This window comes from Mesorhizobium sp. M1396, from assembly GCF_040317725.1.
In the GTDB taxonomy this organism is placed as follows: Bacteria; Pseudomonadota; Alphaproteobacteria; order Rhizobiales; family Rhizobiaceae; genus Mesorhizobium.
In genome coordinates, this window is record NZ_JAMYLA010000042.1 from 1 (window position 1) to 57,671 (window position 57,671).

General features: G+C 59.5%; 50 protein-coding genes and 5 pseudogenes (1 of these 55 running past the window's edge). 22 read left to right on the plus strand and 33 right to left on the minus strand.

Annotated elements, in window-relative coordinates; genetic code table 11:
• Together NKH02_RS24205 and NKH02_RS24210 are read left to right on the plus strand one after the other, a co-directional pair.
• On the plus strand, positions 1-1,070 hold a 1,070-nt coding region (locus NKH02_RS24205; protein WP_352882064.1), incomplete at its 5' end, for an alkene reductase.
• A gap of 489 nt (positions 1,071-1,559) precedes the next feature.
• A pseudogene (locus tag NKH02_RS24210) lies at positions 1,560-2,583 on the plus strand (IS110 family RNA-guided transposase); the annotation flags it as partial.
• Between the two features lie 199 nt (positions 2,584-2,782).
• Here the strand turns inward: NKH02_RS24210 and NKH02_RS24215 are convergent.
• On the minus strand, positions 2,783-4,267 hold the full coding sequence (locus tag NKH02_RS24215; protein WP_352882066.1) for a xylulokinase: 1,485 nt from the start codon (positions 4,265-4,267) through the stop codon (positions 2,783-2,785).
• A gap of 106 nt (positions 4,268-4,373) precedes the next feature.
• Positions 4,374-5,330 carry a sugar-binding transcriptional regulator gene (locus NKH02_RS24220; RefSeq protein ID WP_352869762.1) on the minus strand — a complete coding sequence of 319 codons (957 nt, stop codon included), beginning with the start codon at positions 5,328-5,330 and terminating at the stop codon, positions 4,374-4,376.
• Positions 5,331-5,468: 138 nt separating this feature from the next.
• Here NKH02_RS24220 and NKH02_RS24225 point away from each other — a divergent pair, with 138 nt between their 5' ends.
• The 10 genes and pseudogenes from NKH02_RS24225 to NKH02_RS24270 all read left to right on the plus strand — a co-directional run bounded on the left by NKH02_RS24225 (position 5,469) and on the right by NKH02_RS24270 (position 17,866).
• Positions 5,469-6,824 carry a sn-glycerol-1-phosphate dehydrogenase gene (locus tag NKH02_RS24225; RefSeq protein ID WP_352882069.1) on the plus strand — a complete coding sequence of 452 codons (1,356 nt, stop codon included), beginning with the start codon at positions 5,469-5,471 and terminating at the stop codon, positions 6,822-6,824.
• A 4-nt stretch (positions 6,825-6,828) separates the two neighbouring features.
• Complete coding sequence (locus NKH02_RS24230) at positions 6,829-7,641, plus strand: HAD-IIB family hydrolase (RefSeq protein ID WP_352869758.1); 813 nt, start codon at positions 6,829-6,831, stop codon at positions 7,639-7,641.
• Entirely contained in the window at positions 7,638-9,185 is a 1,548-nt protein-coding gene (gene glpD, locus NKH02_RS24235; RefSeq protein WP_352869756.1) for a glycerol-3-phosphate dehydrogenase, read from the plus strand. Before NKH02_RS24230 ends, glpD begins: the two co-directional genes overlap by 4 nt.
• Before the next feature lie 164 nt (positions 9,186-9,349).
• Positions 9,350-10,237, plus strand: coding sequence for a carbohydrate ABC transporter permease (locus tag NKH02_RS24240; protein ID WP_352882071.1), 888 nt, complete (start codon positions 9,350-9,352; stop codon positions 10,235-10,237).
• Between the two features lies 1 nt (position 10,238).
• Positions 10,239-11,116: pseudogene (locus NKH02_RS24245) on the plus strand (carbohydrate ABC transporter permease).
• Between the two features lie 70 nt (positions 11,117-11,186).
• Positions 11,187-12,686 (plus strand): ABC transporter substrate-binding protein, encoded by a 1,500-nt coding sequence (locus NKH02_RS24250; protein WP_352882073.1) that lies wholly within the window; start codon positions 11,187-11,189, stop codon positions 12,684-12,686.
• A gap of 125 nt (positions 12,687-12,811) precedes the next feature.
• Positions 12,812-13,537 (plus strand): SDR family oxidoreductase, encoded by a 726-nt coding sequence (locus NKH02_RS24255; protein WP_352882074.1) that lies wholly within the window; start codon positions 12,812-12,814, stop codon positions 13,535-13,537.
• A 65-nt stretch (positions 13,538-13,602) separates the two neighbouring features.
• A complete protein-coding gene (locus NKH02_RS24260; protein ID WP_352869746.1) occupies positions 13,603-14,667 on the plus strand; it encodes an ABC transporter ATP-binding protein in 1,065 nt (354 codons plus the stop codon).
• A 69-nt stretch (positions 14,668-14,736) separates the two neighbouring features.
• Entirely contained in the window at positions 14,737-16,785 is a 2,049-nt protein-coding gene (locus tag NKH02_RS24265; RefSeq protein ID WP_352882076.1) for a bifunctional aldolase/short-chain dehydrogenase, read from the plus strand.
• A gap of 40 nt (positions 16,786-16,825) precedes the next feature.
• Positions 16,826-17,866 (plus strand): NAD(P)H-dependent glycerol-3-phosphate dehydrogenase, encoded by a 1,041-nt coding sequence (locus tag NKH02_RS24270; RefSeq protein WP_352869742.1) that lies wholly within the window; start codon positions 16,826-16,828, stop codon positions 17,864-17,866.
• Positions 17,867-17,971: 105 nt separating this feature from the next.
• Here NKH02_RS24270 and NKH02_RS24275 read toward each other — a convergent pair.
• The 4 genes and pseudogenes from NKH02_RS24275 to NKH02_RS24290 form a co-directional block, all read right to left on the minus strand.
• Positions 17,972-18,632 (minus strand): annotated as a pseudogene (locus NKH02_RS24275) (FAD-dependent oxidoreductase); the annotation flags it as partial.
• Positions 18,633-18,670: 38 nt separating this feature from the next.
• The gene (purU, locus tag NKH02_RS24280) at positions 18,671-19,567 is read right to left on the minus strand and encodes a formyltetrahydrofolate deformylase (protein ID WP_352882078.1); all 897 of its coding nucleotides are present in this window, start codon (positions 19,565-19,567) and stop codon (positions 18,671-18,673) included.
• 23 nt (positions 19,568-19,590) lie between these two features.
• On the minus strand, positions 19,591-20,475 hold the full coding sequence (gene folD, locus NKH02_RS24285) for a bifunctional methylenetetrahydrofolate dehydrogenase/methenyltetrahydrofolate cyclohydrolase FolD (protein WP_352869738.1): 885 nt from the start codon (positions 20,473-20,475) through the stop codon (positions 19,591-19,593).
• A 109-nt stretch (positions 20,476-20,584) separates the two neighbouring features.
• Positions 20,585-21,862, minus strand: a complete 1,278-nt coding sequence (locus tag NKH02_RS24290) for a 2-methylserine hydroxymethyltransferase (protein ID WP_352882080.1) — start codon at positions 21,860-21,862, stop codon at positions 20,585-20,587.
• Between the two features lie 131 nt (positions 21,863-21,993).
• Here NKH02_RS24290 and NKH02_RS24295 point away from each other — a divergent pair, with 131 nt between their 5' ends.
• Entirely contained in the window at positions 21,994-22,890 is an 897-nt protein-coding gene (locus NKH02_RS24295; protein WP_352882082.1) for a LysR family transcriptional regulator, read from the plus strand.
• A gap of 13 nt (positions 22,891-22,903) precedes the next feature.
• Here the strand turns inward: NKH02_RS24295 and dsdA are convergent, their stop codons facing one another.
• The 5 genes from dsdA to NKH02_RS24320 all read right to left on the minus strand — a co-directional run bounded on the left by dsdA (position 22,904) and on the right by NKH02_RS24320 (position 28,519).
• The gene (dsdA, locus tag NKH02_RS24300) at positions 22,904-24,280 is read right to left on the minus strand and encodes a D-serine ammonia-lyase (protein WP_352882083.1); all 1,377 of its coding nucleotides are present in this window, start codon (positions 24,278-24,280) and stop codon (positions 22,904-22,906) included.
• A gap of 20 nt (positions 24,281-24,300) precedes the next feature.
• Complete coding sequence (locus tag NKH02_RS24305) at positions 24,301-25,059, minus strand: amino acid ABC transporter ATP-binding protein (protein WP_352882086.1); 759 nt, start codon at positions 25,057-25,059, stop codon at positions 24,301-24,303.
• A 25-nt stretch (positions 25,060-25,084) separates the two neighbouring features.
• On the minus strand, positions 25,085-26,215 hold the full coding sequence (locus NKH02_RS24310) for an amino acid ABC transporter permease (RefSeq protein WP_352869728.1): 1,131 nt from the start codon (positions 26,213-26,215) through the stop codon (positions 25,085-25,087).
• Positions 26,212-27,420, minus strand: a complete 1,209-nt coding sequence (locus NKH02_RS24315) for an ABC transporter permease subunit (RefSeq protein ID WP_352882088.1) — start codon at positions 27,418-27,420, stop codon at positions 26,212-26,214. Before NKH02_RS24315 ends, NKH02_RS24310 begins: the two co-directional genes overlap by 4 nt.
• Positions 27,421-27,487: 67 nt before the next feature.
• Positions 27,488-28,519, minus strand: a complete 1,032-nt coding sequence (locus NKH02_RS24320; RefSeq protein ID WP_352869724.1) for a transporter substrate-binding domain-containing protein — start codon at positions 28,517-28,519, stop codon at positions 27,488-27,490.
• An 896-nt stretch (positions 28,520-29,415) separates the two neighbouring features.
• Between NKH02_RS24320 and NKH02_RS24325 the strand changes: the two genes are divergently transcribed.
• Positions 29,416-30,711 carry a site-specific integrase gene (locus tag NKH02_RS24325; RefSeq protein WP_352882091.1) on the plus strand — a complete coding sequence of 432 codons (1,296 nt, stop codon included), beginning with the start codon at positions 29,416-29,418 and terminating at the stop codon, positions 30,709-30,711.
• 194 nt (positions 30,712-30,905) lie between these two features.
• Here the strand turns inward: NKH02_RS24325 and NKH02_RS24330 are convergent, their stop codons facing one another.
• The 12 genes from NKH02_RS24330 to NKH02_RS24385 all read right to left on the minus strand — a co-directional run bounded on the left by NKH02_RS24330 (position 30,906) and on the right by NKH02_RS24385 (position 45,579).
• Positions 30,906-32,066 carry an iron-containing alcohol dehydrogenase gene (locus tag NKH02_RS24330; RefSeq protein WP_352882092.1) on the minus strand — a complete coding sequence of 387 codons (1,161 nt, stop codon included), beginning with the start codon at positions 32,064-32,066 and terminating at the stop codon, positions 30,906-30,908.
• A gap of 15 nt (positions 32,067-32,081) precedes the next feature.
• A complete protein-coding gene (locus NKH02_RS24335) occupies positions 32,082-33,347 on the minus strand; it encodes a M20 family metallo-hydrolase (protein ID WP_352882094.1) in 1,266 nt (421 codons plus the stop codon).
• A gap of 24 nt (positions 33,348-33,371) precedes the next feature.
• Positions 33,372-34,475, minus strand: a complete 1,104-nt coding sequence (locus NKH02_RS24340) for an alcohol dehydrogenase family protein (RefSeq protein WP_352882096.1) — start codon at positions 34,473-34,475, stop codon at positions 33,372-33,374.
• A gap of 99 nt (positions 34,476-34,574) precedes the next feature.
• A complete protein-coding gene (locus NKH02_RS24345; protein WP_352882098.1) occupies positions 34,575-36,125 on the minus strand; it encodes an acyl-CoA synthetase in 1,551 nt (516 codons plus the stop codon).
• Between the two features lie 6 nt (positions 36,126-36,131).
• Positions 36,132-36,929 carry an enoyl-CoA hydratase/isomerase family protein gene (locus NKH02_RS24350; protein ID WP_352882101.1) on the minus strand — a complete coding sequence of 266 codons (798 nt, stop codon included), beginning with the start codon at positions 36,927-36,929 and terminating at the stop codon, positions 36,132-36,134.
• Positions 36,929-38,308 carry an aminotransferase family protein gene (locus tag NKH02_RS24355; protein ID WP_352882103.1) on the minus strand — a complete coding sequence of 460 codons (1,380 nt, stop codon included), beginning with the start codon at positions 38,306-38,308 and terminating at the stop codon, positions 36,929-36,931. The genes NKH02_RS24350 and NKH02_RS24355 overlap by 1 nt, the downstream gene beginning before the upstream one ends.
• Before the next feature lie 9 nt (positions 38,309-38,317).
• Positions 38,318-39,175: an agmatinase gene (locus NKH02_RS24360; protein WP_352882106.1), complete on the minus strand. Its 858-nt coding sequence runs from the start codon at positions 39,173-39,175 to the stop codon at positions 38,318-38,320.
• A 211-nt stretch (positions 39,176-39,386) separates the two neighbouring features.
• Positions 39,387-40,307, minus strand: a complete 921-nt coding sequence (locus tag NKH02_RS24365; protein ID WP_352882109.1) for a LysR family transcriptional regulator — start codon at positions 40,305-40,307, stop codon at positions 39,387-39,389.
• A gap of 462 nt (positions 40,308-40,769) precedes the next feature.
• Positions 40,770-42,206, minus strand: coding sequence for an aminotransferase (locus NKH02_RS24370; protein ID WP_352882111.1), 1,437 nt, complete (start codon positions 42,204-42,206; stop codon positions 40,770-40,772).
• A 91-nt stretch (positions 42,207-42,297) separates the two neighbouring features.
• Entirely contained in the window at positions 42,298-43,380 is a 1,083-nt protein-coding gene (locus NKH02_RS24375) for an ABC transporter ATP-binding protein (protein WP_352882113.1), read from the minus strand.
• Positions 43,381-43,393: 13 nt separating this feature from the next.
• Positions 43,394-44,218, minus strand: a complete 825-nt coding sequence (locus NKH02_RS24380; RefSeq protein WP_352882115.1) for an ABC transporter permease — start codon at positions 44,216-44,218, stop codon at positions 43,394-43,396.
• Positions 44,219-44,226: 8 nt separating this feature from the next.
• On the minus strand, positions 44,227-45,579 hold the full coding sequence (locus NKH02_RS24385; protein WP_352882117.1) for an ABC transporter permease: 1,353 nt from the start codon (positions 45,577-45,579) through the stop codon (positions 44,227-44,229).
• Here NKH02_RS24385 and NKH02_RS24390 point away from each other — a divergent pair.
• On the plus strand, positions 45,569-45,697 hold the full coding sequence (locus tag NKH02_RS24390) for a hypothetical protein (protein ID WP_352882119.1): 129 nt from the start codon (positions 45,569-45,571) through the stop codon (positions 45,695-45,697). The two genes, NKH02_RS24385 and NKH02_RS24390, sit on opposite strands and share 11 nt — an antisense overlap.
• Positions 45,698-45,764: 67 nt before the next feature.
• Here NKH02_RS24390 and NKH02_RS24395 read toward each other — a convergent pair whose 3' ends face one another.
• From NKH02_RS24395 to NKH02_RS24405, 3 genes are all read right to left on the minus strand, one after another.
• Complete coding sequence (locus NKH02_RS24395) at positions 45,765-46,970, minus strand: ABC transporter substrate-binding protein (RefSeq protein ID WP_352882120.1); 1,206 nt, start codon at positions 46,968-46,970, stop codon at positions 45,765-45,767.
• A 179-nt stretch (positions 46,971-47,149) separates the two neighbouring features.
• Positions 47,150-48,013 carry a class I SAM-dependent methyltransferase gene (locus NKH02_RS24400; protein WP_352882121.1) on the minus strand — a complete coding sequence of 288 codons (864 nt, stop codon included), beginning with the start codon at positions 48,011-48,013 and terminating at the stop codon, positions 47,150-47,152.
• A 35-nt stretch (positions 48,014-48,048) separates the two neighbouring features.
• Positions 48,049-48,699 carry a TetR/AcrR family transcriptional regulator gene (locus tag NKH02_RS24405; RefSeq protein WP_352882123.1) on the minus strand — a complete coding sequence of 217 codons (651 nt, stop codon included), beginning with the start codon at positions 48,697-48,699 and terminating at the stop codon, positions 48,049-48,051.
• 286 nt (positions 48,700-48,985) lie between these two features.
• Here NKH02_RS24405 and NKH02_RS24410 point away from each other — a divergent pair, with 286 nt between their 5' ends.
• From NKH02_RS24410 to NKH02_RS24435, 6 genes and pseudogenes are all read left to right on the plus strand, one after another.
• Entirely contained in the window at positions 48,986-49,879 is an 894-nt protein-coding gene (locus NKH02_RS24410; protein WP_352882125.1) for an NAD(P)/FAD-dependent oxidoreductase, read from the plus strand.
• Between the two features lie 22 nt (positions 49,880-49,901).
• Positions 49,902-50,376 (plus strand): annotated as a pseudogene (locus NKH02_RS24415) (methyltransferase family protein).
• A gap of 67 nt (positions 50,377-50,443) precedes the next feature.
• Positions 50,444-51,055: a glutathione S-transferase gene (locus tag NKH02_RS24420; protein ID WP_352882127.1), complete on the plus strand. Its 612-nt coding sequence runs from the start codon at positions 50,444-50,446 to the stop codon at positions 51,053-51,055.
• Positions 50,995-51,329 (plus strand): annotated as a pseudogene (locus tag NKH02_RS24425) (uracil-DNA glycosylase family protein); the annotation flags it as partial. The gene NKH02_RS24420 and the pseudogene NKH02_RS24425, both read left to right, overlap by 61 nt.
• 14 nt (positions 51,330-51,343) lie before the next feature.
• Entirely contained in the window at positions 51,344-51,685 is a 342-nt protein-coding gene (locus NKH02_RS24430) for a Rossmann-fold NAD(P)-binding domain-containing protein (RefSeq protein WP_352882130.1), read from the plus strand.
• Between the two features lie 330 nt (positions 51,686-52,015).
• A complete protein-coding gene (locus NKH02_RS24435; protein WP_352882132.1) occupies positions 52,016-52,738 on the plus strand; it encodes a hypothetical protein in 723 nt (240 codons plus the stop codon).
• A gap of 97 nt (positions 52,739-52,835) precedes the next feature.
• On the opposite strand, the gene NKH02_RS24440 is transcribed toward NKH02_RS24435, so the two are convergent.
• The 3 genes from NKH02_RS24440 to NKH02_RS24450 all read right to left on the minus strand — a co-directional run bounded on the left by NKH02_RS24440 (position 52,836) and on the right by NKH02_RS24450 (position 54,541).
• Positions 52,836-53,192 (minus strand): hypothetical protein, encoded by a 357-nt coding sequence (locus NKH02_RS24440; protein WP_352882134.1) that lies wholly within the window; start codon positions 53,190-53,192, stop codon positions 52,836-52,838.
• 169 nt (positions 53,193-53,361) lie between these two features.
• On the minus strand, positions 53,362-53,778 hold the full coding sequence (locus NKH02_RS24445; protein WP_352882136.1) for a hypothetical protein: 417 nt from the start codon (positions 53,776-53,778) through the stop codon (positions 53,362-53,364).
• Positions 53,779-54,172: 394 nt separating this feature from the next.
• Positions 54,173-54,541 (minus strand): hypothetical protein, encoded by a 369-nt coding sequence (locus NKH02_RS24450; RefSeq protein WP_352882138.1) that lies wholly within the window; start codon positions 54,539-54,541, stop codon positions 54,173-54,175.
• Between the two features lie 65 nt (positions 54,542-54,606).
• Here NKH02_RS24450 and NKH02_RS24455 point away from each other — a divergent pair, with 65 nt between their 5' ends.
• A complete protein-coding gene (locus NKH02_RS24455; protein ID WP_352882140.1) occupies positions 54,607-54,900 on the plus strand; it encodes a ribbon-helix-helix domain-containing protein in 294 nt (97 codons plus the stop codon).
• A gap of 15 nt (positions 54,901-54,915) precedes the next feature.
• On the opposite strand, the gene NKH02_RS24460 is transcribed toward NKH02_RS24455, so the two are convergent.
• The 4 genes from NKH02_RS24460 to NKH02_RS24475 form a co-directional block, all read right to left on the minus strand.
• Positions 54,916-55,389, minus strand: a complete 474-nt coding sequence (locus NKH02_RS24460; protein WP_352882142.1) for a YidB family protein — start codon at positions 55,387-55,389, stop codon at positions 54,916-54,918.
• 123 nt (positions 55,390-55,512) lie between these two features.
• Positions 55,513-55,734, minus strand: a complete 222-nt coding sequence (locus tag NKH02_RS24465) for a DUF768 domain-containing protein (protein WP_352882143.1) — start codon at positions 55,732-55,734, stop codon at positions 55,513-55,515.
• Complete coding sequence (locus NKH02_RS24470; protein ID WP_352882146.1) at positions 55,731-56,666, minus strand: ATP-dependent DNA ligase; 936 nt, start codon at positions 56,664-56,666, stop codon at positions 55,731-55,733. The genes NKH02_RS24465 and NKH02_RS24470 overlap by 4 nt, the downstream gene beginning before the upstream one ends.
• A 344-nt stretch (positions 56,667-57,010) precedes the next feature.
• On the minus strand, positions 57,011-57,671 hold the 3' portion of the coding sequence (locus tag NKH02_RS24475) for a hypothetical protein (protein ID WP_352882149.1). Its footprint extends 164 nt past the window's final position; the window shows 661 of its 825 coding nt (coding positions 165-825); its start codon lies off the right edge, out of view — the gene reads right to left on this strand; its stop codon occupies positions 57,011-57,013.

The following is a 57,671-nucleotide window of genomic DNA, read 5'->3' on the forward strand; positions in this document are numbered from 1 at the left end:
CCTATACCCTCGGCTCGCTGACCCTCTCCAATCGTATCGTCATGGCGCCCCTGACGCGCAATCGCGCTGGCCCGGGCTTCGTTCCGGGCGATCTTGCCGCCGAGTATTACGGCCAGCGGGCCTCGGCCGGCCTGCTGATCTCCGAGGCCACGCAGATCTCGCGGCAGGGACAAGGTTACCAAGACACGCCCGGCATCTACTCCCAGGCTCAGATCGACGGCTGGCGCAAGGTCACGACAGCCGTGCACGCCAAGGGCGGACGTATCTTCCTGCAGCTCTGGCATGTTGGTCGCGTCTCGCACGTCGATCTGCAGGCGAACGGCGCCGCGCCCGTGGCGCCCTCGGCAATCCGGGCCGCGACCAAGACGTTCGTGAACAACGGCTTTGCCGAGGTTTCGGAGCCCCGCGCGCTGGCGCTCGACGAGCTTGCGGGGATCGTCAACGATTTCCGGCAAGCAGCCGCGAACGCCATTGAGGCGGGCTTCGATGGCGTCGAGATTCATGGCGCCAACGGCTATCTGCTGGACCAGTTCGCCAAGGACGGTGCCAATGTCCGCACGGATGCGTATGGCGGATCGGTCGAGAACCGCGCCCGGCTGATGCTGGAGGTTGCGACTGCGGTGGTCGAGGAGATCGGTGCCGAGCGAACCGGGATCCGGATTTCGCCCGTCTCGCCCGCCAACGGCGTCTCGAGCAGCTCCCCTCAGGCGCAGTTCGACTATATCGTCGATCAACTCGACGCTTTGGGCATCGTCTATATCCATGTCGTCGAGGGCGCCACGGGCGGATCGCGCGATGTCGCGCCGTTCGACTTCGGATCGCTCCGCCGGCGCTTCAACAATACCTATATCGCCAATAACGGCTATGACCTCGAACTCGCGGCGTCTCGGCTCGCCGACGGCAAGGCGGACCTCTTCGCCTTCGGGCGCCCGTTCATCGCCAATCCCGACCTTGTGGAACGGCTGAAGACGCGCACGCCGCTGACGGAGTTCAACTCGGCGACGCTCTATGGCGGCGGCCCCGCCGGCTATACCGACTATCCCGCGATCGCCGCCTCAAGCCGCCCATGAGCTATCGGCGGGCGGCGCCTGCGAGGCAGCCATCCCACGTGACAGCAGCGCCTCAGGGCTCTCGAACTGGTGTCCAAACCCAGTGAGTGCAAGGCCGTCGTCCTTTCTGTCGATGCTCGTTCGTCCGCATGCGGGGTACAGGGTCGTCTTCGCGGTCGATGCAAGATCGCCGCAGGATGAGTTTCGCAGGTGAGATCTTCCTGTGTTCGTTGCGCAATCTGCTGCCGAGGCAGTTGCTTCCCGCTTCGCGGAATGGTCTCAGCCACGTCCCGGCAGGGACAGCTCGATGCGTCCCCTGTAAGAACGCTGTTGGTGGAATGGTCTGACGGAATCGTCGCTAGCGAGCGACTGAAGTATCAGGCCGCGGCTCGCGTTCCTCCGTGTGGATCAAATAGCTCGCCCGTCCGAAGCATAATTGCGGGAGCGGTGGCCACCTGAGACGTGGCGGCGATGTTCGAACCTCTAGCCGGCTGGCTTTCCCCCGATAGGATGAAGAACGGGCTCTCGATTGACACCAGGCCCAGGCATCGAACGGAGGACAGCCATAAGCAGTATATCGCTCTCGACGTATCCACGAAAGAGACGGCAATTTCGATCCGTCAGGACGGCAGAGGATCTGGCGGGGCAAGTGCGCGTCCGACCCGCAACTGATTGCGGCGGCAATCCGCAAGCACCCCAGGTCCGGCGGGTGGTATTCGAGACGGGGCCGCTGTCGGTGTGGTTCTACCACCGTTGACGGCAGAGGGACTGCCCGCGATCTGCATCGACGCGCGGCATGCCAAGGCCGCGCTCGATTTGGCCGCGAACAAGACCGACGCGAATGATGCGGATGGCCTGGCACATCTGCCGAGGTCGGTTTCTACCGAGAAGTTCGGGTCAAGGGTTTTGACAGCATGCTGATCCGCACGCTGATCACCGCACGGCGCCAGCTTCTCAGATGCGGTTGCAGATATCCAACCAGATTCGCGGGCTGATGAAGACGTTCGGCCTCGTCGTGCCCAAGGGCGCCGGCAGTGTGTTCGAGCGCAACGTCCGCGACCTTCTTCAAGGTGAGGACAAGCTGGCGCGGATCGTGGTTCCGATGCTTCGGGCCTGGAGTGATATCCGGCACCAGACAGCAGAGCTGAGCAAACAGTTGGCAGCGATGGCGCGTAATGACCAGCACTGCCGACTGCTCATGTCAGTGCCCGGTGTAGGCACTGTCACAGCCACCGCCTTTGCCGCAGCCGTGGAGAATCCCGCGAACTTCAGGAACTCTCGCACAGTGGGCGCGTGGGTGGGCCTGACGCCGAGGCGCTATCAGTCCGGCGAGATCGATCATGACGGTCATATCTCGCGCCGTGGCGATAGTCAGCTCCGCGGACTTCTGTACGAGGCGGCGGCGGTCATCCTGAACCGATCAACGGACACCAGCACTCTGCGAACCTGGGCGTTGGAACTGAAAGAACGGCTTGGCTTCAAGCGAGCGGCCGTGGCCCTAGCGCGCAAGCTGGCGGTGATCATGCATGCGATGCGGGATGGGTCATGGTCAGGCTCCTGGTTGAAGAAGCCCGTCATGCTCTGCCGCCGCCGAAAAACGTATGGTAAAAATGGCGCACCCGACAGGATTCGAACTAGTTCGACTTCCGACTTCCGAGCGATGCCGCCCCAGTTCGCTTGGGCTCGTCTGCCGACCTCAGCGTAGACACCACCGACAGGCTTCATGAAGTCAATCACCGTTCGCGATTGTTGATGTAAACATGGGCCTGTCTTTCGGAGAGGATAAGCCAATCTTGGTAAGCGGCAGGATCAGGCGCAAGTGCTTCGGTCGTCCGCGCCATGGCATTTTTCGCTTCGTGGAAATTCGTGTACCACCCGGCACCCACCGCAGCCGACATGCCTGCACCGAGTGCCGATGCCTCGTTCGAGAGGCTGCGATGGACAGGAAGCCCTGTCGCATCTGAAACCATCTTTCGCCACAGCAGACTCGAAGCACCACCGCCGATCACGAAGATGCGCGCGGCCGCAAGCCCCTTGGCCCTCATCTGCTGCAAGCTCCTTGCAAATTCGAGCGTGATCGCCTCGAGTGATGCGCGATAGAGATGACCCATTCCATGATCCGGCCCGAAGCCCGTGAAACTCGCCCGCGCATTTTCATCCCAGTAGGGATCCATACATCCCATCAGGTACGGGCAAACCATTAGCCCGTCAGAGCCGACGGGCAGGCGCATAGCCTCCGCCTCCAGTCGTTGGAAAACCGCCGCATCCGCGCGTCCACCAGCGAAATTATCGAGCAGCCAATTCACGAAAAAAGCACCGCCGCGCTGTACGCTCTCCAAGATATAACCGTCGCCGGTAGGCGATACCAGCGTCCGCCAATGCCCGCTCAATTCCGGCGTCGCCGACCAGACGCCACCCACAACCGCCGTTCCGAGATTGAGATAGACCGTTCCCGGTTCGATCGCGCCGACGCCAAGGGCGGCGCAGTGACCATCTCCGCCGGCGGCAAAGATCGGCGTGCCCGGTCTCAACCCGGTCTCTGCAGCGGCTTCCTGCGAGACGGCGCCGATTTGGGAGGCCGGCGGATTGAGCGATGGAAACTTGGCCTCATCGATCATCAGATGATCGAGTATTTTCGTCGACCAGGTTTTGCTGACGATATCGAAAATGCCGAACGGATCGGCGCTGGTCCATGTCGCCTGAGGCGCGCCGCACAGGCGCATCGTCAGATAGTCATGTACGGACAGAATATGAGTGGCCTTATCAAGCAGATCTGGTTGGTGAGTACGCATCCAGCGCAGGCGATAGACGCAGGGAAGGATATCGACCGGCTTGCCTGATATGGCATGTAAAGTCTCTGCGCCCAGTTCGTTTGCAAGGATTGCAGGCATGTCCCGAGCGCGCCGGTCGAGCCAGACCGTGGCGGGAGCCAACGGACGCCCCTGGTCGTCCAGCAGCGCCATTGTCTCGCGCTGATTAGAAATCGCCACGCCATCGATGCGGTCCGGTGCGATAGTATCGGTCACGGCCTTCAACGCAGTGATAGCCGCGCTCCACCACTCGTTTGGATCCTGTTCGGCGCGATAGGCGTCGGGGCTTGACAGCGTGTGCGGCGAACGACCCTCGAAACAGGGCTGCCCGTCTTTCGACCAGGCAATAGCTTTCACCGATTGCGTCGATGAATCGATCCCAATGACATACCGTTCCTCTGACTGCATGAAAGCGGCTCCTCTCCGAAAAAGCGATCCGCCTCGGGACGAGCCGGTGCGACGCAGTTGGGTTCCCCTCCACATGCAGCGGCTGTCCGGCCCCCGCTTGTGATGGTCAAACCGCCAGCAAGGCCTCTCCCGTGGCCATGTCGGTGACGAAGTGCGTCGAGTAGCCACCTTCAAGCGTCGCACTAATGGCCTCGATCTTGCCGCTTCCACCCGCTACGCAAATCCTGTTGGGCGTCTGGATCAGCTCTTCCAGCGCGATTCCAACCATTCGCTCGTCGTGATCCCCGCCCACGGCACGACCATGCGCGTCAATGAAGCGACCGATGATGACCGCGACGGCGCCATTTTCGACATAAGCGTCGATTTCAGCCTGACTTGCGATCCCGGACGCACGGACGGTGCTATTCGGGCCGACATCGCCGACGCCGAACAGTATGCGATTAGTCGAGTGTATGAGATCGAACTGTTTCTTCAACACCGGTTCGTCTAGCAGCATCGCCCTGAGTTCCCTGGTCGACAAAATAGCTGGGGCAAGAAGGTTTACGCAACGCGCGCCGATCCGGCTCGACAGGAGCGAGGTGCACAATTCGGGCGAAAAATCCGGTTCGCCCGTCGAACTTCCCGAGACCTGGACCACGGTAAGATTTGGGACCGGTTCCGGAAGGGAAATCTGGTCCGCGACCGAAAGCACGGTGCGTCCCCAAGCCACCCCGATCACGTCTCCCGTCGCCACCTGTTCGGCCAGAACCCGTGCTCCGGCATTTCCCAACCTGCGCACGAGATCGCGATCTCCGGTCGAGGGGATGACCAGCGCGCCTTGAAGGCCGAATTTTTCCATCAGGCCACGCGCGATCCGGGTGCGGCCGCTCGCATGCGTGTTAATGCGGATCGACACGATGCCACGTTCCCGCGCCTCCTGCAGATAGTTGACGATGGTTGCGCGCGAGACATTCAGCGTCGTGGCGACTTCGCCCTGGGTCATCTCGTCGGCGTAGTAGAGCCAAGCCGCCCAAGTGACGGCGTCGTCGAATTCCGTGGGCAGGGTGACACCTGCGTCCTGCATCTTTTTCCTCGAATTTTCTTGTTGTTCGATCCCATCAGGCGGCATCGGATGGCAAATGTCAACATGCTCTGTCATGTGTATTGACAAGTGTCACACCGTGGTGTCATTTGCCAACATCTGAAAAAACGGACTTCGGGAATGGAAACGGCAAGGAACCAGGGCAGCGTGGCAAACGCTCCCGAGGGCGGTTGGAACGCCCTTATCGATGACGTGGTGGGAGGACGCTGGGTCAATCCGGAGTCCGGAAAGCGTGCTGTCGCGCCCTATGAGTCGATTGTCATTGCGGAAAGTCTGGAAGGGCGCGAAGCCGAACTGGTAGCAGACCTCGCGCTCGGCGGGAGCCACACCGTGGTTGCCGATCATGCGACCTGGGAGGCAATGGGCGCACGTGTCGCGGGTGCACTCGAAAAGCTCGGTCCAGTCAAAACCATCCTCCTCGATCATCCGCATGCCGACATGGCCACTGTGGCGCAGTTGACCGAAAAGCTGAACGGTGCCGAGGGCGTAGTCGCGGTCGGGTCGGGCACGATCAACGACTTGGTCAAATATGTTACCGGCCTCGACAACCGCCGCTATTGCATCTTCGGCACCGCCGCCTCGATGAACGGTTATACGTCAACGACGGCGTCTATCACGCTAGCAAGCGGGCTCAAGGTCTCGCTACCGTCGCATGCGCCGGCTGGTTTTTTCGTCGATCTTGGCGTCGCGGCATCCGCGCCGACCTATCTGTCCGCTGCGGGCTTTGCCGACTGCCTTGTTCGTTCGGTGGCGCAGGTCGACTGGTGGCTCTCGCACCGCTTGTTCGGAACAGTCTATTCAAACCTTCCCTATGTTATCCAGGAGCGGGACGAGATCGAGCTCAACCGGCGCGCCGAAGGCATCGGCAGCGGCGATGTCGCAGCTAATGGCTATCTCTATCGCGTGCTGACGCTCTGCGGACTTGGTGTGTCGTTTACCGGGATGTCCAACCACGGCTCGATGGGCGAGCATCAGATTTCGCATTACATCGATTGTTTCGCCGGAGCCGAGCATCCCGGCACCCTGCACGGCCAGCAGGTGGGCGTCGGGGTACTGACCATGGCCCGGCTGCAGCGCCAATTCCTGGAAAACGCCACGCCACCGGTGATGAAGGCAACCAGGATCGACGTCGGCGATATGGCGCGTCGCATGGGTGCTGACATTGCAAGACAATGTTATACTGAGATTCAGCCCAAGATTTTCAGCGACAGGGCAATTGGCGCGCTCAACGACAAGATCGCCGATCTCTGGCCGGTCCTGCGCGAGGAATTGAAGGCCTTCGTCATCCCAGTCGATGAAATGACCCGGCTACTGACGGCGGCGGGTGGGCCGACGACGGCCAGGGAACTCGGTGTGCCGCCCCACTTCTATCGCGAGGCGGTTATCCATTGCCGCGAGATGCGCAATCGCTACTCCTTCCTCGACATTGCCGCCGATGCCGGCATTCTTGAGGATTTTGTTGGCGGGGAGGTTTGAGGCCATGCGCTCGATCTCCGAAATGCCAGTCGAGGATGCAGGCAGGATTAGCACTCTGTTTGCGGATATTGACGACACACTGACCAATGACGGCCGGCTGCCGGCCTGCGCCTATGAAGCGCTGGAGCGGCTTCAGGCTGCGGGGGTTGCCGTCGCGCCGATCACCGGCCGTCCGGCCGGCTGGTGCGACATGATCGCCCGGATGTGGCCGGTTTCCGGTGTCGTCGGCGAGAATGGCGCCTTCTATTTCTCCTATCATCAGGACAGCCGGCGGATGCGCCGGGTCTTTGCGATCAATGACGACCAGCGCGCCAGTGATCGCAAAAAACTTGAAGCGGTACGGGCGCGCATTCTGGCCGAAGTGCCGGGTACGGCGATCTCTGCCGATCAGCCCTATCGCGAGGCTGATCTTGCCATCGATTTCTGCGAGGACGTCCCCCCGCTGTCCGCCAGCGAGGTGGAGCGCATCAAACGGATCTTCGAGGAGGAGGGCGCGGTCGCCAAGGTTTCGTCGATCCACGTCAATGGCTGGTACGGCGCCTATGACAAGCTGACCATGACGCGGCGGTTTGCCGCCGATGTGCTGGGGTTGGATATCGACGGCCACAAGGACAAAGTCGTGTTCGTCGGTGACAGCCCCAATGACGCGCCGATGTTCCATTTTTTCCCCAATGCCTGCGGCGTTGCCAATGTGTTGCGATTTCGCGGGCGGATCGACTCGGAGCCCGCCTATGTGACGTTGCATGAGGGTGGGCATGGATTTGTCGAAGTCGCCAACCGCATTCTCGATGCGCGCAAGGGGAGGGTTGCGGCATGACGGCTCCCCTCTACGATCTCGCAATCGTTGGCGGCGGCATCAATGGCGCGGGCATTGCCCGCGATGCGGCCGGTCGCGGCCTGAGCGTCTTTCTCTGCGAGAAATCGGATCTCGGCTCGGCGACCTCCTCGGCCTCGACCAAGCTTATTCACGGTGGGCTGCGCTATCTGGAACATTACAAGTTCAAGCTGGTGCGCCATGCGCTGAGCGAGCGGGAAGTGTTGTGGCGGATCGCGCCGCATATCATCTGGCCGCTGCGCTTCGTGCTGCCGCATCGCAAGGGCCTTCGGCCAGCCTGGCTGCTGCGGCTTGGCCTGTTCCTCTACGATCACCTCGGCGGACGACAAAAACTGCCGGGCACGAAAACGCTGCGATTGTCGCGCCATCCGGCCGGTGCATCGCTGCGGGATGTCTCCTCGGTTGGGTTCGAATATTCCGACTGCTGGGTGCAGGACAATCGCCTGGTGGTGCTCAATGCTCGCGATGCCGAAACCTATGGCGCCGACATCCGCACGCGTACCCGCTGCATCCGGGCTCTGCGGGAAAAAGGGCTCTGGCATGTGAGTGTCGAGGACGTGGAAACGGGCGTGGTCGAGACCATCCGTGCGCGGGCGCTCGTCAATGCCGCCGGTCCGTGGGTGGATCAGGTTCTGGCAACAGCGATTGGCCGAAACGCGGCCGGATCTATCCGGCTCGTCAAGGGCTCGCATATCGTCGTGCCTTTCCTTTATGACCATGACCGCTGCTACATCTTCCAGAATCCCGACGGGCGTATTTTCTTCGCCATCCCCTATGAGGAAGACTTCACGCTAATTGGGACGACGGACGTCGACTACAAGGGCGAACCGGAAGAAGTCCGCATATCGGATGACGAGGTCGATTATCTCTGCAAGGCAGCGTCCTCTTATTTCAAGCGCGCTGTGACGCCGGCCGATGTCGTCTGGACCTATTCCGGTGTCCGTCCCCTTTATGACGACCGTGCTGCCACTGCGCAGGAGACGACGCGCGACTATGTGCTGAAAGTCGATGGCGCCGATAATGAAGCTCCGCTTCTGAGCGTCTTCGGCGGCAAGATCACCACCTATCGCTGCCTTGCCGAGGATGCGTTGCGCGTGCTGGCGGGACGTTTCCCGCAATGGACGTACAAGGCGGGATGGACCGGGCGACAGCGTTTGCCAGGCGGTGATTTTCCGGCGGACGGGGCGGACCGGCTCGCACAGGACCTGAGCCTCGAATACACCTTTCTCGACAAGCGCGCCGCCCGCCGCCTTGTCAGGCATTACGGGATCGAAGCCAGAGATATTCTCGCCGGTTCGCGGGTCAGGGCCGATCTGGGCCGCACCTTCGGTCCCGATCTAACCGAGGCGGAAGTCCGTTTCCTGATGCAGCGCGAATTTGCACGGACCGCAGAGGACGCGGTTTTTCGCCGGACCAAGGCCGGCATCCGCATGCGCAAGGACCAGATCGCCGAACTGGACGTATGGATGGCCGAGGAGCGCTCCGCACGCAAGGCGGACCGCAAGGGGATTGCTGTGGCGCGATAGGACGCGCCGCTGGCCGAACGAAGGACATGAGCCGGGTTGTGCCGGAGAGGACGAGAAACAGGTTCGAGGCCCGAACCCGCAGAGGAGCGGGTACAGGCCAGGAGAAGGCCGAAGCGCCGGTTTGAGGCGCATAGGCCGGCATCCGCCCTTGGGAGGAGCACGGAATGTCCGTCACACAGGTGAGGCGTTTAGCGATTTCAGATTCGCCCTGGCCGTGGCTGTTGCCGCTCGTCAGCCTGCTGGTCGTGTTCACCATCTACCCGTTGATCTACAATATCTGGCTGAGCTTCCACGAATTCGTGCCGAAACAGCGCGCGTTGAAATTCGTCGGTATGGCGAATTGGATTCAGCTTTGGAACGACACGCGTTTCTGGAGCGCGCTTGGCGTCACCTTCCTCTATTTCTTCATCGCGCTGGTGTTCGAAATCATCCTCGGCATGGCGATCGCGATGCTGCTCGATGCCGAACTGCCGGGCTTCGGCGTGCTGCGCGCTACCCTGTCGATGACGTTGGTCATCCCGCCTGCCATCGCCGGAATGATGTTCCTGCTGATGGAGGATCCGCAATTCGGGGTCTTGCCCTATCTGCTAAACACGATGGGCCTTCTCGACAAGTCAACGCCTATTCTCGCGACCTCATCCTTGGCCTTGGCCGGTGTGCTCGTTGCGGAAATCTGGCAGTGGACGCCCTTCATGGTGCTCATCTTCATGGCTGGCCTTCGCTCGCTGCCGGCCGAGCCCTATGAAGCAGCGATGATCGATGGCGCCTCGTCCTTCCAGATGTTCCGCCGGCTGACGCTGCCGATGATGTCGAAGGTGATCGCAGTCGCGGTGCTGCTGCGCGGCATCGATCTCTTCCGGGTGTTCGACTACGTCTTCGTCATGACCTCGGGCGGCCCGGGAACGGCCACCTATACTGTCAGCCTTTATGCCTGGCAACAGACGTTCTCGTTCCTGAAATGGGGTTATGGCGCGACGCTGAGCCTCGTCAGCCTGGCAATGGTGATGATCACGGCCAACGTCTTCATCAAAGTCTTCAAGGTGAGGTGGTAACATGCACCAGAGCGCTGGCACCCGAACATTGCGCACGATCACCGGCTGGCTCGTCGTTGGAGCCTTCTTCTTCCCAATCTACTTCTGGACGTCGGTCGCCTTTCGCAACGCCAAGGACATTTTCAACTGGCCGCCGAAATTTTTCGTCTTCCGACGCTCAAGAATTTCGAGCAGGTGTTTGGCATTTCGCTCGGCTTCGGTTTCGGCAGGCAGGAAACGGTCAATCCCGGCGGCGGCAATTTCTACATGGCGCCCCGACTTTGGGATTCGATCGTTGTCGCCTCGATGTCGACCGTCCTTGCCATCGTCGTCGCCACCCTGGCCGCCTACTCGCTGTCGCGCATGAATTTTCGCGGACGCCACGAGTTCGTTAACTGGGTGTTGTCAACCCGCATGATGCCGCCGGTCGCCGTCGCCATCCCGATGTTCTTCATCTTCAAGCAGTTCAGCCTGCTCGATACGTATATCGGCGTTATCCTGATCCACGGCCTGATGAACCTGCCGCTGGCGGTGCTGCTCTTGAAGAGCTTCTTCGACGATATTCCGTCCGAGATCGACGAGAGCGCACTGCTCGACGGCGCGTCGCGTTGGACGATTTTCCGGCGCATCGTCCTGCCGATGGCCAAGGGCGGCATCGCGGCGACAGCGGTTCTCTGCTTCATCTTCAGCTGGACGGAATTCCTGTTCGTGCTGACGCTGACGCAGACCGGCCTGAAGACCGTGCCGGTAGTGTCGTCGACCTTCGTGACATCGATCGGAACGGCCTGGGGCAATATGGCGGCGCTGGGTGCAGCGGCCATCGTGCCAGCCTTTATCGTGATCCTGCTGGTCCAGCGCCATCTGGTGCGCGGCCTGACGATGGGGTCGCTGAAACAGTAATTCGGCGCGCAGGGCGCTTGAATATTCGGCCGGCAATTCTGTCGTCCGTTTAAAAGTGGAGGAGAAGAGGATGAAGGACAGTATCAGAAAGAACTATCTCGCGTCGATCACGGACAGGTTCGTCAAAGGTCAAATGGGCCGCCGCGACTTCCTGATGGCCGCCGGAAAGCTGGGCCTGGGTGCAGGTGCGCTCGGCATGGGAATGGGACGCGGGCCGTTTGGCGGGCTCTCGCAGGCCAATGCACAGGAAGCGCTGCAGCCGTCGCCGGAAGTGATCAAGTGGCTGCAGGACGTCGGCAAGCCTTTTGCCGGCACCACGCTCAAACTCGCTACGGAATCGACGCCACCGTCAAACGCCATCAACTCGCAGCTGAAGAAGTACTTCGAGGAAGCGACCGGCATCAAGGTCGAGATCGAGGTTCTTCCGCTGGAGCAGGTTCTGCAGAAGCTGACACTCGACGTGGCCTCATCGCTCGGCACCTACGACCTCTACTATATCGACCAGAGCTGGGCGGCCTCCTTCAGCCAGGACGTTTTCGATCCGCGCGAGCAGATCGAGGCCAAGCCCGATCTGGCCATGCCGAACTACAACATCGATGATTTCCTGCCGGCGCTGGTCGACGGCATCGCCAAATACAAAGACCGCTGGGTCGGCGTCCCCTACGATATCCCGATCTTCATCATGATCTATCGCAAGGATATCTACGAGAAGCTAGGCCTCAAGGCGCCGGCGACACTTGAAGAGCTGTACACCAACTCCAAGACCATCACCGACGAAATGGGCCCGAACGTCTACGGCACCAGCGGCCAGATGAAATCCGGCCATTACAGCCTGGAATGCGACTGGACGGCGTGGCTCTGGGGCCATGGTGGCTCGATCTTCGGACCGGACGGCAAGTTCACCGGTAACGACGAAAAGGGCGTCGCGGCGCTGGACTACTGGACGAAGCTCAAGGCAACGATGCCTCCTGGCGTCGATGGCTGGACCTGGGACGGCCAGGGCCAGTCGGTGGCACAGGGTGTTGCGGCGTCCATGCTATCGTGGGGCGAGTTCTTCCCCTATTTCGACGACCCGACCCAGACCAAGGTTTCGGGCCTCTGCGAAGTTGCGGTACCGCCGCAGCCGATCGCGCTCCGCACCGTCAAGGAAACCGGTTACGGCGAAATCCCCGGCGTCGGCCATCAGGGCGGGTCGTCGCTTGCCGTGTCAAAATACTCCAAGAGTCCGGATGCGGCGTGGGTGTTCATGCAGTGGGCGACCTGCGCCGACACGCAGGCCCTGGTCACCACGCTCGGTGGCGGCACGGGTCCGACCCGCGCCAGCGTCTATGACGATCCGCGCGTGCTCGGCAACGCCCGCGTCGGTGCCGGTACGACCCGGCACCTGCCGGTCGTGCGCGAGACAATCGCCAAGTATATGGGCTCCGAGCCGGATCTGCCGGAATGGGCTCAGCTTTCCACCGATACGATCCCCGTCGGCCTCGGCAAGTATTTCGCCGGCAGCTACGGCTCGCCGAAGGAGGCCCTCGACGACATCGCTGCGCAGGTTGGCAAAGTGATGAAGGGTTGATTGGACGGGCGGCGGTTTCCGCTGCCGTCAACGAACCGGTTCCCGAGTTGCGATGTCCTCTAGCCCTCGCCAATGGCAACGCTTCTCGGGGATCGACTACCCAGAACAGTGCGGAAGGCTGAAACATGGCGGACAAGCCGCTGATTGCAATTACAGGCGCGAGCTCTGGCATCGGCGAGGCGACGGCGCGGGCTTTTTCGGCAGCCGGTCACCCGGTGCTGCTGATGGCGCGCCGTCTCGACCGGCTGCAGGCGCTCGGACTGCCGAACGCCGTGCTGAAACAGGTCGATGTGCGTGATCGCGCCGCACTGGCTGCAGCCGTTGCCGATGCCGAAGCGCAATTCGGACCGGTGGATATGATGTTCGCCAATGCCGGCATCGCCCGTCTCGGCGACATCGCCAAGCAGCCACCCGAAGAGTGGGACGAGATGATCGACATCAACACCAAGGGCGTGATGAATTCCGTCCATGCGGTGATGAAAGGCATGATCGCACATCGCCACGGCACCCTGATGATGATGAGTTCGATTGCAGGCCGCAAGTCCTATCCGGACCACACGGTCTATTGCGGCACCAAGTATTTCGTCCATGCGGTCTCGGAAAGCCTCCGCGAATATTTGGCGCCGCACGATGTGCGCGTCATCGTCCTGCCGCCCGGCATTATTGACACGGAAGTGCTGGATCATGTGAAGGACGAGAATACGCTGGCCAGCTACAAGGCCAACAAGGAGGCGATCGGCGGCGGCATTTCCGCCGATATCGTCGCGGAGCTGATCCTCAATGCCTACAATCTTCCGCAGAAGGCGATCGTGCAGGAAATCGTCATCACCCCGACCCGGCAGAGATACTGACACTACATCCGGCGATCCGGCTGTAGTGAACAATGAAAATTGAAAGACGCGTGGAGAAGAAGTTCATGGCAACCGTAGAGTATCAGCGCATCGGCAAATCTTTCAGTGCCTTCAATATCATGCGGGATATCTCGTTTTTGATCGAGGATCACCAGTTCGTCGTTCTGCTCGGGCCGTCCGGCTGTGGGAAGACCACCCTGTTGCGCATGACCGCAGGCCTGGAGAGCGTCACCTATGGGGATCTGCTGATCTCCGGCCGCCGCGTCAACGATGTGCATCCGCGCGACCGCGACATCGCCATGGTGTTCCAGAACTATGCGCTCTATCCGACCATGAAGGTCTACGAGAACATTGCGTTTAGCCTGGAAGTGGCAAAACGACCGCCGACCGAAATCAAGAGGCGTGTCGAACACGCCGCAGAGATCCTCAATCTCACGCCCTATCTGCAGCGGTATCCGAAGGAGCTTTCGGGCGGCCAGCGCCAGCGTGTCGCCATGGGGCGGGCGATGGTGCGCGAAGCGGCGGTGTTCCTGTTCGACGAGCCGCTTTCCAACCTCGACGCCAAGCTGCGTGCGCATATGCGCACCGAAATCCGCCAGCTTCACAACAGGCTGAAGACGACCACGATCTATGTGACCCATGACCAGATAGAGGCCATGACCATGGCCGACAAAATCGTCGTCATGCGGGCCGGCAAGATCGAGCAGATCGGCACGCCGGACGATGTCTACGACAGGCCCGCGAGCAAGTATGTCGCCGACTTCATCGGCTCGTCAGCGATCAACTTCCTGACCGGCGTCGTCGTCGCCGATCAGGGTGCGCTGGCTGCCGAAACCAAGGCGGGCCTCATTCGGCTCGCACCATCCGTAAAGGTGTTTACCGGCCAGCGGGTTATCTGCGGCGTCCGTCCGACCGATGTCACGGTCGATCCGCAGGGATCCATTGTCGCGCGCTCGCTGCTGATCGAGCGCATGGGGCATGAGGCGCAACTCTGCTGCGAGGGTCCGGAAGGTCAGTTCCTGGCGATCGTCGACAAGTCGGCCCATTTCGACACGCATGCGGATGTCCGTTTTTCGATCGCGCCCGAAAAGGTGCATGTCTTCGACGCCGCCACGGAAAACCGGGTCTGACACTGAACCCATTGGATATTCGGTTTTTGCAACCCGGTTCGCGAGGATGCGGGAAGAGAGGAAATAGTGATGAAATCGAGATGGAACGACAGCGAGCTTGGATCCGTGGTCGAGGCTTATGTCGGAAAGGGCGTAAACCGCGATCTGGCGATTCGGACCTATACGACGCGCCTGCTCGGGCAAGACCCGGAACTGGTGCTGCACGGCGGCGGCAATACGTCGGTTAAGGCGGCGTTTACCGATCGGGACGGCGCCTCGGTCGATGTGCTTTGCGTCAAGGGCAGCGGCTGGGATATGGGCACGATCGAGCCACAGGGCTTGCCGGCCGTTCGGCTAGAGCCCCTGAAGGCCATGGTCGGTTTCGACGAATTGAGCGATGACGAGATGGTGATGCTGCAGCGGCGGCTCCTGATGGACCCGAACGCACCGAACCCGTCCGTCGAAGCCATCCTGCATGCATTGCTCCCTTTCAAGCATATCGACCACACCCATGCCAATGCGATCGTCTCCCTGACGAACCAGCCGCATGGCGAAGACCTCATCCGCGACCTGTTCCCCAAGTCGATCATCGTTCCCTATGTCATGCCTGGCTTCCTCTTGGCCAAGGCGTGCGATGCGGCCTTCCGCGCCAATCCCGGGGGCGATGGCATGATCCTTCTCAAGCATGGTATTTTCACTTGGTCTGACGATCCACGCGCAGCCTATGAGGACATGATCGACAAGATCGACCAGGCTGAACGGAGGTTGGCAAAAGGCCGGCCCAGGCCCTTTACGCCCGTCGAACTGCCCGTGGAGATGGCCACGGTGGCGGAGATCGCGCCGATCCTGCGCGGTGCCATCGCCATCGACACCGGCGTCGAGGGAGCACCCAAGCGTCTCATCCTCGAACACCGGACCAGTGAAAAGGTGCTCGACTTTTGCAACGCCGAGACGGTGGCGGGCCTCGTCAAACGCGGCAATGCGACACCCGAACACGTCATCCATATCAAGCGCTTCGGCATCGCCTTGCCTGCGCCTATCTCGGGGCTTCTGAGCGAATGGGCGGAGGTGGTCCGTGACGCGGTCGCGGTCTACCAAGCGGAGTACCGCGCCTATTTCGAGCGCAACAATGCCCGTGTCGGCGGCGGAAAGACGATGCTCGATCCGATGCCGCGCGTCTTCTATGTCGCCGGGATCGGCCTGTTTGCAGCTGGCGCCACGCGCAAGAACGCGCTTGTCGGCGCCGATGTGGCCGAAGCAACGATTGACGTGATTACCAAGGCCGAGGGTATCGAATCGTTCGAGGCTTTACCCGAAGCCGATCTGTTCGATATTGAATACTGGTCGCTGGAGCAGGTCAAACTGACCAAGCAGGTGGAAAAGCCCCTGACCCGGCAGGTGGCGGTGGTAACCGGTTCCGCTGGCGGGCTTGGTCTGGCCATCGCCGAAGCGCTTCGTTCCGAGGGCGCCGAGGTTGCGCTGATCGACATTGCCGAAGACGCCGTGGCACGCCAGGCCAAGCGGCTGGGCGGGCTCGGCGTCGCCTGCGACGTTACCGATCCCGCCGCAGTGGACGCCGCCATCGCCGAAGTGGCAGGCTATTTTGGCGGGGTGGACATCCTGATCTCCAATGCCGGCGCGGCGTTTCAGGGCCGGCTGCTCGATGTGCCGGAGGATACCTTCCGGAAGGCATTCGAACTGAATTTCTGGGCCCATCATTATATGGCTCGTGCCGCCGTGCAGGTGATGGAAAAGCAGAAGACCGGTGGCGCGATCGTCTTCAATGTGTCGAAACAGGCCGTGAATCCCGGGGCGGATTTCGGCCCCTACGGCACGTCGAAGGCGGCGCTGATGGCGCTGATGCGTCAATACGCGATCGAGCACGGCGCATCCGGCATCACGTCGAATGCAGTCAACGCCGACAGGATCCGTACCGGATTGATGACAGACGAGATGGTCAGCGAGAGAAGCCGCGCGCGCGGCCTGACACCGGAGGCCTATATGCGTGGCAACCTCGTCGGCCGCGAGGTAACGGGTTCCGACGTTGCGGCTGCCTTCGTGCATCTCGCCAAGGCTCGGGCCAGCACCGGCGCCGTGATCACGGTGGACGGCGGCAATGTCGCAGCGATGATGCGCTAGCGGCTGCGCCTCCTAATTGAAACGACATGAGGAGGTCATCTTGGCAAAAATCGTCGTACTCGGTGCCGGTGTGATGGGTACAGCCCTATGCGTCCCCGCTGCCGAGAACAACCACACGGTGCTGCTCGTCGGTACGCCGCTCGACAGCGACATCGTGACTGCCATGCGGCAACCGGGCGGGGTTCATCCCAAACTTGACTACGCGCTATCTGACAACGTGGAGGCGATCCCTTTCGACGGGCTACGGTCTCACCACCTCAGCGACGCCGATTTCATTATTGTCGGAGTGAGCAGCCCCGGGATCGCCTGGGTGACCGACATCCTCAACCGGCTTATGACAGCACCCCGTCCGGTGGCCTTAGTGACAAAGGGGCTCGACCCGGCAGGTTCTACCGTGTCGACCTATGCCCAAACGCTTCCGTTCCGTATTCCCATGATGAGCGCCTTCATCGGCATCGGCGGACCGTGTATCGCCCGCGAACTTGCCAACCGTCTGCCGACCGCCAGCATTTACGCCTGTCAGGATATTTCGACCGCCGAACGGTTCGCGGCGATCATGGAAACGGACTATTACCGTTTGGCGGTGACAGCCGACGTCACGGGCGTCGAAGCCTGCGCCGCACTCAAGAATTTCTTTGCGATCGGTGTCAGCGCCATGCAGACGCGATATCCCGATCAAAAACGTGCGGACGGTCAGTCCAAAAACCCCACGGCTGCAGCCTTCACCCAGGCCAGTTTGGAAATGGCAAGGCTTTGCGAGAGACTGGGCGGCCATGCCGCGACAGCATTCGGGCTTGCCGGCCTCGGCGATCTGCATGTCACGGTCGGCGGAGGGCGCAACAGCCGCCTCGGCCATGGGCTCGGAACCGGCCGCAGCGTCCTTGATGTCTTGTCCAGCGACTTGTTTGGCGAAACGGTCGAAGGCGTGGATACTGCGCGGGTTCTGGCGACAATGGCGCTGGAGAAACCCAGCATCGACGGCGAAGCGAGCCCTTATTTCCCGCTTGCGTCTGCCATTATGGATGCCGTTCTTCAGCAGAAACCCTTCTCGTTGGATTTTTCATGCCTCGTTGTTCAGTAGCCACCGGCTCAAATCGACAAGGGAGAGGGGTTTTCCCGGAAGACAACCGAAGCGCGCGACAATAAAGTCGTCGCTGTTATAGCGTCAGGCGCGCAGCCCCGGTGCCTGCACGCGGCCGCTTTCCACCTCTAGCCGGATAATGTCCGTTCCAAAGTACTGACGCCAAGTTCCTCAGACGTCTTTGCCAGCGCATTGGCAAATTTGGAGCAGCCCCCGGTCTCGTTCTTTGGGGTGAGGAGGCGACAATCCTTTCCCGGACATGTGCCAGCGCGGGCTCCGACCTGATGCACCCATCGCGGTCAACCGCTTCGTAGGGAATTCCATCAGCAGCAAGCGCCTTCACATCTTTTGCCGAGGCGTCGAGCTGTTGCTTGGTCCGGAAGAGCTGCTGAGTTCCCTGCGTTCTCCCATCGTATTCGATGCCCGTCTCTGCACGAAGGCTTGCGAGCGAAACGCGGCTGTAATCGGCAAGGCGCAACATCCGGCTTTTGTTGATCGCGTACCGTTCCGAATTGCAGTTGGCGAGCATCCTAGTCAGCCAGGACAGCATGGCCGTGTCTAGTTTCGGGCGAAGGATGAGAGGAGCATGCTTCATGAACAGCCACTTCATCGCCTTTAACGGTATGCCAGGGGCAGCCCAAGGGGAACAGTAGCCGAAGGAAATTTCACCGGCGTTGGCGAAGCTCGTCTCAAGCGCTGGCCCCTTTTGTCTGTCGATGACGATCACCTCGTGTCCCGCCTTTGCCAACTGGTAGGCGGATGTCACACTGCCACTTTCATTTGAGACTGAGGTTGCTGGAGGGCTCACCCCATGCGTTCGGAGGCATAGGATCCGGGCGATGCCGGGAAGACCACCGCCTTGCTTCCGTTGATGAAAACGCGACCATGGATGTGAGCCTGGATCGCACGGGCGAGAACCTGGCTCTCAACATCGCGGCCAAGGCTCACGTAGTCTTCGGCACTTTGTGCGTGCGTGACCCGCACAATGTCCTGCTCGATAATCGGACCCTCGTCCAGGTCCGCTGTCACATAATGTGAAGTCGCGCCGATGAGCTTCACCCCGCGCTCGTAGGCTTGCTTGTAGGGATTTGCGCCCTTGAAGCTCGGCAGGAAGGAGTGATGGATGTTGATGATCCGCCCCGACATCTGTCGGCACATTTCATGTGAAAGCACCTGCATATAGCGGGCGAGAATAATGAGCTCAGCTCCGGATTCTTGCACGATGCGCATTTGCGCCGCCTCGGCCTCGGGCTTGTTTTCTTTTGTGACCTTGATGCAATGGAATGGGATGTCGTGGTTAACGACTACGCGCTGGTATTCCATATGGTTCGAGATAACCCCTACGATATCGATCGGAAGCGCTCCGATGCGCCATCTGTAGAGGAGATCGTTCAGGCAGTGGCCGAAGCGTGACACCATGAGGATCACCTTCTTTCTGACCGATTCGTCGAAGAACTCGGCGGTTGCCCCGAAGTTGCTGGCGATAGGATCGAAGCCCTGCTGAAGCTGATCGAGTGTCCGCGTCTCGTCGGGCTGAAAGCTCACGCGCATGAAATAGCGTCCGGTATCGCCATCGTCGAACTGTGCGCTATCAGAGATGTTGCATCCGCTTTCGGACAAGTAAGTCGCTATGGCAGCAGTGACACCCCGGATCGCGGGGCATGCGACGCGAAGCGCGAAGCGCTGTTTTGTGTCGGTCATTGGAAAGATCCTAGGTTTCTTGCTCAAGCCACTCGCTGACGACGAAAGGCGGTCAGCGTATTCGACAACAGGCAGGCGATGGTCATGGGGCCGACACCGCCGGGAACTGGCGTGATCGCACCGGCATGTCCGGCCTCTGCAAAGGCAACGTCGCCAACGATCCGCGACTTGCCATCCTCCTCAATCCTATTGATGCCGACGTCGATGACGACGGCGCCAGGCTTGATCCAGTCGCCGCGGACGAGACTGGGTCGTCCGGCTGCTGCGACGAGGACATCGGCCGAGCGGCAAATATCCGCGATGTTCTTGGTGTGCGAATGAACGATCGTCACTGTACAATTCGCGCTCAGCAACATCTGCGCCATCGGCTTGCCGACGATGTTCGATTTGCCGATGACGACTGCGTGGAGGCCAGCAAGGTCTGTGCCGAGCGCATCCTTGATAAGCATCATGCATCCGAGCGGCGTGCAGGGAGCAAGAGCGGGCTGTCCGGTCGCCAGCCGGCCTGCGTTCGAAACGTGGAAGCCATCTACATCCTTGTCCGGATTGATCGCCTGGATGATAGCGTTTGGATCGAGATGTTTGGGCAACGGCAGCTGGACGAGGATTCCGTGGACTTCCGCAGCGACATTGAGGCGAGCGACAAGACGCATCAGCTCTTCCTGCGAAGTCTCTTCCGGCAACCGGTGCTCGAATGATTTCATTCCGACAGCCACTGTCTGGCGCTGCTTCGCAGCAACGTAAACAGCGCTTGCCGGATCAGATCCGACAAGCACGACGGCCAATCCAGGGATAGCCTCCGTTTGGCCCTTAAGGGCCGCGACATCGCTCTTGATTGTTTCCAGCAGGTTTGAGGCAAACTGTTTGCCATCGATGGTCGCAGCGCTGGTAAATCTATCCATTCCCATGTCGTATGCTCCAATGGATGAGGGCTCGGGTACTCATGAGCGGATGTAAAAAGCCATGCCGCACGAAGCGGTAGCGCGAGCGGCATGCTTGGGGGCCGGTGGAGTTACGTCAGCGCCCGTAAACCGGGAAGTTGCTGGTTAGTGCTGCGACCTTGGCTTTTGCACTTTCGACCACGTCATCTGCCTTGCCGACGGCTTCGGCATCGATGAGGTCTGCAATCACGTTGCCGAGTATGCGGAATTCCTCCTCTTTAAGCCCGCGCGTCGTCGCTGCCGATGTACCAAGGCGCATGCCGACCCACTCCGGAGGACGGGGGCTGTCGCCAGGGATAGGGTTTTTGTTGGATGTGATGTTCGCTCGGGCGAGTACGACCTCGACCTGCTTACCGACCAGCCCCTTGTTGGAGAGATCGAGAAGAACGATGTGCGTATCGGTCCCTCCAGACACGATGCGGATGCCGCGATCAGCAAGTGTTCCCGCCAGAACTTTGGCATTTGACGTCACCTGACGTGCATAAACCTTGAAATCGTCGCGCAAAGCTTCACCCAGGCAGATCGCTTTTGCTGCTAGGACATTGCTGTGCAAGGAGCCCTGAACGCCTGGGAAAACCGCTGCCTGCAGTTTCTTATACCAGTCCTCGTTATTCGTGAGGATCAGGCCACCGCGCGGACCGCGAAGGGTCTTGGTCGTCGTGCAAGTCACGATATCGGCATAGGGGAAAGGCGACGGGTGGACGCCCGCGGCAACCAGGCCTGCGATATGCGCCATGTCAACCATGAAATAGGCGCCAACCTTTTTGGCAATCTTCGACATGCGCTCGAAATTGAGTTCGCGCGGATAGGCCGAACCACCTGTGATGAGCAGCTTGGGGCGCACTTCTTCTGCGATCCGCGCCATCTCATCGAGATCAATGACCTCATTCTGCTGATTTACGCCATAGTTGCTGGCGTCGAACCAGCGGCCGGAGAGATTACCCTTCATACCGTGCGAGAGGTGACCGCCGGCAGCGAGGTCCAGCGAAAGAACCTTATCGCCGGGCTTCAGAAGCAGGAAGAACACGGCAAGATTGGCTTGGGTGCCCGAGTGCGGCTGAACGTTTGCGTAACCGCAGTTGAAAAGCTCCTTCGCGCGATCGATCGCAGCCTGCTCGACGACGTCTACGAACTCTCCGCCACCGTGGAAACGGTTGCCCGGATAGCCTTCGAGAGTCTTGTTCGTCATTTCGTGGCCTAGCGCGTCGAGGACGGCGCGGCTCACGATATTCTCGGATGCGATCAACTCGATCTGGTTTTGCTGCCGTGCGCGTTCTGCAGCAAGTGCATTCGCCACGAGAGGGTCGCGCTCCTCGACGTGAGTTGAAAAAAACGCCTTCGGCGAGTTGGCCATCGCTAGTCTCCACAGTCAGGATTTCCTGCTGCCCGAACGTTAGTTTGAGCGATGATCCAGAAAAAGTTAATAATATTTGCATATATCTTCAGGGATGCTAATGATTGATCGTTAGGATCGAGGAGGACCAAGTGGACATCGGTCGCCTGCGCGCGTTGCGCGAATTGTCGATCCGCAAGACCATGGCGGCGGTGGCGGAAGCGCTCTACGTCTCCCCATCTGCGGTGTCACAACAGATTGCGCTTCTGGAAGACGAAGTGGGAATCAAGCTGATCGAGCGGCGCGGTCGTGGCGTCGTCATGACGGCCGCGGGCCAACAACTCGTGGAGCGAGCGGAGCGGATACTTCAGGAGATCGAATCGGCGCGTGCGGAAATCGCTGAATTGAAAACCGTAGTGTCCGGCGAAGTTCGCGTGGCGGCCTTCCCGTCGGTCGCTGCGGCTCTCATTCCAAGGGTCGTACACCGTCTGGTAGACATGCATCCGCGTTTGACAGTTCAGTTCGACGAAATGGAGCCGGCCGAGAGCGTCGCCGCGCTTCGAAGCTGGCAGACGGATGTGGCAATCATCGATGACCTCAACATCCCGACAGGCGCGCTGGACCCGAACATCGAAACCATTTTTCTGTTGGAAGACGTCTTCAACGTAATGGTATCGAAGCATCACCAGCTTTCGAAGCGCCCAACCGTCAACTTCAAGGAGCTCAAGAACGAAAGGTGGGCAATCGATACTGCCTCCGAAACCTACACACGAATGCTCGCCGATGCCTGTCAGGCAGCCGGCTTCAAACCAAACATCGTCGCACGCTGCAAGGGTTTCGAGGTCACGATTGCCATGATCCGACAGGGGTATGGCATTTCGATACTTCCTGGGCTTCGGGCCAGTCACGACCTCGAAGACGTATGGGTATGCAAAGTCGTTCCGGAAATCCGGCGCAAGATTTTCCTAGCGTTCCGAAAGGGAGAGAAACGAAGCCCGGCGTTGCAGATCTTCATAGACGAGATAACGCGCAAGCCGATTCTGTCATAAGCCGCCGCGAGGATTACCCCAAAGCAGCGGCAGCACGACCATTCGAACCTGTGCCGATCTCAGAGCCCTCGGCAAGAGCTTCCGCTTGCTGCAGGAAGTTCTTGAACTGCTCCTGCGGAACGAATGAACCGCCCGTGGTCCAAAGAATGTGGGTCGCACGAGACATCTTCGCCTGAAGGCCTCTCTCCCGCTGGAATCGGCGTCCAGCTTCATGTCGGACGATGAAATTCGGTCCAATCAGCGCCGCGGCCGCAGATGGCTCCAGCTTCTGACCCTGAGTTAACCATGCCGCACGTAGCAACCTGAACAGGTCGTCGTCGGCAACCGTGAAAATGCCTGCCAGCATTTCGCGCATCACTGTTGCCACGAATGACGACATTCGCGCGACCGCCATGCCATCAGCTTCGGTTCTGTTGGTCAGGCCGATATCATAGACCGAGACGAGTGCCTTGGACCCGGACATCATATGCGCAAGTGCGCATGGCGACTGGGTAGGCTCGACAAAGAAGGCGTGGACGTGGTCACCAAGAATGGCTTTTGCGCCGTAGGCCACGCCTCCGGGGGCCCCGCCTATACCGCAAGGCAGGTATAGAAATAGCGGATGATCCGCGTCGACCGGGATCCCCAGATCTGCAAGTTGCTCTGCTAGTTCACCCGCTGCGGCACTGTATCCCAGGAAGAGGTGACGCGACTGTTCATCATCGACGAAATAGATGGTTGGATCCGAGGCGGCTTTGTCCCGTGCGTTCTCCACCGCGGTTGTGTAGTCAGCTTCGTGCTGAACGACTTCAACGCCAAGACGGCGAAGGCGCTCAACTTTCCAAGCCTTGGCATCCGACGACATGTGCACGGTCGCCTTGAAGCCCAGGGCGCGGGCGGCGATTCCGACACTCAGTCCGAGATTGCCAGTACTGCCGACGGCGAGGGTATAGGCTGAGAAGAGTGCCCGGGCTGGGTCGTCGGCCAGCTTCACAATGTCATCGTCGTCGGAGAGAAGTCCGGTCTTTCGGGCGAGCTCCTCGGCAAATAGGAAAACCTCATAGACACCTCCCCGCGCCTTGATGGAGCCAGCCACGGGGAGATGACTGTCAGCCTTGATGAAGGTGCGGCCGAACTCTCTCGATCTGTAGCCAAGGGCCTCATGCAATTCCTTGAGCTCAACAAGCTCAGATCGAATCCGTCCTGACGTCGCCTTAAGTTCGGGGAAGCACGCCGCCAGCAGGGGCGCCAATCGCGCCCAGTTTCTACAAGCATCGGTTACATCGTTGGGCGAAATCGGAAGCTCAGCGTCACCGATGGCTCCATTGCGATACAAGGGATTGAGCCAAAGGGTCGGCTTCGCGGCCAGAAGATCGGCGCGGGCGGGATCTGTGGGCAGCCGAACTTTCATATTGGAATCCTTGGATGTCGCTAGTGTTTCAAGACACGGGCCAGGAACGAGCGGGCTCGATCGTTTCTGGGGTTGTCGAAGAACTCGTCCGGTTCGCCGATCTCAAGGATACTGCCCTGATCAATATAAACGATGCGGTCGGCCACCTCCCGGGCAAACCCCATCTCGTGCGTCACGATCATCATCGTCATACCGTCGGCCGCCAGCTCCCGCATGACGTCGAGCACCTCGCCGATCATCTCCGGATCCAGGGCGGAGGTCGGCTCATCGAACAACATCAGATGGGGCTCCATCGCAAGCGAACGGGCGATAGCCACCCGTTGCTGTTGCCCGCCGGACAACTGGCCTGGGTACTTGTGGGAGTGCGCTGAAAGTCCGACCCGGTCGAGGAGTTTCAATGCCGTGTCCTCGGCCTCTTTCTTAGATTTCTTGCGGACACGCATCGGAGCGATCGTGATATTCTCGACAACTGTCTTGTGCGGGAAGAGATTGAATTGCTGAAACACCATCCCGACGCCCTTGCGGATGGCCACCAGTTCGCGCTCGCCGCCCAGCACGCGGTCCGCCTGGACAGGCATCTTGTAGCCATCCACTCGAAGATTGCCGGTCTGGTACATTTCCAGGCCGTTAACACAGCGGATGAGCGTCGATTTTCCAGATCCGCTGGCGCCGACCACGACCACGACCTCGCCCCGCGTCACCGAGAGATCGACGTCCTTCAAGACATGGTGGGTGCCATAGAACTTGTTCACGCCCGACATTTCGACAATCGCATTCATCGATCGGCTCCTCTTGGGTTGATGCTCAGCGGCTGCCGCGCGCCAGATGGGCTTCGAGTTTACGGGCTACGAAGGTTATGACCGATCCGATCAGGAAATATGTCAAGAACAGGAAGGCATACACTTCATAGGTCCGATTGCTGTATTCGGGATTCGCGAGAATCATTTGGCCCGCGCGCAGGAAGTCCGTAAGGCCGATGATGAAGACCAGTGGCGCGGCATTGAAGATATCGAGAACGTTGCCAACCAGGGCGGGCACGACGACGCGCAACGCCTGGGGCAGAACGATGGACCGGTTGATGTCGAATTCGGCCATGCCGAGAGACCGGGCCGCCTCGACCTGGCCGCGAGGCACCGCCTGCAGGCCGCTCCGGACGTATTCTGCAACGTAGGCGGAGTAGAAAATCGTGAAGCCGATCATGCCTCGCGCCACGTCGGCAATGCTCAGCTGTGGCGTGAGCACCGGCATGATGATCCAGATCCAGTAGATGACCAGGATAAGCGGCACTGATCGCATTACCTCGATATAGGCGGTGCAGATCCAGCGCACGCTCGAGAAGCGGCTACGTCTGCCGAAAGCCAAGAGGATGCCGATAGGAAGGCTTACGATGGATGTCACGAGGGTCAGAAGGATGCTGAGCAGCAAACCGCCCCACAGGCCCACTCCGGGGGGCGCTATGACGGCAAAGATGGCGATGAGGCCCACGGCGGCACCCGGTAGAACCAAGCGCCGGGCAACCGTAGAGTGGGAGCTGGCGAACCAGGTGCCACCAAACAGGGCTAGGCCGGCCATCGCGAAGCCCACCGCCACAGGATCCCGGACAAACCCGGCCGCCAAGCAGGCGAGTGCGCAGAGAGCAAGCACCAACCCGTGGTGTCTTCGGAGCGCGAAAACGCAGCCAAGTCCCGCACCAAGCAGCGCGGTAATGATCAGGGCCGCGGTCCAAGCCCGCCAAGCCTGGTCGGCCGGGAATATGCCGATCATGAGCACGCGGATGCTGCGGGGAATGATGTCCCATTGGGCGACCGTGAGCGCCCAGCGCAGAGCCTCAAAGGCCATCCAGATGACGGCTGGGATCACCGTCAGCGAAAGCAGGACGTCGAACGGCTTGCCGAACAGATTGTGGTGCGACCATTTCAGAGGTTTAGCAATCATCGCGCAGCTCCAACGGCGTTGAGGCGATGGTCGATCGCACCTACGATAGCGCTGATGATCCAGCTGATTACTAGATAGGCGAGCATCACGATGATGATGCCCTCAAGGCTATGGCCGGTCTGGTTTGCAACGGTGCCATAGATGTTGAAGAGGTCTGGATAGCCGATGGCGATGCCAAGCGCGGTGTTCTTGGTGAGACTGATATACTGGTTGCCAAACGAAGGCAGTACCACCCGGAAGACCTGGGGCAGGATGATGTCGTTGACGATGTCTCTACGGCTTAGGCCAAGTGCGGCCGCGGCCTCCCATTGGCCCTTGGGCAGCGTATCGATCGCACCACGGACAATCTCCGCGATGTAGGACGCGCTATTGAACACGATACCCAGGAGCAGCGCGGCCATCTCAGGGCTGATGCTAGTCCCGCCGCTCGCCTTAAATTTCGAGGCCATCGGAAAATCGACGGCGATCGTGCCCTTACCGAGCATCAGGGCAAAAACGACAACCGCAACGGCGCAGCATAACCAGCGCGCCCTGCCGCGGTCGAAAATCGTTCCGACGATGGCGACGACGCATGCTGTCAACAGAACTAGGGCCACGGCATCGCCTGCGCCTTGCCAGGTGAGTGTCGGCAGATAAAGTCCCTGTTGGCTAATGATCACACCATGAAACTTGGCGGCGCTTGCGATTGCAGGAAACTGCAGGACGACCGCGAAATACCAGAAAACGATCTGGATCAAGAGCGGCGTGTTTCTTACGAACTCGACCACCCAGAAGCAGAGATTACGGACGACCCAGTTGGTTGAGAGTCGTCCAACACCGAAGAGAGTGCCAAGCACAGTGCTGAGCACGATACCGAGGATCGCGACCTTCAGCGTGTTGAAGAGGCCGGCTACAAACGCCTGCGCGAGATTGAGGTCAGCAGTGAAATCGGTGAGTCTTGGCCCGATGCTCTGATCGAAAACAACTGTCTTCCCCTCGCTTATGTCAAAGCCTGCACTGTTCCAAAGGAAGGTGAAGGTGAAGTTGATCCCGCGCTGAGCGAGACCGCTGTTCACCAGCATACCGAGCAGCAGTACCAGCGCGATTGCCACGACAACGATCGCCAGCTGTGTTGCCTGATATTTGACCCTGTTACGGCGTCGGCGCGCAACGATAGAAGCTGCATCCGAGCGCGCGACGCCTGCATTTGCCTGTTCCAACGCCATTGTCCAGATCCGAGCCGCCAGGGATAGACGCCGGGGCGGAGGAGCCCGCCCCGGTCGGTTCACGTGGTCAGTTCCACAGCGGGGAATAGATCGCACCGCCCTCGGTCCATGGGGCGTTCGGCGTGCCCTTGCGGTCCAGGAACATCTTCGTCTTTGGCCCCAGGTTACGATCGTAGAGCTCGCCGTAGTTACCGACCGCCTTGATCGCCTGCGCGTTAAAGTCGTCCGGCAAACCGAAATCCTTGCCGAATCCGGCACCGACGCCGAGGAACTTCTGGATGAAGGGATCGTTGCTCTTCAGCTTCTCTTCCAGGTTGGCCTGCGTGACGCCGGACTCTTCGGCCTGGAACAGGCCGTAGCTGATCCAGCGAAGCGCGTTGCGCCACCGCGAGTCATTCGCGACGACAAAGCCGGCGAATGGCGACTTGTCGAGCGTATCGGGCAAGATCAGATAGTCTGCCGGCTTGGCCGAGTTGCCAGCCCAGGCAGCAAGGGCGGAGCGGTCAGTGCTCATGGCGTTGCAGCGACCCGAGTTCAGCGCGGCGAACAGCTTCTCGAGGTTCTCGTAGGTGAGGACCTTGGAATCTTTCCAGCCACGAGCCTTGAATGCACTGCTGAGAACGGTTTCGGTTGCCGAGCCCTGGGTCGTGCAGAAGGTGGCGCCGTCGAGATCGGCGAACTGCTTCGCGCCCGACGCGACCTTCACCATGATCCCCGTGCCGTCATAGAAATTGATGGGCAGAAAATCGATCGCGATGGCTGACTCCCGGGCCGGTTTCATCGTCGTGTGAGCAAAGACCACGTCGACCTGGCCAGTCAGGACCGCATCGAAGCGGCTCTTGTCGGTTACGGTGACGAACTTCACCTTGGATGCGTCGCCCAGAACGCCAGCGGCGATGGCCTTGCAGAAATCGACGTCGAGGCCTTCCATCTTGCCTGTTGCGGTGTTGAGGTAACCGAAGCCCGGTGCGGTGTTGTCAGTTCCGCAATTCAGCACACCGCGCTGCTTGACTGTGTCCAACACCGATGCAGAGGCCTCGGTGGCAACGAATGCGAGTCCGGCCAAGAAGCCGGCCGTCAGAATTTTGAGAAGAGTCATTCTAGTTCCCCTTTCGGATCGCGATGGCGAATTTGGTCGCCGACTGACTGGCTTTGGCGGGGATCAATGAATTTTTTCGACGGCTCTTGCCGTTCTATTGGATGCGTTCCCACCAGAAACCCAAGGGTCGCGAGGAACACCACACGGCCCGTCAGGCGGCAGTCGCGACGATAGAAGGACATTTCATTCAAATATACTTAATTTTACTTGATTAATACGTAAGTAAAAATGTTGGATTGAGGGCGACCTCGGTCATTATCCTTTTCGCCCAATCGCTAGGCCGTAGGGATCAAGCAGCGGCGTGATAGCGAAGGAGCCTGGATCGCAAGCGGATTGTGAATATAGCGAAATGGCAGGTTCTGGACAGAGCTCCCCGGTAGCAGCCGGTCAGTGCCCGGCCCAATTCCAGCCGCGTGCGATGATGAGCACCTCTAACACTACGTGTCCAAATCCACTACGGGCCGCATGACTTTGACCACTGCCTTTGTGAGCAGCAGTCAGCACTCTGCCACTTGTTTGATGCCGACTTTCGCAAGAAAATGGGCTGCTTTTGCCGTATTCCGCACGAAGTCGCATCGATTGGCGCCAGTACAATGAGTGGAAACCGGCCTCTGCCGCTTACGTGCAAATTGCCCGACATCGAGCTAACGGACCCACGCCGGCCTAATCCTTTGGAATATATTGAAACTGGCGCACCCGACAGAATTCGAATCTGTGACCTCTGCCTTCGGAGAGCAAATTCCTTGCACAGAAGCGAGCCGCCAAAAATACGATACAGCACGAAAATGCCTATTTTAACAATAGCTTGTTGAATTTTAGGCCGACCGCCTGTACGCTACATTGCTCTATCATCAGCTTCGATCTGGTGAGTATGTGGTGAGCAAAGGATCGGGACTGTGCCGAAGTTGACCAAGACCATCGTAGACAGGGCTACACCACGAGAGAAGCAGTTCACCATCTGGTGCAGTGAACTCAAGGGCTTCGGCATCTTCGTCCAGGCGAGTGGGACGCGCACCTACTTCGTCGATTATCGCAATGTCCACGGCGTCCGTAAACGTATGACCATTGGGCGGCATGGACCGCTCACCGTGGAGCAGGCGCGCAAGCTGGCTATGGGAGAACTCGGCGGGGTCGTGAAAGGCAGGGATCCTGCCGACGATCGGGCAACACGCCGTCGATCGATTACGGTTCGCGAATTGTGTCAAGATTATCTGGCCATGGCTGAGAAAGGCTTGGTGCTCGGCAAGGGAAATCGCTCCAAAAAGGCGAGCACCCTTTACACTGACCGAGGACGGATCAACCGGCACATCGTTCCGCTGCTTGGCTCGACGCGCGTAGTAGATCTCAGCAAGGCCGATATCAACCGCTTCCTGAGAGACGTGGCGAGTGGCAAGACCGCCAAGGTCGAGAAGACCGTCAAGCGCGGCAAATCGATCGTGAAGGGCGGGGCAGGCACCGCGGCCCGCACGACCGGCTTGCTGAGCGGCATCATCTCCTTCGCTGTCGACCAGGGCATCATAGAGACCAATCCGGTGCATGGCGTGAAGCGCCCTGCGGATGCGCGTCGCCGCCGTCGGCTTTCACCCGAAGAATACGGACGGCTCGGCTGTGCGCTGGCAGAAGCCCGAGCGGAGGAAGAGACGCCGCAACTGATCGATGCGATCGGGCTACTTGCCCTCACCGGCTGCCGTTTGGGCGAAATCATCAACCTCAAGCACGCCGAAGTGGATCGAACTGGCGGGTGTCTCCGACTGGAGGACAGCAAGGAGGGAGCATCGCTGCGGCCGATCGGACGAACGGTGTTGGACTATATCGCAACCATTGAGGCAGTCGAAGACTGCCCAACCGTGCTGGCACCCGTGCGCGACGGGCAGGTGTTTGGCGGAATGGCGAGAGGCTGGAAGCGGATTGTAAAGAAGGCGAGACTTGAAGACGTGACGCCCCATACCCTGAGGCATTCCTTCGCCTCGGTCGCCTCAGAACTCGGCTATACGGAGCCGACCATCGCAGCGATGTTGGGTCATGCAGCGGGTTCAATCACCAGCCGGTACATTCATCATCTTGACAGCGTCCTGATCTCGGCGGCCGACAACGTCGCAGCCACAATCCATGCGATGATGGTCGTTCAGCCGGAAGAGGCGCGGCCAGATTCAGGCCCTTCAGGTTCCAGGACGGCCTTCGAAGGTGTTTGAAGGCAAATCGACTGATCGCGCCGAGAGTCGATGTTCCTATCGACACGACAGAGGTCAGCCGTGCGCCATTTGAAGACATTTAAACTTCCAGCCCCCGTCCCAAGCTCTTGGGCTATGCCGTGTCAGCCGCGCCTCAGTTCATCACCTGCCACAAACGGAACTTCCTCACCACACCAAGAGCCCCTCTCGACAGCTCAGTTGAGGTGCCCTTCAAGGGCGCCATCGAATATCTCAAGTGCCAGCTCCCGTGTCAGTTCAACGGGGTTTTCAGGCGCGCACGAATCGATGATCGCCATCGCTGCAATTTCGTCGCGGCGCTCGCCGTTCACGTTCAATCCGACCAGCGTGTGCGGTACGCCGAGCCGGGTTCGCAGCGAAATAAGAGCTTCGAGGAACGCATCAAAGGTTCTTGGAAGACCGAGATACGAGGCCAAGCGTGCGATCTTATCTTCAATCGCTGAGCGGTTTGCGATCATCACATAGGGCAGGAAAACGCCATTGGTCATACCGTGATGTGTGTCGTAGAGCGCACCGACCGGATGCGAGAGTGCGTGGACGGCGCCCATCCCTTTCTGAAAGGCGACAGCACCCATCGCAGCAGCGCTCATCAGGTGACCACGGGCCTCGATGTCATTCGGATTCGAATACGCCTTCGGAAGGTTTTCGAAGATCAAGCGCACACCTTCGATGGCGATCGCGTCGCACATCGGATGATAGTAGGCGCTTGACAACGACTCGATGCAGTGCGCGAGCGCGTCCATCCCGGTTCCGACAGTGACGAGGCGAGGCATGCCTACGGTCAGTTCGGGGTCCGCGACGACAACCTTGGCCCTCATCAGCGGATGGAACACCACCTTCTTGGTGTGCGTGGCCTCGTCGGTGATCATCGCACCGCGTCCCACATCGGAGCCCGTTCCGGCCGTGGTCGGGACAGTGACGAACGGCGCCATCGCGGATGGATCGGCGCGATTCCAATATCCGTTGAGGAAGTCGTAATCCCACAATGTGCCCTTCTGATGCGCCATGAAGGCGATCGTCTTGCCGGTGTCCAGCGCCGACCCGCCGCCGAACGCGACTACACCGTCATGCTTCCCATCTCGAAACATGCGCACACCGTCCTCCACGCCCTTCAGGACCGGGTTGGCTCGTACGTCGGAAAACACCGCCGCCTCCATGTCTGCATCCCGGAGGATATCGAGCGTGGATGTTGTAATCGGCAGTGACGCCAGGCCCCGGTCGGTCACGAACAGCGGATTTCGGATGCCCGCGTCGCGAAGGGCCTGCGGCAGCTCGCGAATTCTGCCTGCACCAAACCGAACGTCGGTGGGGAAACTCCAATTGGATTGCATGGACATGAAACTCTCTCCCAGCTAGACGCGTTCGTGTTTTTGGTCGGAAGCGCCGACACTTTTCAGTTCGGCAAGCCGAACGATGGACGCCAACAGAATGTTGGCGCCCTGGATCATATCCGGCGCGCTGGCATGTTCCCGATTGCTATGGCTGATGCCATCCCGGCAGGGAATGAATATCATGCCTGACGGGCAAAGTTGCGCCATATGCTTGGCATCGTGGGTTGCTCCAGATGGCAGTGTCATCGTCTCGATGCCGGCTTTTGCGCACGAATCCGCTATGACCGCCGTCACCGCCGCGTCGAACTGGACCGGTGGAGAATTAAGGACCTGCCTGCATTGTACGCCACAGATGCGCCGCGGACTGGAACACATAGCCAAGACGACTTGGATCAGGCGTGCAAGTTCTTCACTGTTGGGATGTCGAAGATCCAGTGTGAAGACCACCTTGGCGGGGACGGTGTTTATCGCCCCGGGCGCGACCTCGAACTTTCCAACCGTAAAGCGCACATCATCGTCGTGCTCGATTGCCGAGGCCAACTCTTCGACGAGATTGATCGCCTCGCGCAGCGCATCCTTGCGCTTGTCCCGGGGGGTCGTCCCTGCATGCGCCTCCTCGCCCTCAACTTCGAATACGAATTGCGCGATGCCCTGGATACCGCTGACAACACCGACCGAAAGACCCAGTGCCTCGAGTACTGGGCCCTGCTCAATGTGCGCTTCGATATAGCCGCTGCAGGGTGATCCGAGGTCGACTGGCGTCAGCGTTCCAAGAGCCGGAAGGCTTCGTTCCAAAGCCTGGCCAACGTTGATGCCCTCTCTGTCGACGGCAGACAGCGCTTGGTCCAGGGAAAGGGAGCCACCATGAACCGCCGACCCCATGGTCGTAGGGGGAAAGCGACACCCCTCTTCATTGTTCCAGATGACCAACTCTAGCGGGGCATCGACTGCAAATGCGTTGTCCTCCAGCGTCTCAAGCACCTCGAAGGCCGCGAGAACCCCGTACACCCCGTCATAATTGCCGCCAGGCATCTGGCTGTCCAGATGAGAGCCCATTCGAATGGGCGGAGCATTCGCCGAGCTCCCTTGGCGCCGGACAAAAAGGTTGCCGATCGGGTCCACGCAGCACACAAAGTCGCGTTTCCTTGCCCAGTCGAGAAGTTCTCGTCTTGCCCCCGTCTCATCGGCACTCAGGGCCGGACGATTGACGCCGCCTTTGCCAGTCGCCCCCCACTTTGCCAGCGACTCGTGCCGCGCCATGAATCGCTGCGCATCGATAGTAAGCATTCGTGACAATCCCTCAATTCGGAGCTAGATCTTGATAACGATCTTTCCGACATGCTTCTTTGAAACGAATTCGGTGTGCGCCTCTCTGAGTTCGCTCAGGGCAAACGTCTTTGCGACGAGCGGCTTGATCTCACCGCGCTCGATATAGCCGACCAGCGCAGCGAAGGTGCTCGCCTGCGGATTTCCCACCCCCCACATCTGTAGATCCTTGTAGATGAGATCACGCAGGTCGATCTCGGGGCATGGGCCCGCAATCGCGCCCGCCGACACGTACCGGCCAGCACGGCGAAGAACGCGCAGCATCTGCGAAAAGGTGGGGCCGCCGGTCACATCGGCAACGGCATCGATTTCACGCAACCCCACAATCTCAGTGACCGCTTCAAACAGATCGTCTCGTTCTCGGGGAATGAAGTCGTCAGCACCGAGGACTCGAATGGACTGTTCCTTGGATTTTCCGCCGACGGCGATAACCCGCGCGCCACGACGTTTGGCCAGTTGCACGAGTGCTGATCCGACGCCTCCCGACGCCCCGGTTATCAGCACCGTTTCCCCGGCCTGAAGGTTGACGCGCACCAGCATTTCCTCGCCCGTGGAGTAAGAGCAGGCAAAGCTCGCAAGATCCTCATCAGAAAGCGTGCTGGTGATTTTTACGGCATTGCCGCTGGGGATTTTGGTATACTCGGCGTAGCCCCCGTCATATTCGCTTCCGAAATACAGGACGCCTTGGGACAAAGGCGGAAGGCGCGCGTCCCGAATGCAGGGATCGGTTATGACCCGTTCGCCGATCCGGGATCTCGGAACGTCGGGGCCAACCTCCACGATCGTTCCTGTCGCATCTGCCCCTTGTATGCGGGGAAACTGCAGCGACGCGCGATCCCAGCTGCCAAGATCTTGCGCCTCGGAGGATACGCCTCGCAGGCCGATTTCTTCCGTCAAGGCAGTCTTCACGCTGGGAGCATACCAGCCCGTTCGCGTATTGATGTCCGTGTTGTTTACGCCGCAGGCCGCGACTTTTATCAGGACGTCTCCATCGGCCAGAGCGGGCACGGGAACGTCCCTGTACTCAAGCTTTTCCAGCCCGCCATGTCCTGTCAGGACCATCGCTTTCATTTGCATGGGAAGGTGCATTCCGCTCTCCTGTTGGGAAGCGCTCATGGCGGCCCGACACGTTGAAATCAGTTTTCCCGGCGGCATCGTCGTTTGCGCCACCGGATATGCGCGGACCAATCAGATCTTCCGGGCTTGGTCCTTCCAGTGGCTGGACCGGAGTTCACGCTTGAGGACTTTTCCGAAGGCGCTCTTGGGCAGTCCGTCCACGAAATCGACGGATTTGGGCTTCTTGTATGAGGCGATCCGCGCGCGGCAGAATTCGATAAGTTCCGGGCCCGTCGCTGTCCGACCCTCCCGCAAGACGACCAGAGCCTTGACCGACTCTCCCCATTGGTCGTCGGGAACGCCGATAACCGCGACCTCTCCGACCGCGTCGTGCTGCAGCAAGATTTCTTCGATTTCGCGAGGATAGATGTTGGCTCCGCCCGAAATGATCATGTCTTTGATCCGGTCGGTCACGAACAAAAACCCGTCCTTGTCGAGATAACCGATATCCCCGGTATGGAGCCATCCGTTGCGAAGGGTCTCCGCGGTCGCATCGGGACGGTTCCAATAGCCTTTCATGACCAGATCCGACCGGACGGTGATCTCGCCGTGGACGTCAGCGCCTACCGGGCTGTCATCGGTGTCGACAATGCGGATCATCACGCCCGGCATTTCGCGCCCTGCCGATCCTAGCCGGGCAGCCGATCCGGTTGCCACATGCTCGGATTTGTGAAGTCCCGCGCAGGTCATCGGTGCCTCGCCCTGGCCGTAGATTTGGCTGAACACGCAGCCGAATGTTTCGATCGCCTGCTTGAGCACTTCGACGTACATCGGTCCGCCGCCGTAGATCACATTCTTGAGGCAGCTGAGGTTGTAGTTTCCGGCGTTGGGAGACTTCAGAAGCAGCTGCACCATCGTGGGGGCGAGAAAGCTTGCGGTAACACCGTAGCGCTCGATAGCTTCGAAGACCTTGTCCGGTTCGAAGCTGCGGGAGAGCGGAAAAGCCTGCGCGGCGCCTACGGCGAGGTGAGCCAGACCGACGCTCGCCGTGCCGTGCGCGATTGGCGCAAGGTGAAGCATGACGTCGTGTTCGTCGGCATCGGCGAGAAGGACCTGCCTGAACTGCTGAACCATCGTGACGAGGTTTCGATGGGTCTCCATCGCCCCCTTGGGCACGCCAGTGGTCCCCGAAGTATAAAACAGCCAGGCCAGGTCATCGGGCTCGATTGTCACGGCAGGTGGTGAACAATCGGCATATTTGCTGAGGGCGAGATAGGGGATGACTTCGGGCTCGGTTCCGTCGATCCCGATCCAATGCTCGACCTGCTGCACGCCCTGCCGAATGGACGCGGCCACGGGTGCAAACTCGGGGGAGAAGACCATGAAGCGGGCCTGGGAATCGGACACCGCGAACAGTTGTTCACTTGGGTGCTGCTTGGGGTTCAGCGGCACCGCCGCCATGCCTGCATTCATCGCCGCGAGATAGACTTCATAGGCCTCGAAGCGATTGGCGGACAGGATGGCGACCCTGTCCCCCTTTTTTCCCCGCGCAAGCAGCGCGTTGGAAATGCGATTGAGCCGCGCAGAGCCTTCCGCATAGCTGATGGTGAAATCATCGCCCAACCACAATGGTCTTTGAGGGTAGCGAACCGCTGATCGATGGACAAAATGAGCGACATGCATCGAGTTTCACCGCGTCGAGGGAAAATTTGGTTGACGTTTCTGCAGGAAAGCCTCCAGCCCTTCCTTTGCGTCGGGCTCCATGAAATTGAGGCCCTCATAAGCAACCGACAGGTCGAGTATCGGCGCTGCCTGGCGCAGCCAGTGGTTGAGGCAACGCTTTGTCCATTGCACGGCCCTCTGCGGCTTGCGCGCAATTCGGTCGGCAAGGTCCATAGCCGTGTCCATGAGCTCGCTCAGCGGCTTGCACATCGAGACCAGGCCAATGCGCTCGGCTTCGCGACCGTCCAGAAGGTCTGCTGTCAAAAGATATAGCTTCGCCTTGGGAAGACCGCAGTAGAGCGGCCAGTGCATGACGGCGTGGTCCCCGGAGGCGACGCCAATGTTCACATGTGCATCCGTGATCCGGGCATCTTCGGCGATGATGGAGATGTCAGCAGTTAGCGCCACTGCGAGCCCGGCTCCAGCAGCAGGGCCGTTGATGGCTGAAATGATCGGCTTATCGAGATGAAGCATGTTGTAGACGATGCGCAGCGCCAGTTCTCCCATCTCGATGACAGGATCAATGTTGCCGAGCTTCGCCACTTCGTCGTTCAGATCGCCGCCTACACAGAAGGCTCGACCCGCGCCGGTGATGACGATGACCCGAACCTCCGGGTCGGTCTTTACCGTCAGCCAAACCTCTGCAAGCTCATGATGCAGCACGTTGTTGGCGGCGTTCAGCTTTTCGGGGCGATTTATGGTTACCAGAAGGACCCCGTTCGGCCGGCGATCGAATTTCAGAAACTGGAACTCTTCGTACCGCATCACAGCATACCCGCCCTCGTCATTTCGTCGGCAAAGACTTCAAGCGTGCGTTCCAGGCGGTCCGCCAGATCGTCTATCTGCTGTTCGGTAATGATCAGTGGCGGGCAGACGACAGACCACTCACCATAGCGGCCGCCATTTTGCCGGCGCGAATAGAGCATCAGGCCGTGATGGACGCCGATCTGGCGAATGCGGTCGCTCGCATAGATTTCCTCGGAGAAGACCTCTTTGGTCTGTTTGTCGCGAACATATTCGATTGCCATCATCAGGCCCTGGCCGCGAACGTCGCCCACCACCGGTGAGTTTTCCTTGATGCTCTCCAACCGGGCGCGCAACTTCGCACCCAGATGGGATGCGTTGGCGATCAGGTTGCGTTCCGTCATTTCATCCAGCACGGCCGCCGCGCCTGCACAGGTGATGGGATTGGCATTGTATGTGTGCGAGAGATTGAAGCCTGTGAGAGCGGCAAGCTCGTCCACCATCTTCGCCGACGCCATCATCGCGCCGATCGGCGTATAGGTTGCGCCAAGTCCTTTTGCCGTAATGACGACGTCCGGTTTGAAGTCCGGATAGTGGTGTGCCGCGAGGAATTTTCCTGAGCGACAAGCGCTGACGATCTCGTCAAAAACCAGGAACACGCCGTATTTCCGACAGATCCGGTGGACCTCTGAGAAGAAGATCGGATGGGGCACGTTGGCGCCCGTCGATTGACCGCCGATCGGCTCGATCATGAATGCGAGCACGTTTTCCGCGCCGAGTTCCACGATCTTGGCTTCAAGTGCGGCCGAAACGCCAAGCGCCCCTTCTTCGGAAGTGGACCCGAACGGCGGGCGATAAGAAAGTGGAGCCGGGATTTTCTCGCCGAACACGGCCATCGGCCCCCAGACGGCTGCGGCATCCTCGTCCCCGGTCCAGCCGATCGTCGCCAGCGTCCCGCCATGGTAGGAGGGCATGAGGGTTATGACTTTCGTCTTCGACCTATCTCCCTTGGCGTAGCTGTACTGGCGAAGGAACTTTATCGCCATCTCAACCGATTCCGACCCTCCCGACGACAGATGGACGCGTTCGAAACCCGGTCCGGCGAGCGCGGCCACCTTCTCGGTAAGGACGGCATTCGGCAAATGTCGGCTGACCCTGACGTAGGAGAAGGTGTGCTTCATCCCCTGGTCGTACATTGCCTTGAGAACGCGTTCGTTGCCTTGCCCCAAGGAAGCGGCCATGGCTCCCGAAATGACGTCCAGGAACCGGTTTCCCTTGTCGTCGAAGATGTAGACTCCATCGCCACGGACGACGGTGGGAAGCCCCTTGGTGTTGGCTTGCGAGTAGAAGAGGTCCTGCGCGCCGCCTCGTGCCGGGCGCTTCAAATCCGTCGAGAGCATGTAAGATCCTCAGCGCTTGGCTAAACGTTTCGAGACGGCCGGAGCGACTATGCACAACAGCTCGAACAGAATGTTGGCTCCGTTGAGAGCCGTGATGCCTTGTGGATCAAGTGGTGGCGATACCTCGCACATGTCGGCTCCTATGAGGTCCAGTCCTTCGAGGCCACGAAGCACGACCTGGGCGTCGCGCATGCTCAGACCGCCCGGCTCGGGCGACCCGGTTCCCGGCACGTAGGCGGAATCGAGTACGTCGATATCGAATGTCAGATAGGTGGGGCCGGTCCCGACGATGCGCTTGATCTCGTTGATGACAGCCGCGCGGCCCATCGCCTCAAACTCATCGAAATCTATGATACGCATGCCGTGCTTTTCATTGAATGCACGGTCCTCACGGCTAAAGCGCGAGCCTCGAAGCCCTACCGTCACGGCGCGCTTCGGGTCTATCAGGCCTTCCTCGACACCTCGCGCCAGCAATGTGCCGTGGTTGTAGCGATCTCCGTAAAGCTCGTCGTTGGTGTCTGGGTGGGCGTCGAACTGGATAAAGCCGACCGGGCTCGTCGTGACCGTTCCGCGCAGTACGAAATAGGTCACTCCATGATCGCCACCGCAGACCACGGGGGTAATGCCTTTCTCGGCCAGTACGCTGAAGTATGCTGAAATGCCTTCAACGGCGCTCTGGGCATCCAGAGGATTAAACGGAGCATCGCCGAGATCTGCAATGGTACAAATGTCGTATGGCGACTCCCCGCCTCCCGCTGGAAAGCGTCGTATGAGGCGCGACATTTCCCGAACTTGGGACGGGCCGTGCCTCGTTCCACCGCGGTTCGTCGGAAAATCGAAGGGCACCCCGACGATGCCGATGTCCACATCAGCGCCATCTGGCAGGTACGGTAGCCGCATAAACGTAGATATGCCGGCAAAACGAGGAACTTGGAGTGAATCTAGTGGCCCGACGGAGGGACGTTTCTGGAGCACGGCTGTATCCTCTTCTTTCGAAGGGGAATGATGCGCCGAGAACAGCGCACTCACTATACGCAACGGACGAACTTTGTTTCGCCCTTATGAGGACAGGCCGACCCTATTTCGTCTGCTTGCTGTGAACCCTTTCAAGCACTCGGACCAACTGCTCTATCGGCTTCAACCCAGCGTTTTTGGACCTCACGGCAGCAACTACGTCATTCTCCGAACCCACCTCGCCGATTTGCTTCAATTTCCCCGAAACGACGTATGAAGCAGCGATGTAATCCGGTACATATCCCACGTTGCGCCCGGATAGGATCAGTGCAAGCTGAGCCTGCGCTCCCAATCCGATGTCTTCGGTGTCTCCCGCCTTCAGCGTGCCAGCGAAATTCTCCGGCTCAAGGTGACCTCGACTAGAATAATGATATTCACGAATCTTCTGCTGCGCCAGAGGGCTGTTGTCGGAGTACAACTCGTGACCTTCGGCACAGTATAAACGCAGGGTCTCTTTAAAAAGGGGAATTGATTGGATTCCCCGAAGCCGAGTTCTGTCTACCGCGACGGTTATGCCGATCTGTGCGGTGCCGTCGGCAACTTTGCTCAAGACCTGGAAGCCGGCCATTATCTCGATTTTGAGCTTTATCCGGCGTCCGTATGAGTTTACGTATTCCTTCAAGGCCTCAGGAATTCGCGATGCCGGATTGACGATAACGTCATCCTCCAGCGCCAGGACTAACTCGCCTGAAAGTCCGTCCCCCACACTCGCCAAGTCGAACTTGAAATCGTCCACAGCCAAAAAGAGGCGTTTTGCTGCGGCATAGACATCCTTGCCTTCCGGCAGGACTCGAAAGCCGCCTGGCCCACGATCGCACAACCGGATGCCCAATCTGATCTCAAGTGACTTGAGATTTTCGCTCAATACCGACTGGGAGATATTGAGTTGCCCTTGAGCCGCGGCAAAGCTGCCCTGTTCAACAATTACGACAAAGACCCGAAGGAGCTTGAGATCAAGGTCGCTCAATTGCTTCAGCTTCGACATGCGGGTGCTCCTTGTCGTCCTTGTCGCCGAAATTAGTGGAAGTCGGAGCAAATGGCTATTGAGACCTAGCCGATCGAGATGAGCGAAGCTCTTTCCGAAATCGATATGCGACATTCCCAATATCGTTTCCCATAGCGGCGAAATGGCTTCCTGCGCAACAGGAAGGACCGCCGACTATGGGCTGCACAGGGGCGCAGCGGGCCGCTTACGTCGAGTTCCTCGCAGCGGCTTGCGCGTGGCGGATGCACGGCATGGATGGGCGCCAAGCTAAAATCGCGCAGCCTAACGATTTCTCCCCGGCCACGCGCAGTCACCGCTTCAAGGATCGCTGTCGCCCTTTCGGGTTTTGGGCACTTCCGACACAGGCACAATACGGCTTTCCAACGGCTCGACACGACCCGTGTGCCCCAAGTGAGCGTCTGAATGGACAATCTGCATCTTACAATCTCGAACCCATCACTCTCAGGTGATCCGACGGTCACCCGATGCAATGAGCTGATCTTGCGTAACAACAATCGCTTCCCGCATGAGCCGCGCAAACTCGTCGATTTGGCTGTGGCTAAGCACCAAGGGGGGCGAGATGATGTTCATGCTTCCCAGGGGTCTGACGATGAGGCCAAGTTGTCCGGCATTCCTGGCGATGAGATCGCCTACTCCAACAGAAGAACTGAACGGCTCCTTTGTGGACCGATCTTGCACGCTCTCGATGCAGATCATGAAATGGCTGCCTCTGATATCACCAACCATGGGCAGGTCTGCGAGCTCGCGCATCTTCTTTTCAAAGTATAAGCCCTCGCTGCGTACGTGAGTGCAGATGTCTTCCCTTTCCATCAAAGCGATATTCGCAAGGGCGGCCGCGCACGCGGCCGGATGGCCCGTGTAGGTATAGCCGTTCACGAAAGGTGCCTGAGGCTCCGCTTCGACCAGCACCTTGTGGATGCTGTCCGAAAAAACGAACCCGCCAAGGGGCTGGTACCCGGACGTGATGCCCTTGGCAAATGTGATGATATCAGGCTCAATACCGAACATGTCTTTCGATGCGAAGAAATGCCCGAGCCGGCCGAAGGCGGTGATCACCTCGTCGGCAACGTAGAGGATGTCGTATTCCTTGCAGAGCTGCCAAGTTCTGAAATTGTAGCCATCCGGAGGTACGATTACACCTCCCGATCCCAGGATCGGCTCGGCAAACAATGCGGCGACATTCTCGGGGCCCAATTCCAAAATCGTCGCACGCAACTCGTCGACGAGGAAATCGCAAAACTCGGACTCGCTCATTCCGTCGGGACGGCGGTACGGATTGGGGCATGAGACCTGCCGGATGATGTCAGTTACGTACCGCAGGTGCGGACTGCGCTCGCGCGGGTTGCCCCCCATCGATGCCGTCATGATGGTGCTGCCGTGGTAGGCTCGCAGGCGCGTGATTATGAATCGCTTATCGGGTTTCCGACGAACGCTCTGATAGAACTGGACCAGCCTGACGGCAGAATCGTTCGCGGTCGAGCCGCCGCAGGTGAAGAAAACGTGATTGAGCTCGCCCGGTGCCAGGGATGCTATCTTTTCCGCAAGGCGCACTGCCGGCACATTCGCCAACCCATCGGTGGGATTGTAATAAGGTAGGCGTCGCATCTGCTCGGCCACCGCATCGCAGATCTCATCGCGACCATACCCCATATTCACGCACCAGAGCCCGCCCATGCCGTCCAGATAGCGCCGGCCTGCGGCATCGAACACGTACGCGCCCTCCCCGCCGGTTACCACCAGGGATTCGGTTTGCGCGGCAGAGCGAAAGGACGGCCAAGCATGCGTATAATGATCCCGGTCTGCCCGCGAAACTTCGGCCGTTTCCTCGTCATTGAGCGCGAATCTGTTGTGCGAACGAACGACTGTATCAATCTGCATTTGACTATTCCGTGTATTGAATTTTGCGCACTTGTCTGCCGCGGGTGCGTCCCAGGCGGCAGGTCGGTCGCGCCAAATACCTAAGCAGGGCCTAGAGGGCCCTGCAGTCCTCGGGCTTCCACCCGAAACGCACACGATCGCCGATAGAAAGGTTGGCTGCCCGTCTGTGCGTCAGTTTGATCGAGAGATCGTCGATCCCGCCGAAACCTAGAATGACGCGCACGTGATCTCCGAGATAGACGATCTCGCGCACCTTGCTTTCGTAGCTGTTCGCCAGATCATGCGCATCGGGACCCACGACGATCATTTCGGGCCGCACGGACAAAACGCGAGCCTCTCCTGCCTCAGCTTTGCGAGGCGAGTTTGCCAGCACGATTGCGCCGTCCTTCAGGACAAGCTGGCACTGGTCTCCGCTCACCTGCTTTACGATAGCCTCAACACGGTTGTTCTCGCCGATGAACTGGGCGACGAAATCCGTTTCCGGATTTTGATAGATTTCCGCTGGCGCCGCGATCTGCTGAATACGGCCTTCATTGAAGACGGCGATGCGGTCAGACATGACCAAGGCTTCGGTCTGATCGTGGGTTACATAGACCACCGTTACCCCGATACGGTCATGCAGATGCTTGATTTCAAGCTGCATATGGTCCCGCAGCTGTTTGTCCAGCGCGCCAAGTGGTTCGTCCATCAGCACGAGCTCGGGCTCGAACACAAGCGCTCGTGCCAAGGCAACCCGTTGCTGTTGGCCACCAGAAAGCTGACCCGGGCGCCGGTCCGCGAAAGAGCCGAGCTTCACCATGTCGAGCGCGGTTCGGATACGCGTCGTCTGCTCGGCTTTTCCCATGCCGCGCGCCTGCAACGGGAAAGCAAGGTTCTCCCCCACGGTCATATGGGGGAACAGCGAGTAGTTCTGAAACACCATACCCACGCCGCGTTTGTGCGGCGGAATGCCATTCATCGAACGCCCCTGAAGCCTTATTTCACCGCTCGTCGGCTCCTCGAACCCTGCCAGCATCATCAGCGTCGTGGTCTTGCCGGAACCGGAGGGGCCGAGAAGTGTCAGAAATTCGCCATTGGCAACGTTCAGGTTAAGCGATTTCACCACCATGGTGGTGCTGTCGTATGCCTTCTGCACATCGATAAATTGAAGGAAGGGATCGAATTGGCTGCTCATCTGTGTGTCCTCACTATGCGCTGCCAAGAAGCCGTTCGTTTCGCCTGCGGAGATATTCCGTCGCGAAGAGAAGGCCGAGCGTGATGATGAAAAGGATCGTGGAGGCTGCGATCACGACAGGGCTAAGCTGTTCGTTTACACCCGCCCAGAGCCTGCGCGGAACCGTATGCTGTTCCGGATAGGCCAGGAAAAGCGTAACGATGATCTCGTCCCACGAGACCACAAATGCGAAGACTGCGCCTGATGCTACGCCCGGCGCGATCAGCGGCAAGACGACTTTGCGGAAGACCGAAAGCGGTGTCGCGCCAAGGCTGACCCCGGCCCTGTAAAGATTGTTGTCAAAGCCGCTGAGCGCGGCTGTGACCGTGATGACGACATAGGGGACCCCGAGCAGCGCGTGGGCGATGATGAGGCCGGTGTAGGTTCCGACCAGGGACAATCGCGCAAAAAAGTAGACAGAGCCGGTGGCGAACACGACCACTGGAACAACCAGGGGAGACAGCAGCAAGCCCTGAACCAGGCCGCGGAAAGGCACATCCTCGCGATTGAGGCCGAAGCTCGCCATCGTGCCCAACACCGTGGCCACGACACACGCGCACAAGCCGATAAACAGGCTGTTGGCGAACGCCGCATGCCATGCGACGCCGTTGGCACTGCTGCCAAATATTTCGGCATACCACCTTAGTGAATAGCCGGGCATTGGGTAGGTGAAATAAGGCTCCAGATTGAACGAGAGTGGGATCGCGACCAACAGCGGAACGATCAGGAACAACAACACCAGCAGACTGACGGCGGCCACTGCCAGATTGGATACCTTTTCCTGGGAGGTGTTTACCATTTCGTTCCTCAACGCGTGAAGGCTGTTGACGAAAACCGTCTAAGAACAAAGAGCGTGACGATGACGATGACGACCAGAATGATGCTCAATGCCGCGGCCATACCCCAGTTCAATTCTCGGCTGATGGCGGCAGCAATGAAATAGCTGAGCATTTGGTCGCGCGGTCCACCAACAAGCGCCGGCGTCACATAGAAGCCAAGCCCCATTATGAAAACGAGGAGAGCGCCTGCCGCCACTCCGGGGAAAACCAGGGGCAGATAGATTTTGAAAAAGACACGCATTGGCGCCGCGCCTAGGGATGCGGCGGCACGGGTATAGGAGGTTGGAACCGACTTCATAACGCTATAGAGCGGCAGGACCATGAATGGCAGACAGATGTGGACCATCGCCACGTACACGCCGAACCGGTTGTGGATCAAGGGAAGACGCGTAGCCGAAAGGCCAAGTTTCACTATGACGTCATTGAGAAGACCCTCGCCCTGGAGAAGGACAACCCACGCCGTGGTTCGAACCAGAATCGACGTCCACAGCGGCACCAGGACCAGGAACATGAATAGGTTGGCTCGGCTCGGAGGCTGAGTGCTGATAAACCGTGCGACGGGAAAGCCAAGCGCAATCGAAATCAGCGTGACGATGGCACTGACAAAGAACGTCCTTCCAATCAGAGTGAGGTAGATCTGGCGGTCTGGAGATGCCCATTCGATGGAGCCGTCGTCAGCCGTGCGCAAATCCAACGCCGCCAGAACATAGAGGGGAGTAACCGCCCACGTGCCCCGCTTCACAGCAGCCCAATAGCGCGTCTCCTCCCAGCGGGGGTCAATGGCTATGAGTTGCTGCTTCGGCGTTCCAAGGCTTGCGCGTGCTTGAGAACTGTCTTCCGCGGCAGCGTTGCCGAAGATGGAAAACCCGTCGGGTACGCTCTCCTCTTGTGCTGGCTTGGACGTCGCATCTGCCGCCTGGCGCAACCCGGTCGCCGTGGACAATATCAGCGAGCGGAAGCCGATGACATCGAAGTTCAGGCGTGCAGCAGCGATCGTAACTGCTTCCGGCCTCGAGCTGTCACGCAGGTCTTGGGCCAGTGCTTCAAATACCTGCTCAGACGGGGTGCCAATGCCGTCCCAACCTTGAATGGCTTGCGACGTCAATGGAAAGCCCGTCCTCACCTCGTCGTTGTGAAAAGCCAATGCCATGAAGGACACGATCGGGAATATGAAAAAGACGAGAACAAAGGCCAATAACGGGCCGAACAGCGCAAGAGACACTAACCTGCGCTTTCGGCCCGACTTTTTCACCGCGCGATGAAGCTGTGCGGGCTGCAAAACCTGCTCGGCCTCCGCGGGATGAAATGAGGTGACTGACATCGGATCAATCCTCGGCTTTCGCGGCTCAATGATTGCTTCTCGGCGCAACACCATGTGGCGCTACGGCGCCAATAAACTGCTGGAAGCGTCGCCGACAACCGGCGAGACACCCGAGTGAGGCGGCAATCTCGTGTCAAATCAAAAAGGGCCAGGCCCGTTCAGAGGACAGTGGCCCTGGAAGATGGCTATTTCTGGAGCCAATTGGTCAGCCGAACAGTAAGGTCTTCCTGGTTGTCGGCATAGAACTCGGAGTCGAACGCGAAGGCGTTTTTGCTGTTTTTCGGGCTGGTCGGCAAGCTGTCGACATACTCATTGCCGACAAGGGGGATGGCAGCCTTTAGAACAGGCCCGAATGGCGCCACTTCGCTCAGCTTGGCGGCGTTCTTCGGTTCCGTGATGAACTTGAGGAACTTCGAGGCGTTCGCAGCGTCCGGAGAACCCTTGGGCATGATGAACCAGTCGTAGTCAAGCCCGGGATAGTCCCAGACTATCTGCAGGTTCTTGCCTTCTTTCTGAGCCGCGACGATCCGGTTGCCCCAGACAGTCGACATTGTCACTTCGCCATCGGCCAGAAGCTGTGGCGGTTGCGAGCCCGATTCCCACCAGACGACCTGGTCCTTGATCGTATCCAGCTTTTTAAAGGCGCGATCGATCCCTTCATGCGTGCGCATGACCTTGTAAAGATCTTTGAGGGTGACCCCGTCCGCCAGGAGCGCTAGCTCGATTGCATAGACCGGGTCGCGACGGATCCCGCGCTTGCCGGGATATTTCTTGAGATCGAAGAAGTCCTTGATCGACGCTGGAGGATTATCCTTCAGCTTATCTGCGTTGTAGGCGATATTGGTCGAAAACGTTGCATAGGCCAGACCGCAGGGCTGGAATGCCCCGGGAAGATAGTCCTTGGCGGTTCCGACCAATGCGGGATCGAATTTTTCCAGAATACCCTGTTCGCAGCCGCGCTTGACGAGCGCTGTCTCTGCTCTGACGAGGGACCATTTGTAGGATTTCGTCTGCACCTGACTAAGGATCGTCGACAGGTCTCCCTGCCAAACGTCGTCGACGACCTTGATGCCGGAGTCCTTGGTGAACGGCTCGAAGAACGCTGCTCTGTCAGCGGCTTGAGATGCGCCGCCCCATTCCGCAACCGTGATGCTGTCAGCGGCGGCCGCCTGAAACGCCTGACCGGCCAGCGCGATCGCAGCGACGAAACCCAATTTCAACTTGTACGACATTTTATGTTCCCATTGGTTGTTGTTGTTGGGAAAACAATCTGCGCAAGTTCGGGTACATTCAATCGGATTTGGGCGAACCTTGGTTCGGATGTCGTCGGGCGGAACCAGGCTGTCAGCATCCGAGCGCGAGCCTCCGCCATAGATCAAGGCAAGCGCCAAAAGACGACGCGCCTGCGCCGCCGCATGCTTGCTCTTGCGGCCAAACGCCGAAGACCTTCCGCGTCAAAATCCGCCCGTAATGAAATCGCTGCTCCCATCGCAAACCTCCCGTTTGCAACGATTCATCGTCATTTGGGAAGCTCAAGTGTCTCACTCAGCAAAGGGCGTATTAATCCCTATCAACTTGCCGGATTGCGCGCGGTGACGATCCACGCCGCGCCGTCGATCATCACCGACCGCTCACCGAGGCAGCCCGCGAAGGCGGCACGAACCGCAGCCGAGGTGCGGGCGCGGATATCGTCGGGCTGATCAGCGAGAGAGCGCGCCAGCGGGCCGACCTCGAGTGTCATCTTCACCGCGTCGTCGAGCGCCGCGTCCCGCGTCTCCCCCTTGCCGAACGGGATGGAGGCATCGAAGGGCGCGATAGCGACATCGGTGAAGCCAGCCACCGCTAGAATACGCGCCACCCGCCCCTGGTCGCCAAACGAGAACGGGCCGGGCGCTTCGGGACCGGGCGGCGTCATCGGCGGAAGGATGCCCTTCATCGCGCCCATCGGCAAGCGCACCCAATCGTTCTCGGCCATGCCGCGCCAGCAGACGAAAGCGACCCGCGCGCCCGGCTTGAGCGCACGGCGCATATGAGTGAAGGCCGCCGTAGGATCGTCAAAGAACATCACTCCGAAGCGCGAGAACAGGATGTCGAACGCGCCCTCGGGCAATTCGGTGCTGCTGGCGTCGGCCACCTGGAACACGGCCGGCGTATCCTGTGGCGCTAGCGCGCGCGCTCTGCCGATCAGCGGTTCGGATATGTCCACGCCCAGCACATGGCCCCCCGCGCCGACGCGGGCGGCCAGATCCAGACTAGTCGCTCCCGCGCCGCAGCCGACGTCCAGCACGCGTTCGCCTGTAACGGGCGCGGCGGCTTCGATCGCGGCCTGGCCGAACACCGCCATCATGGCATCGAGCCTGGCCTGGTAAGTGACCCAGCGCTCCCCGCTTTGGCCTTTCCAGTCGGCTACCTGATAAACATTCTTCTCTGTCATGCCATATCCTTTGTTCCGGTCCGTTCTTACCCAGGCTATCCGCCCGCGTGGTCGTTCCCACCGTGCGCGGCGATGAACATGGCGACGGCCGACCGGCAATAGGATTCGATTTCGTTGTCGTCCGCTGCTCTCGCCTCATCGAAGCGTGCGATAATCAGGAGATCGGATCCTTTGAAAAGCGCGGCAAACAAGCGGGCGGACCGGAGAGAATCGGGCACGTTCAGAACCGCCTTCGCGTGCAACTGACGCAACAGGGCCTCGATTTGGGCGATGACATGGGCGGGGCCGGCTTCGTAATGGAGCTTGCTTAACGACTTTGGATTCGTCTGGTCGGCCATTACCATGGCTTCGACACTGCGGACGTCTGATCTCAACAGCGTGCGAAGCAGGGATGATCCCACAGCCATGAGCTGATCTTCGACCGAACCGTCGACGCCTTCAAGAAGGGCCGGTGGTGCAAACAACTGATGGCAGCCGGACGCGATGGCCGCGCTGAACAGCGCCTCCTTGTTCTCGAAGTGCCGATAGATGCTGAGCTTGGATATCTTCGCCCGCTGGGCGACCTTGTCCAATGTCGTCGCTTGAAAACCCAATTCCACAAAGAGTTCGGACGCAGCGTCGAGTATCGTTTGGCCAAGCGCCTCGTTGGCGGGCCGGCCGCGCCTGCCCTGGTTATTTTCGGTCACGGCAATTACAGTCCTTGACAGTATCTTAATTGTTGAATTACGATACCACGCAGTTTCAGAAATGCAAGCCAACGATTGGATTTTACCCTGTCCTCCAAATCAAGTTTCCCGAGGCCGCCCGGAGATATCGAATGCGGCATCGTCCGGCCGGTCAACACAGTGATGGGCGACTGTCTCGGCGATGCCGGAACTCTGCTCGCTGCCCGTCTCGAGCGCGTATCGTTGGACGCTATTTCGCGCCAGGCCCAGCCCACACCCCTCCAACCGCAACACGGAGCCCATCACTATGGATGACGTCATCATCATCGGCGGCGGCTTTGCCGGTCTCGCCGCCGCCCTGCAGCTCGGCCGTGCCCGCCGCAAGGTCACCGTTCTCGATACCGGCCTGCCGCGCAACCGCTTCGCCGGCCACTCGCATGGTCTGCTCGGCCACGATCACAAGCCACCGCTGGACATCCTGGCCGAAGCGCGGCAGCAGCTGGCGCGCTATCCCACGATCAGGCTGGTCAATGCCCGGGCCGACAGGGTCTCCGGCGCCATCGACGATTTCTCCGTCCTCACTGGCGATGGTGAAAGCCTTGGGGCGCGGCGACTGATCCTGAGCTATGGCGTTGCCGACCAGATGCCTGATGTCCCGGGCTTTGCCGAAGGCTGGGGCACGTCCATCGTGCCCTGCCCCTATTGCGACGGCTTTGAAGTCGCCGGCCAGCATTGGGGCCTCGTCTGGTCCGGCCCACAGTCGCACAATTATGTCAGGCTGTACCACGACTGGACCGACACGTTGACGGTCTTCGCCGATGGTCACGACATTGCACCCGATATCCGGGCCGATCTGGCGCGCCGCAACATACCTGTCGTTGATGGCCGGATCACCGAAATCGCCCGTCACGGGGGGCATAACGCCACCCTCAAGCTCGATACCGCCCCCGATGTCGCAGTCGATATCTTATTCGCGCATCCGCGCAACAAGCCGTCCGCAAGCCTGCATGAATCACTGGGACTTGCCACGGTCAATACGCCCCTCGGCATCGCCCTCAAGGCCGACGAGCGCCGCGAAACCAGCATACCCGGCATGTACGCCGCCGGCGATCTTGCAAACCCAGCCATGGCTTCGGTCACCACAGCAATATCGCACGGCGCGCTGGCGGGTATCTCGGCCCAGCAGTCGATGCTGGTTTGAGAGCACAGACTGGAGGATGAGCATGACCGTCGAACCGGACAGCGCGGGTGTGCGCTTCCCTCCGCCCTTCGTCTATCTAGGAGCGCTGCTGTTGGGGCTGGCGGCGGAGCGGTTCGTCGCCCTGCGCTCTTTCGGCATCGACTGGCGGTTGCTGGTCGCGACGGGCGCGCTGCTGTTCGTTGCCGGCGCGGCGATGATGCTTGCGGCAGCGGCGCTGTTCCGGCGGCTGGGCACCAACGTTCCCCCGTCGCAGCCAACGACGCTCATCGCAACGACCGGTCCCTATCGGTGGACCCGCAATCCCATGTATCTCGGAATGGCGCTTATCTATGCCGGCCTTGCGATCGGCTTCGACGGTCCGATCGCCTTCGCCTTGCTCCCGTTGGTGCTGGTCGCGATCCAGACGCAGGTGATCGCCCGCGAGGAGCGCTATCTCGAAGCGAAGTTCGGCGACGACTACCCGCCGCTACAAGGCCGAGGTTCGCCGATGGCTCTGACCATTCCGCCGCTGCCGCCTGCGGGACCCGAAACCAGCATTGGCTGGGAAGAAAAAGGGAGAATCGAATGAAACTCTACGACAGCGACCGGGCGCCCAATCCGCGGCGGGTTCGCGTTTTCCTTGCTGAGAAGGGGATCGCGGTTCCTTTGGTGTCGGTCGACATGGGCGCGCTTGAGCACAAGAGCCAGACGGTCAGCTCACGCAATCCGTTGCAACACCTGCCAGTGCTGGAGCTTGACGACGGCACCATCGTCACCGAATCCGTCGCCATCTGCCGCTATTTCGAGGAGTTGCACCCCGAGCCCGCCCTGTTCGGGCGTGGCGCGCTCGGCAAGGCGCAGGTCGAGATGTGGCAGAGGAGGATGGAGTTCAACCTGCTCAGTTCCGTCGCGCAGGCCTTTCGCCATATCCATCCGGCCATGAAGGAATTGGAAATTCCGCAGATCCCCGAATGGGGCGAGGCCAACAAACCGAAGGCGGTCGCATTCCTGAAAATCCTCGACGACGAGCTGGCGTGCCGGGAATTCGTCGCCGGCGACAGCTATTCGATTGCCGATATCACCGGTCTGATCGCGGTCGACTTCATGAATCCGGCGCGCATCAAGGTGCCGGATGAATACACCAATGTGTTGCGCTGGCATCAGGCGGTCTCCAGCCGGCCGAGTGCCGCCGCTTGAGCGTGGAACTGGACAGTTTTGCAGCGACGGTTCGGGCCTGCCGCATCTGCGTCGAAAATCCCGTCGGCAAACCGTTGCCGCATGAGCCGCGCCGGTGCTGCAGCCATCATCCAGCGCCCGCATCCTGATCGCCAGCCAGGCGCCGGGATCCAAGGTGCACCTGTCGGGCATGCCTTTCACCGATGCCTCGGGCGACCGCCTGCGCAGCCGGCTTGAGGTGACCAGCGACGAATTCTACGACATTGAGAAATCCGTCATCGTGCCGATGGGCTTCAGGCAGTCTCGGATTTGGCGAAAATCGCGACCGACGTGGACATCGTTGTCAACAACGCCGGCACCCTGGTGCCGGAGCCCCTGTTGACCGTTGGCTTCGACGGTGTCGCCGAGATGTTCGACGTCAACGTCTATGGCCGGCTTCGCGTCGCGAAGGCGTTCGCACCGATCCTGCCGACGCCTACTCCGCTGCAGGGGTCGCGGGGGGCAGCGGCAAGTCCCAGGACGAGGCCAAGCGACGCAAGGGCGACACCTTTCGATCGAAACATGCACTCCAATCTTGTGAATGGACCCTCAATTGCTCGTGACGCGCTGATCAGTCATCGCATCAATTCCTACGACGCTGGCCGATATTAGGCGCGAAGCTGCCGTTCGCGCCACGAAAAATCTTCGTCGGCTTCAGTCAGACTTTCGCGTTCCATACCGTTCTTGCAGCACCAAGACAGCTCCGTCACGCCCAACTTCGCAGAAAATACCGCAAGTCTTTTGAGTGGGGGAAAAGGCGGTAGCGCTCTCCCGCTACAAAAATTGTCCAAATAAAATCAGCGACTTAGATGCAAGCACAGGCATCCGGGTGGCTGATTTCATGTCGCGTCATGTTGCAAACCGCTACCGTTGATTTCCAAGGGTTTCCTGCGACTATCGGCAGGTCCGTGCGACATGGACGCGACATGGAGAGGTGTCCGAATGGACAAGATGGCGGCGTCGGAATGGGTCGCACTGATCTCTGGTTTTGGCGGCGCATTGCTGGGCGCAATCGTCGGCGGCGCAGTTTCTTGGCTTCTGGCGCGGCAAGCTGCGAATGAATCCCGCAGACGTGACGGCGAGCAGCGACTTGCGGCTGAAAAAGCGGCCGCAGTTCGGACATTGCTAAAGGTCCAGCAGATCACAAACGGGACGTTCACTGTCGCGCAAGTCGTTCGCGAGGGAGTGACAGACGCACAGGCTAAGGGTCTGGAGCTGTGGCAGGTTATGAAGCCACATGTGGGATCCAAAGCCGATGTGCAAATTCATGCCGAAGATTTAGCTCCGTTCCTAGACCATCTCGGCAGTCCGTTCGTGGACTCAATCACTCTTGCTGCGTTGCGCTATGAGGTGCTGGAGACAACGCTAAGCGATTACAGCGCTCGGCGGGCAAGGCTCGGTGAATTGCTGGCGCCGTTCACGGTTCTGGATATGGAGACCGGCGCTGGCACAACGGATGTGCCGGAAGATCAAATAGCTGCGGTGAAAACGCGGGTGTTCGAATTGAAAGACATACTGCGGCAACTGCAAGATTTCGCTGAACATGACCTCAACGCCAACCTCGCGCTTTGCGGTCAGATCACATCTTATGGCGCCGCCAAGTATGGCAATTTTCCGAAGTTGCAAGCTCCTTCCGCGGAACTATTCAAAAGCCAGCCACCGTGAGGCAGCGGGCTCGTCGCGCCCCTGCGTTGGAATTCTTATCGCCGTTTGGTTTGCCGGATCTTGGACTTTGTTTGGCATATCCAGCGCAGCCTGATGATCACTTATAGAACCAGCGATCCTGACTAGGCCCAGTAGTGTTGAGGGTGAGGCCCATCAGCAGACCTAATGCGGCGCCGAGAATGAAGGCGGTCGACACCGTACCCGGATTGTCTTGGACGGCACCGGAAACAGATTGAGCCCCAGTCCGGAGCGCCTGGGCTGTACGGCCAGCGCGATCGGCAGCGCTGTCATACCAGCCTGTGGCTTCCTCGATGGCCTCTTCGGCGCGCTCTGCCAGCGTCCGATTGATCTTGTTGATTTCCCGCTTCAGCTGAGCGACCTGCTTCTCCAAGGCTTCCTGAGCTTCGCGCTGCGTCGGTCTCGGTGTCGCGGCTTCGTTTTGGTCGGCGGCCATTTTCAACCTCCCTTGATTGTCATGCTCAACGGCTGGCCGCCGCGTAAGGTTCCTGTCAGCGAAAAAAGCCCGCCACCCTGAGGCAGCGGGCCATGCCTCCGGGGCTGGGGCCGTCCAAGCTCCCGTTGTTCTGTCCGGTGTGCTCATCTTGCGGCCCGCAGGTATTCCGCTACCGGGACCATTCCTGAGCGAAAGCCCAGCCGTATCCGCCGACGATCTTGCCCTTGCGCGTGCAGAGACAGGCCGCTCGAATATCCCTGTAAGAAGTTCCCATGTCCTCGGCCGCAGCAACGATCGTTCCGTAGGTTTTGCCATCCGAGCGGCGTACAGCGCGGTTGCTGCGCCTGTTGCGAGCCTGCTCTGTTTTTGTCGACCAGCGGCAATTTTCAGGACTATAAGGACCGTCATTATCGATCCGGTCGATGGACAAGCGCTCGTTTTTCGGAAGGTGCGAGCGATCCTCCCAACCATTGGCAAGTGCCCAATCGCGGAAAACGACAAGGTCATGCCATTCGGCGCAGACCTTGATCCCGCGCCCGCCATAGTGATGAAAGTCGGCGGCTCTCGCACCTTTTTCGTATGCCACGCCAGACGCGCCAAAGAGGCGTGCCCTTACCACCATGACGATACTGTGTCGCCGCCGCCCGTTCTCGTGCGAGACAGCCACAAGAGCGACTGTTGCCAGTCTTCAGACTGTTGTTCAGGACAAGGCGCTCATTGCCACACTCGCAACGACAAAGTTGCTGAGGCTTGTTGCGACGATCGTTCTCCACCTGCCCGATCACTGTAAACCGCCCAAATATGTCGCCTGGCTTTATGGTTGTCGACCTTCGCATCCTCCACCCTTTGTCCTGCGACGAGGCGTTCCGTCATCCCCTGAACCGCTCGGTATGCCAATGGATCTTGCCATCGATCTTCATTGGCTTGTGTATCATCAATCGCTTCGGCAGATGCTCAGGATGCACCTCAAGCAGCGTGATCTAGATCTGCGGCTTGCAGCGGCTGCAGTCGAACTTAAGTTTCAAAGGATCGACGCCGCCGCCATAGACCATCATCAGGTCGGCGGAACGGCAATAGCGGACGTTGCCGCAACTGCATTCCGCCTTCACAAGCATGTTGTGCCGGGTCGCCTTGCCCAGCGTGTCGATCGGATCGTGCGCCATGAGAACAGAAAAGGAACAAATTCTTTGAACGTCAAGGGCACCTGTGGAATCTTTCGGCATGAGCGACGAACCGACCGCCTCCCCGAAGCCGTGCCGCAGCGTGAGCGCGGCGCAAACCTCGGCCATGCGTGCGAGCACGCCCGCTGCGGCCGGAATGCCGGATGGGGCTTCGCCCGGCCGCGACAAGCCTCGCACTGGTTCTGTTTGAGCACCGCGCCGAGGGAGAGAGGTTCCTATAGCGGAAAGGATTGATGACACGCTTGACCATCGCCTGTGAGCTTGAGAACGCCTCCGATCAGATCGCCGTGATATCTCGCGCAGATCTTCAGGTGATGCTGCGACGGGCTGCGCTGATGTTGAGGAATGTCACTGGCGTCGTCCTGGAGCCGAATGTCGAAGAAGCTCTGGGTGGACTGGCGACCGAGATGGGGCTTTCAAAAGCCGATTTGATCCGGACGATTATCCGTGAATGGCTTGTGGCCAATGCCTATCTACCTGTGCCGCAAGCGCTCGACGAAGAGAGCGCCGTGGACGGCAATGCATGATCAATCGAAACGTGGCTACCGCTCGGGGGTGCGTGGCGGCAACTGATCGAGCAGTGTGATTTCACCGGTCTCTTGGGTCGGGTTTGCTGCCGGCAGTTCGCCGTCTGGCGTCAGCTTGTCGACTGCGTCGGGCAAATCTTTCGTGATCCTGGCTATAAGCTCATCGCGGGAGAGACCAGTCTGCATTGAAAGAGAAGTGAGGGTGTCCTCGTCTATTGCCGTCTCCACCTCCTTTGGTTCGATCGGCTGGTTGGGTCCGGTACTAACCCACGAATCTACTTTCGACCCCACTCCTGCATTTCTGAAGCGGTCGAGGATGTCCCCGAGCGCCGTCCCGGATACCCCCTTGGACAACTGATCCAAGAGCCCGCCTTGCGGGTTGTTTGGATCGCGGTTTCCTGCACCGCGTATCAGGTCTCCGATCTTGTCGCGATTTTGGTAAGCCAGAATGCCAAGCATCGCCACCGCCAGTTTTCCCAGATTTGCCATTTGGTTTCCTCCTCGGGTCAAAGGGACAAGGGAACGTCCCCGTAAAAGTTCCCTGCGACACTCGAAAGTCTGCAGAACGTAGGCTTTGAGAGCAAGAACGCGGGACGATCGCTCATTTTCATGTCAGTCGGCCAAGCCACCTTCGCGGTACTGCATTGCATCAAAGATGGCCTTGAAGACGCTGCCGACCTCCTCACTGATCTCGTCCGGGTGAATGCCATCCCGAGCGGCAGCCTTCATTGCCTGATCCGCCAAATCACTGATCGCGGCCGGATCGTCTGTCATCGCATTCGGCAGATGGTCTGCCATCCATTTGTCGAGGAAGTTGACGCCGCGTGTGCTCATATCAGCACAAGCTTAGGAAGTCCGATAAGTTCCGCAGCCCAGGATAGCCCGGTCTGGCGAGGCTCGTATGTCTGGCTCTCCTCTCGGAAATCCTGCAGTGATGCGTGACGCAAGTCTTCCTCGCCCCGTAGGTGCTTCACGCGGCCGATCAGCCCCGGCTTGACCCATTGCGTGGCCGGCCGCCTCATGCCCTTCGGCGGTGGCCCAGCATGGTCCTGGACGCGCTTCCAGAGCCGTTCGCGCAATTCCCGGTTCAATGTGATGAAGGCGCTGCCGACATAGCGCCCTGTGCCCCGCTCTGCCATCAGGGCGAAAGCCGGCTTGCCCACCTCGCTCTCGACGCCGAGGAGATCGAACTCGCCGACCGCATAGCATTTCGCCTTCAGCCAGTTGGTCGAGTTGCCGCTTCGGTATTTGCTGTCTCGGCGTTTCGAAACCATGCCTTCCAGTCCGGCCTGCTCGACTAGATGGAAAATGCCCTTGGCATCGCCCGGCAATGGCTGACTGAATTGGATGCGACCGCCTTCCGACATCATCTCGGCGAGGATCTCGCGGCGCTCCTCCAGCGGCATATCGCGCAGGTCATGGCCGTTGAGATGCAGCAGGTCGAAGGCGACGAAATAGAGGTCATGCTGGCGCCGCGTGATGGCCTTGCGCAGCGCTGCGAAATCGGACAGCCCCGCTTCGTTGGTGACGATGATCTCGCCGTCAATGATGGCATTCTGGACGTTCAGCCGTTTGGCGGCATCAACCAAGTCTCGATACTTCGCCGACCAATCGAGGCCGCGGCGTGTGAAGATGCGCACGCCGTCCTCATCCCTGACGATCTGGGAGCGATAGCCGTCGAATTTCACCTCGTGAAGCCAGCCATCGCCCTCGGGAGGCTTCTCCACCAGGGTCGGGATCAACGGCTCGATGAACTTCAAACGCATGAACGGACTCACAAAATCGCGATTCAAGCGGCGACCGCTGATTTAGTTCCGGAACAATTTTAGCCAAATTGGATGTCCGAAGGGTTGTGACGAAACTTTCTGACCTTGGCTCCCCGATCCCCGGCCACCGCCAACGGTGACCAGCCGGCAAAGAGATCGAGCATTTCCACCCGTGCTCGACCCTGCGGCCAGTAGATGGCGCGACCTCCGGCAAGTCTCTGGCAGGAGCAACCAGGACACAAACCGCTGGAGCTGTACGCGTGAAAAGCCCGCGCCATGCCCTTCACAGAGCGCGCAGGATTTAGAGTGGAGCTTGTCCATGCCCTTTAGGGCATTATCTTCGGTTAAGCATGTTTGTCGGTTTGAATATCCATATGAGAATTATATGCGTCGAAGAACATGCGCTTCAAACCTCGCCGGTCTGAAGGATCTTCCCAATTCACCACGTCGTCGGCGTATCGTTCTAACAGCGTGATGTTTTCCATGACCTCCCAACGCCTCGCCGGCGCAACAGCATACACTCCAATCTTATGTATCCTGGCGCCGTAGACTGCTTCTGCGCGATCCAAGATAACGGCCTTCAGAGCGGCTTGGGCCAGGTGAGGGTGAGCTGCTCTCAAATCCAGAACCGAGGCTACATGCAGCTTGGAATTCAACTGGGCAAAATCCGCCTCTAGCCCGATTTCCACTTTGTAGTTTTTGACCACCTTCCCACTGTTAAGGCCGTCGTCTTTAGACGCCAATATCTTCGCGGAACGCAGGTCTGAACTGATTTCTGAAACAATCGACGAATCGTCTCTCTTCCGCTCAGGGGCCGGTCGCGAGATACTAACTTTTACGATCTCTCTTACACGTGACTTGTATTGATCCTCGCTCGCAGCCTCAAACCATCCCCGCTTTGATAAAAGAATGTCGCCTTGGGCAGCGGATAGGTAGGTGAACCGTTCTTCCTTCGAGAGAGACGGATCGTCCACACTTCGCATCATGGTTGAATAGGAATCGATA

Coding starts and splice junctions, on each gene's coding strand:
- NKH02_RS24310 (WP_352869728.1), bottom strand. CDS start 26,215: ATGATTGCTAAACCTCTGAAATGGTCGCACCACAATCTGTTCGGCAAG.
- NKH02_RS24370 (WP_352882111.1), bottom strand. CDS start 42,206: ATGCAGATTGATACAGTCGTTCGTTCGCACAACAGATTCGCGCTCAAT.
- NKH02_RS24250 (WP_352882073.1), top strand. CDS start 11,187: ATGAAGGACAGTATCAGAAAGAACTATCTCGCGTCGATCACGGACAGG.
- NKH02_RS24455 (WP_352882140.1), top strand. CDS start 54,607: ATGACACGCTTGACCATCGCCTGTGAGCTTGAGAACGCCTCCGATCAG.
- NKH02_RS24215 (WP_352882066.1), bottom strand. CDS start 4,267: ATGCAGTCAGAGGAACGGTATGTCATTGGGATCGATTCATCGACGCAA.
- NKH02_RS24465 (WP_352882143.1), bottom strand. CDS start 55,734: ATGAGCACACGCGGCGTCAACTTCCTCGACAAATGGATGGCAGACCAT.
- NKH02_RS24460 (WP_352882142.1), bottom strand. CDS start 55,389: ATGGCAAATCTGGGAAAACTGGCGGTGGCGATGCTTGGCATTCTGGCT.
- NKH02_RS24240 (WP_352882071.1), top strand. CDS start 9,350: ATGTCCGTCACACAGGTGAGGCGTTTAGCGATTTCAGATTCGCCCTGG.
- NKH02_RS24260 (WP_352869746.1), top strand. CDS start 13,603: ATGGCAACCGTAGAGTATCAGCGCATCGGCAAATCTTTCAGTGCCTTC.
- NKH02_RS24470 (WP_352882146.1), bottom strand. CDS start 56,666: ATGCGTTTGAAGTTCATCGAGCCGTTGATCCCGACCCTGGTGGAGAAG.
- NKH02_RS24385 (WP_352882117.1), bottom strand. CDS start 45,579: ATGTCAGTCACCTCATTTCATCCCGCGGAGGCCGAGCAGGTTTTGCAG.
- NKH02_RS24380 (WP_352882115.1), bottom strand. CDS start 44,218: ATGGTAAACACCTCCCAGGAAAAGGTATCCAATCTGGCAGTGGCCGCC.
- NKH02_RS24265 (WP_352882076.1), top strand. CDS start 14,737: ATGAAATCGAGATGGAACGACAGCGAGCTTGGATCCGTGGTCGAGGCT.
- purU (WP_352882078.1), bottom strand. CDS start 19,567: ATGACCGACACAAAACAGCGCTTCGCGCTTCGCGTCGCATGCCCCGCG.
- NKH02_RS24255 (WP_352882074.1), top strand. CDS start 12,812: ATGGCGGACAAGCCGCTGATTGCAATTACAGGCGCGAGCTCTGGCATC.
- NKH02_RS24365 (WP_352882109.1), bottom strand. CDS start 40,307: ATGTCGAAGCTGAAGCAATTGAGCGACCTTGATCTCAAGCTCCTTCGG.
- NKH02_RS24375 (WP_352882113.1), bottom strand. CDS start 43,380: ATGAGCAGCCAATTCGATCCCTTCCTTCAATTTATCGATGTGCAGAAG.
- NKH02_RS24400 (WP_352882121.1), bottom strand. CDS start 48,013: ATGACAGAGAAGAATGTTTATCAGGTAGCCGACTGGAAAGGCCAAAGC.
- NKH02_RS24315 (WP_352882088.1), bottom strand. CDS start 27,420: ATGGCGTTGGAACAGGCAAATGCAGGCGTCGCGCGCTCGGATGCAGCT.
- NKH02_RS24345 (WP_352882098.1), bottom strand. CDS start 36,125: ATGCATGTCGCTCATTTTGTCCATCGATCAGCGGTTCGCTACCCTCAA.
- NKH02_RS24410 (WP_352882125.1), top strand. CDS start 48,986: ATGGATGACGTCATCATCATCGGCGGCGGCTTTGCCGGTCTCGCCGCC.
- NKH02_RS24350 (WP_352882101.1), bottom strand. CDS start 36,929: ATGCGGTACGAAGAGTTCCAGTTTCTGAAATTCGATCGCCGGCCGAAC.
- NKH02_RS24290 (WP_352882080.1), bottom strand. CDS start 21,862: ATGGCCAACTCGCCGAAGGCGTTTTTTTCAACTCACGTCGAGGAGCGC.
- NKH02_RS24335 (WP_352882094.1), bottom strand. CDS start 33,347: ATGCTTACTATCGATGCGCAGCGATTCATGGCGCGGCACGAGTCGCTG.
- NKH02_RS24420 (WP_352882127.1), top strand. CDS start 50,444: ATGAAACTCTACGACAGCGACCGGGCGCCCAATCCGCGGCGGGTTCGC.
- NKH02_RS24435 (WP_352882132.1), top strand. CDS start 52,016: ATGGACAAGATGGCGGCGTCGGAATGGGTCGCACTGATCTCTGGTTTT.
- glpD (WP_352869756.1), top strand. CDS start 7,638: ATGACGGCTCCCCTCTACGATCTCGCAATCGTTGGCGGCGGCATCAAT.
- NKH02_RS24305 (WP_352882086.1), bottom strand. CDS start 25,059: ATGAATGCGATTGTCGAAATGTCGGGCGTGAACAAGTTCTATGGCACC.
- dsdA (WP_352882083.1), bottom strand. CDS start 24,280: ATGAAAGTTCGGCTGCCCACAGATCCCGCCCGCGCCGATCTTCTGGCC.
- NKH02_RS24440 (WP_352882134.1), bottom strand. CDS start 53,192: ATGGCCGCCGACCAAAACGAAGCCGCGACACCGAGACCGACGCAGCGC.
- NKH02_RS24220 (WP_352869762.1), bottom strand. CDS start 5,330: ATGCAGGACGCAGGTGTCACCCTGCCCACGGAATTCGACGACGCCGTC.
- NKH02_RS24225 (WP_352882069.1), top strand. CDS start 5,469: ATGGAAACGGCAAGGAACCAGGGCAGCGTGGCAAACGCTCCCGAGGGC.
- NKH02_RS24355 (WP_352882103.1), bottom strand. CDS start 38,308: ATGCTCTCGACGGATTTGAAGCGCCCGGCACGAGGCGGCGCGCAGGAC.
- NKH02_RS24230 (WP_352869758.1), top strand. CDS start 6,829: ATGCGCTCGATCTCCGAAATGCCAGTCGAGGATGCAGGCAGGATTAGC.
- NKH02_RS24330 (WP_352882092.1), bottom strand. CDS start 32,066: ATGTCCATGCAATCCAATTGGAGTTTCCCCACCGACGTTCGGTTTGGT.
- folD (WP_352869738.1), bottom strand. CDS start 20,475: ATGGGAATGGATAGATTTACCAGCGCTGCGACCATCGATGGCAAACAG.
- NKH02_RS24320 (WP_352869724.1), bottom strand. CDS start 28,519: ATGACTCTTCTCAAAATTCTGACGGCCGGCTTCTTGGCCGGACTCGCA.
- NKH02_RS24340 (WP_352882096.1), bottom strand. CDS start 34,475: ATGCACCTTCCCATGCAAATGAAAGCGATGGTCCTGACAGGACATGGC.